Origin of the sequence: Paenibacillus sp. A3 (assembly GCF_001399685.1) — a bacterium.
Classification (GTDB): domain Bacteria; phylum Bacillota; class Bacilli; order Paenibacillales; family NBRC-103111; genus Paenibacillus_G.
In genome coordinates, this window is the sequence record NZ_JTHN01000029.1 from 57,672 (window position 1) to 110,726 (window position 53,055).

Here is a 53,055-nt window from a genome sequence, read left to right on the forward strand (position 1 = left end):
ATACGAAAATCCTATATTTAGCTTCCAAATTAAATACGAAACGGAATAACAAGCAATCTCACTTGAAACTTGAATTATGTATGTTCCGGCGCCTGTTAACTCTTGAGCATCATCTAAGTTAACAATCCCCATTGCCAAAAGTAAGGGGTACACTATGAACTGTATTCCAACAAAAGCAAGGTATCCGATCGCAGCTAGGTTGATTGCATTTGGAAGATTAACGCGAAACATCCACATTAATAGAGAAATATAAGCGAGAAATTGAAGCGTCATATCCCAGTTAGGAATATAAAAAATTATTCGATTTACATACGATAAAAAAGAGATTAGCCCTCCAGAGATTAAAATTTCAATCCAATAATGCCTAATCGGCCATCTAAAAGTTTTAAAAATGAGAATGAAAACGGCAATGCTATCTAGCATACCGAAAAAAAAGTATAAAAAAGTGCTCACAGCGAACCCCCTTTTAGTGAATATATTTCCATTATATTTAACTATAGTAAACATTTCCAGTCTCAATTAGTCTCAATTATAAACTCTACAAAAAACACAAATGTCTCCACTGTGATTTTTTAACTCGAAATGGTATCATATACCATAAGAAGACACAAAAAAATACTCCATATTATGGGAGGCGAAAATTAGATGGAATATAAAGTAAAAGATCAAGATAAAGTATCAGTTAAAAATACTCTGCGAAACGATAATAAAACTGCTCTCACTATTCAAGGCCTTGGAGCATTCATAATTATTGCTGGAGTTTTATATGGGATTTTCAATAATAATATTTGGGTATTTGCTTTTCCTAGCGTTGTTAGCGGTATTGTGCTTGTCGGATTTTCAGAGATTATACGGTTGCTTCATGAAATCAACGAACGGCAGAAAAAGCAGTCCAACTAGTGCCTGGAACTCATACTTCAAATGGTCTAAGAGGAAGATAAACAAGCGAAAAAAACCACCGTCGTTAGGTTGAGGGACCTGATCGGTGGTATTTCGCCTAGGTAATAACTTGTACGCGCCGCGGGATTTTTCCACAGTTGCGTTTATCCAAAGCCCCTTTTAATGTTGCAGCACTAGCGGCTCTAACTAATAATAACACGTATCTATATATGCTACAAAATAAATTCTACAAAAGCCGGAGTCCGTAACATCCCCGCTTTTGTCCAGTTCCTCGTCTTCACACGGGCTCGGATTCTCGGCTCCAAGTATACAAAATCCCCGTTCTCTCCCGCGACCAGTTGCTTACTGACTCCATAGAAAGCACGAGCTGCTGCAGGAGTCACACCAAGTTCAACGATCCCCGCAGGTCGGAGTCGTCCTTCTTCATGAACGTGAACGAGCCAACCCAACTCTGATTTTCTGTAGCCGGCAATAAAAACGTCATGATATTCCCACCGAATGATCTTCAACCAATCAGGGGATCGCCGGCCGACATAGCTGCTCCCTTTCGCTTTCCCGACTATCCCTTCCCATTTTCGCGCCGAGATAGCTTCAAATAAATCCCTTCCCCTGCCATCGACAAAGGAAATAAGGGTAAAGTACTCGTTCGTTCGCAAAACTTCAGCAAGAATTCGTTTCCGCTCCATGAGAGTGAGACCTCGCAGATCTCGCCCATTCAGCCGGAGTATATCGAAGACAACAAAATTCACAGGCCTTCTTTCCGCAGCTCTGCGAATCCGATCCCCCTTCTTCAATTGGAATCGCTCCATAACGCGCTCAAAATCAAAAATGCCGATCGCCGGATCTACACTCGCTACCTCTCCGTCTAAGATTAGCTCCTCGGCATCTGTCGGAACGTTCCAGAGCTCTGGGTACTGCCGTGTGCAGTCATTCCGATGCCGTGTAAAAAGTCGTACCTGACCTCCTGAAAGATGGAGGAGTAACCGGTGGCCGTCTATTTTGGGTTCGAAAACATGTTCAGCGGAATCGAAGGCTTCTGCCCTCATCTCAAGCAGCATCGGCTCTAAAAACATAACCATCACCTAAGTAAATTGTAACGATTCCAAATACGAGCGGAAATAGTAGATTGCTGGAATCAAATGATGTATAATATTTCCTATGCAATAGAATGGCTTATATGGGCGGTCGGCTAGCCTCTCGGAAGGGAGGTGATGCTGTGGAGGTTAAAGACGCTTTGACGCTCATGATCAGTTTCGGCATGCTGCTTATTGCGCTGTTGGCGCTGGTCGTGACCATAGTCAGTGCGATTAACCAAAACAAAAAGAAATAGACCGCCCTCGGCAAAGGTAGCGGTCGTTTCAGCGCCAAAACTTTTTTCGAAGCTAACCGCCCTTAAAAGCGGCTATTGCTGGGAGCCGTACTGGCAATACGGCTTCCTATCATTGTACCCTAATACAATGAATAAAGTACTTTACTTTATTTTACCAATCCACATGTGTTTTATCAACCAAAATGTAAATAAATTTATTTACGAATACGTACATATATTGAAAGATTAAGCATTCATATTCACAGACTTTCCACTTTCATGATATCCAAAAACGGCACCTTCTTCTCTTCCCCGTGCCGGCTAACATGGACAAGCTTTGTCCGAGAATCCATCTTCGTGATCAGGCCCCGCACCTGCTCCTCCATCCCCCAAACGGTCAGCTGAACCTCTGCGCTCTCGTCTTTCGCTTCTATCAATTGGTTCCCTAATTCCTCCAGCTCGAATTCATCACGTGTTGGGCGTTTTGGTACTTTCGATTTTATCATCCCGTTGCTCTCCTCTATACCTTTTTGTTTAGATCCGCTGATATATTTTGGATGTGCTGTCCTATTTTCATACTGATCGATGCCCGAGCAACATCCCGCATGATTGAAAATCGATCCTCATATCCGCGGCAAATATAGCGGAAATGAAGGTCGGTATCCTCACGATCATCCTTAAAAATTTTTATTTTACGGTTCCTTAGCTCACGATTGACGGCCGCAAGTTCCGAATGAACACGGTTCATGAGTGCCAGCGTAGCAGCTACATATAGTTTCCGGAGTGGGTTCACGGAAAGAGTAATTTCCTTCCCGTTTTTTTCAATCATAGTTAGCAAGACCGGCAACAGGACAGCGTCGCGAATCATTTCAAGTTCTTCCCGGGTTGGGACTTGTGCATTCTTGGTTTCGAGGCTGCCAGGATGACTCCATTCCTCAAGTACCTCTCGGTGCTCCGGGAGCATCATCCTGCTGGACTCCCAGCGGCCATTCCCAGTTAGCTTCTTACTCATTTGTAGTGGCCCCCTATCTTGGCACTGCGCTCGCGAGCCTGCCCCGAAGCCATCAGTGACGACGCCCGGAGGATCGAAGAACTTCCGTATCGATTCTTTATCGAGTCGGTTGTCTGCTCCAACCGACGGACTTTTTCCCTGTCCTCGAAAAGGGAAAGTTGGTAAGTGCTATCACTTGCCAATCCTGTCAGCGCTACACCCAACCTGCGCACAGGTTGACCGTCCCAGTGTCGGTGAAAGAGCGATCGAACAGCCGCGTATACTTCCTTCGTAATATTAGTTGAGTCAGGCAGCGTCGTCTGACGGCTGAATCCTGTTGGACGATCATAATCGGCGCCGCTGGCGCCAACAGACACGACTCTCCCCATATAGCCCTTAGCCCGGCTACGTCGACAAACCTCTTCACTGAGCTCAAGAAGCACGACCTCTATATCCTCTTTTCGTGAATAGTCTACTGGCAGGGTCATCCCGTGCCCGATAGCCTTTTGGCCGCCACTGAACGTACCCGGGGAAACAGGCGAGGGATCGATGCCGTTCGCTGTTTGCCAAAACAACTCTGCCTGAATATCGCTTTGCTTTCCCATCCTGGCACGCAGCATTTGTTTGAACTTGGCCAGAGGAATTTTGGCAAGATCGCCGATCGTATGGATGCCCATTCTCAAAAAATGATTTGTCATCTTGCCTGCCACGCCGTACATTTTGCTGATCGGCAGCGGCCATAGGTGCCGAGAGACTTCTGCCTGAGGAAGTATGAAAATGCCTTCTTCAGTCTTCTTCGCAAAGTTGTCACAGGCGGTCTTTGCGAGGATCTTTGTATCCCCTATGCCGACCCGTGACCAAACACCTGTAGCAAGCATGATCTTCGCTTGTATCTGTTTTGCAATTTCCTCCGGTGAGCCAAAATACTGCATGCTGCCGGTCACGTCCAGGAATTGCTCGTCGATACTAAATGGCTCGACCAAGTCTGTGAATGATTCATAAATTCGGGTAATGGCCAGCGAGACATCGATGTACGTCCTCATCCGCGGCCGGATCACCACGAGCTCCGGACACTTTCCAAGAGCCTCCCCAAGCGTCTCTGCAGTCTTTACGCCGCGTGCTTTCGCAATTGGGCAGGCCGTCAATATGATGCCTGATCTGCGTGCTGGGTCACCGGCTACAACTACGGGTTGATCCGCATATTCAGGATGAGCTGCCTTCTCGACGCTCGCATAGAAGGATTGACAATCCGCGAGCATGATGACTTTCTTCATCTTCCCCACTTGGCTATTCCCCAAGTTGTTCGCCTCCGATGAGAACATTTGTTTGTATTATATGCGAACAATATGAAAACATACAATAGAAATATCTTCCTTTTAAATATTTTTTCATCGTGGGTAATAAAAAATGGACGCCACGGTTACACGCCAGCGTCCTCTTTCACGTATTCATTTAATTTACTGGCGGGGACTCTTTTTTCTCGTATTCCAATAAGTCTCCTACTTCCACCTCGAGGAATTCGCACAGCTTGTCCAATAAATCCCTTGGATACCGTTCCATCGTATCATTATACATTCTGCGAACGACTTCAAAATGACAATCCGCTCCCGTGGCAATCTGCCGGATCGACAACCCCCGAGAATCTGCTATCTCTCTTAGCTTTGACCGGATCATAGGACACCCCCTCCTACCTCGAAAATATCACGACAAAGAAAGTTTGTCAAAACCAGTTGACAAACAAAGTTAGTCATTTTATCATAAGGATATGACAAACAAAGTTAGTCAATTGGAGGTGGTTATTATCAAACCATTTCACCAACGCATGGCTGAACTTTGGACGCTCCAACGCTCGCGGCTTCTAACCGATGACGAATTGCAGGAAATGGCCCATTGCCTAACGGCAAACGAAAACTACTGCTGGAAGATGGCAAAGCTGGAAAACTGGTCACTCATGGCATCTATGATCTGCGATACGGAATGGCAGCATGAGATATGCGGGAGAATCGATGAATTAATGGCCGACGGGCCTTAAACGCGGGGAGTCGACCATGGCCGAAGAGTTGCAGACGCTTAGAAACGATCTTCTGGAGCTTCACAAGTTCTGGGGTACGGAGGCCTTAGAACGGCCCGATGAGGCCGGGCAGGAATTTGCCAAGGGCGTAAGCTACGGATTTAAGATCGCGGCGGCGATCATTGAAACTAAGGAACCAAAATAGCGCGGGGGCTTCGGCCCCCGGATAAATACGGGAGGTATGCAGGATGAGGGCATACGTGATCCGTTACAACGATCCGCAGTATGGAACATGTTCAGCAGAAGTAATTGCCGGTACCGAAGCCGATGCACGGGCAGACTTTAAAAGGCGCTTTCCGCAGGCTGACATTTTAGCATCGTTTGAAAAACCAGTGAAAAACATCGTCGGCGGACGGTAAACGCGGGAGGAATGGGCATGAAATGGAAACAGTATGTAATCTATATCGCGGGCGGCGAACGGATCGGTACAATACGCGAAACATGCATAACCAACGCCACTAAGCAATTCGTCGGTACACTCGACCGGCCCGCAAAGTATGAACTGTACGACAGGCACAACGCAACCGTTCGATACAACAATAATATTGGTCTCATGAATGACTTTTTGGTCATGGAAGCGTAAATGGCCCGCCTGACGAGGCCCGCGCGGAACGGGCCGAAACCTACCGGCACAAGCTGCATAGAAAATCCCCGCCAGCCTTACGAAGCCGGTGGGGATTTCGGTTTGATAGGCCGTATTATTTCATTTCAATGTGCGTAAGTAACCTGAGCCTCTACATTCGTCCCAAGCTCTATGATAACATTGCATAGTAAGCTTATACGAGTCTGATTTCGGCGCAATCAGCTCTCCTCCGCCCTCGTGCCCCCTATAGACCTTGAAAGAAGCAAGTTGTTCTTCTTGACCCTTATCATTGAGATATGAAAGTATAATTTCCGTGTATGAATGATCAAAGTCTTCTTCCGCTCTAGTATCCTTATAATGGTATGAAATTACTTTCCCTTCGGGAACCTTGAGGTCAACAGTGTGCGCGTACTGAGCAAGATCGGGCACCAGATCCGCCGCTTGACAATGATAGATCGCATCGCTGCAATCCCAATACGTCTGATAGGGCCATGCCAAAGCTTCCCTTGTGCCTAAGCCCGTGAAACAAACAGCGCTCAGAAGTATTGCGACTAGCTTTTTTAACGCTTGCCCTCTCATTTCAAACACTCTCCCCCATATTAGATTTGATTTCGACCTAATTTATACAGATCTAAATATATGGCTGGAAATGAATGGCTAGAACTTAATATTTAAAGTATGCATAAGCTGCCGAAATATGTAGCGTCTACGTATAAGTGCCGGTCGGTTTCACTATAAACTCCAACAGGTTCTTATGGATTCGTCTCTCGATTCAATAATTGGCGAATTGTGGTAGATAGTGTATGATTGTGCTGGAGGTGTACAAATGAATATATTAGAGTTTATCGAAAGGGAAGGCTGGTACAAAGTCGATTATGAAATTATCCCTGAACAAGGAGAAATGGAAGAGTACTTAAATGTTGATCCTAATGAAATGATATCTAGGGCGGTTGATTTATCTGGAGCAGAATTATGGAATTATAATGGATTGAAGGCTTATTTCCATACCCGAACTCGGGTAATGTCAGTCGGAAACGGAGACGGGGAAAATAGCAACATCGCAGTTATTATCAGGATTAAGAAATCGAACGAATAAATTAGCACCTTTCAGGTGCTTTTTTAATACCCTAATTTGAATACTTCGGGACATCCGGCTGATCATTACTATCAAAGCGAGCAGTCCGAGATACTTTGTCATAGCTTGTCTCTTTTACATTTTTACCCATAGTATCACGAACTCGTACAACTCCATAAATTCGACTTTAATTGAAATAATTTGACGGATTAAATACCCTCGTATCGCCAAAATGGGACTTTTGTTGTAAAGTATCTAATATACCAGAATATACTATTTTTGAAAGTGGGTTATTTTAATGAAAGAAATCATTTATCTCGACACTTCATTTCTAAATTCCTTCATTGCACAAACGAATAATGGATTGCCTACAAATCACGTCAGGGAGTTACTGGAACAAGAAACTAATACCTCTATAGATGCAACTCAAAGAGAGAGTTCTCACGAAGCATCCGGGAAGGCGAGTACAGGTAGTATAAGCATTCCAGCTGTATTTTCAACTCCATCAGGAGAATTAAATTATAAATATAATATAAAGAGTAAAATTGATAGTTCAGTCTCTTTGAGCCAACTTGACGCAGGTAAAGAAATAATCTCCAAACAACTACATGATAATGCTTTACTCGACTTTGAAAGTTACCTCGAAGAAAACCATAGATATTGCACGAATCTCAACTTCGAAGCAAAACAATTGGGTGAATTTATTAAAATCACCCATCCCTTTGACATATTTGATATTAATTATATAAGAAATTTGTATAAAGTTGATCTTTTGACAGAACTCATGACACTCAATCAGATTCCGCCGGCACACGTGAAGGATAAGAGCAAATGGAAACCTCGTCTTGAACCAGGAGTAGAAATGGGCATGAAGGGATTTGACTTGCTATTTCGCTACTTGTCAAACATTATTCCTTCTAGCCTTTGCATAAAGCAGGGGAAATTTTTTTCTCCGTTAAAAGAGGAATATATTCGCGGGAATAACTCGGATATCATTTTTAAATACGGCACGCAATCTTCATTAAATATTACCGTTATAGGAAAGACAACACGAATTTTCGACCAGTTTGATATAGACATGTTCTCAGAAAATGGCGATTTATCTAAGGCTTCCATCGCGATAAATGTATTTTTTCAAGAGGTTCTAGATCAAATTCGCCTAATTAAAAAAGGAGACATTATCGTCTCCCCCATTGCTATTTATTTCGAATAAGTCTCCATTTTTTTGATCGTTCTTGCATCTCTTCTTTTGAGCGTTTAATTTTATTGGAGGTACTCTCAAATTCGGTTTCAAATTCCCGTTGCTTTTTCATTGTTTCATCTAAGCCTTTGGAAATAAAATCACGAATTCCCTTCCGATTGAACATACAATCAGCCTCCTAGTTAAATTATATTCTAAAATTCAAGAAAATGCCATTCTGCTGTTATACAATTCATCTTACTTAATCCACTCCTTATCTACGGGAGTGGATTATTAGTGTTGTCTTTAAGTTTATTTTAAACCCCTAGCACCTTGATTTAGTTACAAATAAATTGCAAAGTTTTTGCAGAAAAATTATACCCACATTTTTACATTTTGTTATATAAAAATACCCCGCCAGCCTAAGCCAGCGGGATAAGGAAATTTTTCCTGAGCAAGATTTATACGCCGGTCATCCCTTCTTCCGTAACCGGAACGCGACGGCAGCCAGGCGCCAGAACAAATTCGGCCCCTGAGGTGTATCGACTACACCCTTCAGTGCCTCTGCACCAAACTCTGTCGAGAACCACTCAGGTACATTTTGGTCAGCCATTTGGGATTTCAACGTATTAATTTCCTTGATATGTGCATCGGCCGTATTGAGTAACGTCTGGCACTCTCCCTTCAAGGCCGCCACTTGCGACTCCAATTCTGCAACCCTCTCCTTTAACATTTCGTCATCCCCCTCGTTTTCAAGTGATTCTAAATATTCCCCTGGGTTTACGTGCAGCCCGTAACCGTAACTTGGTGCGTCCTTCGCACGAATTTCATAATGCAGGTGCGATCCGGTACTCCGGCCGGTCGTCCCTTGATTTCCGACGATATCGCCTTTGGAAAGCTTCTGCCCCTTCCGGACCATGACCGAATCTAGGTGGCAATAACAATGTACATAGCCCCTATCATCCCGTAGCGCGACCACGTTTCCGTAGCCGCCGAATCCTGTCCCGGGTCCTCCATCTCCAGCAAAAAGAACAACCCCACCTACAAAGGCGGGGATAGGATATCGGTGATATTTTACAAGGTCGATGCCTGTGTGAAACGATCGGCTGCCGTTGAACGGATCAGACCGGTATCCGTACGGGCTTGTGATTTTCCATCCATCAAAAACTCCCATACTGTCGCTCGCCCCCTATACTTCCGCCTGGCCGGATGCCCGGCGCAATGCATTCGCAAGCGTCCGTTGCCAATCTCGAAGCTTTACTGCAGCTTCCGCTCCCTCGGTATCTCCTGCGGCAAGTGCCGCCTGATACGAAGCATCATGAGCTAAATATGCCGGCTTGAGATAGCCCTCAATGATATTGTTTGCGATGTCTTCTTTCAACACTGGTTCGTCCGCCTCCTTGTTTTGACTTATCCATCTCTGATAGAGCGCCTGTCGATCTGCCGACCCATTGTAGCCACCGTTGACGCGCCGAGTAATTTGCGTAACGTTCGCCCCGCTGTCTACCAGTTGGTTCATCCCTGCGTTGGCCCACCAAAATCCCGCTGAAGACCAAGGGTATTTGGCGGCGACGTAATCGACACCCTGCATTACTGCGGCGTCGCCAATGTGGTTAGCGAAACGCTGGTAATTGCAACGCCCAGTCAACTGGATATATCCAGCGCCTTTGTATCGGGGACCGTCACCCGGATTGACGTTGCCAAGATCAATCCGGCCCTCATATGCTGCTCCGCTGGCAAGTTCTTTTGTATACAGCCCCAACCCCGATTCATGCCCGCATTGACTCATAAAATGGGCTATCCTATCCGGTGTGGTGATGTCATACCGAGTTAATGCATCGTTCAAATCATCCATCACGGCAATGGTCGTGCTTCTCCATCCGAAATTCGCAAGTTGTTCTGCCGTTACCCATTGCTTACTCATTGGCCGCCTGCTCCTCTCGCTTCTGATGATGCCGCACTCTTTCCATAGCCCCCTCGAAGGATTCCCCGTCCTGCGGAATCGGATTACATCCGGGCAGCGCAAGCTTTTGCATCATGAATTCGCCGATCGGCAGATTGTGGATGCCGGTTCCGCCGTCTACTTCATCGCTCGTACCGGTATGATGATCTTGGCATAGGACCATCATGTTTCGAATATCATCGATCGATGTGATCGGCTGGGTTTTCAATAGGCGCCCATAACCGTAGATGTCCCATTCCTCGCACCATTCTTTCAATTTCTCGAAGTCTACGAGATTCGCGAACATATGATATATCCGGTGGTGCACCTGCATCTCCTCGGTAGAACCGCAAATATAGCAACGATAATGCCCATCTTCTTTAAGTCGCTGTTTGGCGGCGCGGAATTCAGGGGTCTCCTCTCGGTCGGCTTTATCCGGATCTACAACGAAAACGCGTAGTGTACGCTTTTCAATGTGCACTGGTATCATTTCGTTTCCCCTTTCTCACAGGCGGGCTAATAGATTTTTGCTGCATTTGAGCTGCTGCAGCTGCGACGAGAAACGAATTTGCGAAGGTCAGAGCATATACCCGCCAATCCGTCACACTAGAGCCGGTAGCAAATTGTGCAGCCAACAGCACGAAGAAGGCCACCATGACAGCGAAAACATCCGTCGGGACCTTCAGGTACTCATCTAGCAAACTCTTACTGTATTGGACAATGAAAAAAGTCAACAAAGAAGCCCCTCCCATAGCGGAAAGGGCCTCCCATGTGAAAAATTGGCTTTCTTGCATTTCCTATGCGCCTCCCTTGAGCTTCCAGAGAAATCCTATAGCCGTAAAGAACAGTCCGACAGCGCTAAGGGTGATACCAATAAGCCACCGCTGGCCGGATCGAATTTCTTTCTGGTCCTCATCGATTTTCTTGTCCGTCGCATCCAGGCGCCTCACGACTTCATCCAACCTATGATGCGCCGACTTGGCACGCTGATCCGCTTCCTTTGCAATGTCATCGGACTTGTCCAGCTTTTCAACGAGCCTATTCACGTTGGCCGTAAGCTCATTCGTCGCTTTTGTGCTCGCTTCGTGGAGCGCTTCAAGCCTGCCAAGCCTTCCAGATATCTCATTGAGTGCCCGAACCTCTGTATCACTCATTTTCTGCTCCTTCCCGCCCAGATCGGGCAATGTAAATAGCCCCGAATAGTTCGGGGCTACATTTTGAACTTCGATAAATCAATCTGCGCGGCCATCCGTGCATGTCCCACAGCTCCGGGATGGATGCCATCACTTCCCAAGACCGCTGGGTCCCATTCCGCGGGTTTATCGGGGTTACGAAGGACCTTTGCGGTATCAAACACACCAGCGATTAGATCTGGTCTCGGGTTCGAAAGCAGCCATTCGTTGGCTTTCATGACATCTCCGTTCATCGCGAAGGCTGGATTCACGGGACTCATGTCCGTTTTTGAGACCGTTCTCGGAGGAATCGTACAAACGTAATTTTTCAGCCCGTAGTCGCTGAGAAGTTGCAAAAGCGCGATTAGGTCCGTTTGAAACTGTGCCAAGTTTTTGTTGAGGAAATCATTGGTACCGTAGTGAATCACCGAATGAGTGCAGTATTTTGCAAGCCGCATGCGGAACCTGCAAGCCGTACCAGAGAAGCCATAGACACTTTCGTTCCCCTTTGCAATTCTGATCCAAGGAATCTCTTTTCCTAGTGCAAGAGCGAGAAACCCGCGGTCTTGCGGATTGTCCTGCGCACCGCCGGCAATAGAATCGCCGACGAAGAGTACCGCGGGCGTCGGCTCCTTCGGCCTACCAATGATTGCGACCGGATGGTGTACAAATTGGCCGTGAGTGTCTGTTGTACCGGAGTCCACTATATCTGCATTTTTCAGCCCTTCCCCGCGAGAGGAATAAGCTACTTGACCGCGTGGGAATTTCCCGCCTTCCGGAACAGACACGCCCGTATAAACGTAGAAGCCGTCTCCCTTTTTGCCACGGATACCGGTACCGATTGACTCAACAAGCCCGCCTGGCTCAATCACCATCTCTCTCGAACCGTTCGGACCAAATACTTCGGTCCGTGTTGTGCTGCCCATAGGATACTCAATAGCGGCCTTGTCAGTGATCTTATTAGGCGTTAACTGGTCAAAATCGAAATAGTTCCCGTAAACAACAGCCACATCAGTGCAATCGCAAGCGAACTCATGATACGTTTTGCTCGTTTGTATAGTCACGGCTGGATCATCTGGTTTGGTAGGATACAACCCAGCTCCGAGATGACTGCCACGGGTCGCCACTGCTTGAAGTTTTTGTTGCTGCTGCTGTTGATGCCCCGCAATCCGGAGAATATATGATCTGAGCTCTTTGTCTGACATGTTTATCCATCCCTTCAAATTAAAATAGCCCCTAACGGGGCGGGCGATCATTTTGACGGAGCAACAAAGTTCACTTTAACCGGCTGGGAGTCCATCAAATGCGGATCTTCTGAAGTAATAATTGATATGGTTTTGATGCCTTCCACAGCACTGCTTAGTTTCATCTTGTACGTCCCTTTTTCTTTTTTTAGGACAGTACGCACTCCATCAACAGAAACGACGAGGTCTTTCGTGTATTCGGCAGGCGTACCGTCCCAATTTTTGAAGCTGGCCGTTACGGTTGCCGTATCTGTGCCATCCGCTGAAATTTCTGTTTTGTCTGCCGAAAGAGTGATCCGTATACCGATGAATTGCCCAGTTTTTTCATCGTAGAATGTGTTCATGTAGTTGGAATCATATACCGGCAATGGGACCATAATCGATGGGTTCATGCTTACCCCATACACCTTTCCTTGCTCATTGACGTGCGCATAATATCTTTGCATAATATCCACCGCTCCTTTTATCGGTTTAGTAATATTCGACAATCTCATACTGATACGTGCCAAACATGGCTGCACGAATCTGCAATGTTGTCGAGTCTATCAGCCGAGCATAGCCGTTCGGATAACTGCTTGATGTAGTTCCTCCTGTATTGGGGAAATTAACGAACGATTTGTTTATGTTCACTGGGTCTATTCTGACATTCACAATACTTTCCGTGGCGACATTTGCTTCGCCGCGCTGTACGTATTTCACTCCTCCCACTGGTTGCCACCAACTCCCATTCCAAAATTCAAGCACTCCATTGTTCAGCCGCGTCGCGGCCAAAGCAGTTCCGCGCAAAAAAATTTCACCGTCAGCGGATAAATGACCCGATGTATGCACACTTTTCCCGTTGTACGCCCGAATCCAAGTCGTGTCTGTCATATACCAGCCGCCGCCATAATCTTCGGAATACCAACCTGTCTGTCCTCTTGAGCGGAGCCAGTTGGCCGCATAAATTGTTGCCACATCTGTTCCGCCGTCTGCCCTTCTTTGTACTATGGAATTTCCGTATGCTTGGTCGGTAGGCGTCATGCCACGCAAAACATCTGCATCGAGTCCGCTGCCCCAGCCGTCATTTCCAGCATGCCAAATAGTGTTTCCATTCGCCTTTAACCCAGTCCCAGATGGAGTGATGAAATTGATCGTGTCCGTCGGGTCATTTTGAACCTCAATAGTAAGTTCCATGTCCTCACCAGATTTTTGTCGAAGCGTAATGCTCGCGCTGTCACCACTTCCGCCGAATGGATTGTCTGGGAATGCAACTCCCCCTCCCGGTCCGGCAGGTACGACAAGCCTCCCTGTCATCGGTTCGCTTCCGTTTTTAGGGAGGCATGCGTTCGCTCTTTGCTGGGCGCTTTGCGCCGTGGAATCTGCAGTTTTTGTTCTTCCTGAAAGCTCATCCATTCCGTCCTTTACGTTTTTCGAGGCAAAATTGGGTGACGTCAGCGTAATACTCTCCGCGGAGATGGCCGGAATGTGAGTGAGCGGAACCTTCTTATTCCTGTCTAACGGTGCGACACCATCGGCGGCACCTTTTTCCGTAGAAGGAATATATGCGTCGGCTGGGATGATTGCTGTCACATTGGACGCGCTACCTACTGCTGCATTGATTTGATATTGCTTAGACAGTGGCCCGGATGTAATTGGCGGAACTGTATCCCCTTGTCCTCCGGCATTCGCATATGCAAATAGGATCTCACCTGCATTAGGATCTTGAGCGAAAAGACCCAATTCACATGTATAGGTTGGCGCCGAGATACTTTTGTTCTCGAAGATCCCCTTCACATAAGCGACGTTGTCCTTACTCGTGATGGAATTGATAGGGAAAAACGATATCGGTGTAATCAATGCCGTCAGTTTTGTCGGGTCCTGTCCATCTGCCAATCGGCCAGATCCAATTTGCATACGAGTGAAATTCAGTTGAATCCCTGTCTGAGCCTTTGCATATAAAGCTAAACCTTGTTGGGTGATTATCATTGTTCCGTATACCGCCAAGGATATTGCCTCCTTTCTTTATGCAGGAATTTCCGTCGAAACGGTTATAAAATCCATTCCAGTAACCAGTCCACCGATACACGAAGAAGAAGAAACATTCGTAACTTCGATAATGGTCAGCCCGACGCCTGCGGGCTTCGGAATGATATACCCGCCCGCCACTAACTCAATAGCAATTGGATCGAGGTTGCCTTCAACCAATGCGGACATCGTCATGTTTTGATTGTCCACAATGATCAGACTCGCATTTGAAAAAAGACTGTACCAGATTTCGTATATTTGAGGGAGGGTCCCGTCCCATTGATTTTGTGCAATTTTAGCTTTGAGCGCGAGCCGATAATTGTCATCATCGAGGACGGGAGACGTACCGCCTGATGGTTGGAAATTTAGCACCCTGCTTCTTCCTATGATCGTCCCCAAGATATCAAGCTGCTTGCCTATCGCTTTATCAAGGTTAAAGTATTTAGGGATATCATTAGCGAGAGCCAAGCCATCATAAACAATCCAAAGCGCCGAACTAAGCCAGGCTGTGAACTTCGGTTGTACCTTGTGTTGAGAGGTGATGAGGTTCAAATACAATTCAACCTCACCGTCTGTATTCTTTGGGTACAAATCTCCCAAGAATGACTTGATTTCGACCTCGGCAGTTTTCCCTACCGGATAATAGGAACTGGTTTTATCGTTGATTTGGTATACTGAAAAGCCCATAAACCAACTCATTCTCTGTCACCTACCCGGTAAGGTGAAAATTTTTCCTTATATGCCGAGAATAAATTAGCTTGAGCTGCTTCAGATACAACCTCGCTCGGGCGCTCATTCCACGGCTGAAAAGCAGCATATTCATAACTGCTGGCTCCCAGTTCGCCAAAAAAAATAGGCTTGCCCCATGTATCGTAGAATGCCTTTATTTCAGAAAAAACATCTTGCTGACGATCGTATACTTTCGTTGAGCTTAGATCCGCCACCAAATCGGAGACCGAAGGTCGCGCTCGCTCATTAAGCTCAAAGTACGCTGAAATTGAAATGAAATCCAAATTCGGCGAACCAAAGAGTGGGTTGTTCAGTTTTTTTTGATATGCTTCAGTTGTACTCCCAGGGCCGGTATCCCACACAGCGGTTACCCACCAATTGGTGCGATATGTGATCATCCCGATATACAACCCGCGTAAATGTGAGAACACTGAAATCCAATCATCGGAGTATTGTTCCAAAAGAACTAGATTAGAAGACGTGTTCATGGCATAAACCCGGTATGGAATCGCAACATCTCCGGCCAGTTCAGCTAAAATCCGTTTCCAATTCGTGAAAAATTGAATAGTATCTGATGGTTGAATACCCGTTTCACTTCCAGCTCCGCCATTTACAAGCGGGTACGGTTCCAGAATTGTTTTTAAACCAACGTTGCTCATTTCACGAATTAGTTCAATTGCTGTCTTTTTGGAGTCTGCATTGACCTTCGGACTGCTGTCGTTTTCGTCGATAAATTCAATCAAGACGGGAACATTTATGGCATTGAGGCCCAACCTTCTTGCATTTCGTAATATGTCAGGAATTTGATTAGTTTTCGGCAAGAATAAGTTTCCTGCCTTGATCACATCCATCTGCAGCCCTCCATTTTACGTGACATTAACGGTGATATATTCGACTCTTCCCCTAGTGACCTCGTTATAGAGGATCGTAATATCCGAGGCCCCTTGTGTCTGTCCATGTTTCCCTGCCGTTAAGCTAGTTATAGAGAACGACGGCTTGTTCGGGATCTCATTCGCTAAAAGAGCAGCTCCCCAAAGGCTTGAAACGGACAGGTTGTCACCGATGAGCAGGCTATTGATATACGATACTATAGAACTCTTCATGTCGTCCGTAGTCTGAGTCGTGTATCCCGGCAATTTTTTCACATTCACGGTGACATCAATATCAACATAAGTCGGGCGGTAAAAACGCTCTGTAACAGGCATCCCAAACGCATCTGAAATTATTACTTCTGTAGACCCATTAGTATAGCATCCAATGGTTTTTTTAATGTAGATCGCCTTTGCAATCTCTGAATCCTCCCCACCCTCTACTACTATGGTTATAGAGTGAGCGGGCAGCCCGTTAGTATCCGTAACGCTTGTATCGTTCTCGTAAACAACAAATCTTGTCACGCCAGGAACTGCAGCAATCGCGCCTTTCACGCCTTCCAACATAGATTTGCTCGGTTGTGCTGTGCTGATTGCTTGCCTAGCTCGTAGCTGAGCATCGGATTCGGCGTAAGTACCAATCTTCGCCGCTTCAGCATTTGTAACCGAACTCCAGCCATAGGTCGGCGTAACAATCTTCCGTATCTCTCCCGGGCGAGCCGCAATCGGTCCCGGGGTCTGGCACGTAGCCAGTGCTGTCCCTCGCCCAGTCGCATCGAGGAGGATCGGGCTTGTCAAACTCCAGTTATGCCCGTTTGTATCTCCTACAACTCCATTTGTGATCATCGCGCTTGGAGTCCCTGTCAACGTGACGTAGCAGGTCGAGTATACAGCCGGCTGACGCTTGATCCCGTTCAGTTTGACAATCACATCAAGTGCGCTTCCTATTGCCGTGCCCGGCCCCCTGCTGTTGTAAGCTGCTTGGCTCGCTAAAAACGAATCATAAATGATGTTCGCTACAGCCGAGATCCATTGATAGTCTTGGCTGTCCTCCCCAAGATAGATATCCTGACCAAAAATTCGTTTAGCGTCGGCGACCAACTGATCGCGGATGTCTGTGTATGCTGGAATATGAAGGCCCGCGGCGTCAATATACGGTGCAAAATATGGCATCTAGAAAATCACCTCCGTGACAGCATCGCCGTATTGCGTTTCGACCGTGCAGTTCAACGAATACTTTCGATTTTCATAGTTACTTTGGAAGTTCCTGATCCGGATCACGCCGGGCGTATTCAGGATCACACCCTGAATGAGCAAATCAGCAGCTTGGACATGCTGCGGCGTACCCGCCTGTCCAATTATGCTTTGAAACAACGGCAACCCTTTTTCAGTATCCTCCCACCATTCCCCTTTGAATAGCAAAAGGTTTGTCTTGATAGCCTGACTCACGGCAAGCGTCCCCTCGTAGAAATCATTGCCGTTCCCACCAAACGAATAATCACCATTTTTCAGTTTTCGGTACTTCATGGCATCCTCCTCAATTTCTCCACGGGACACCGTTGATTTTGACCACTGAAGACACGATATCGATTTCGCCTGGACTCATGCTGATTCGTGTAGCCCCGTCATCCGTCCGAAGCTGTACGGCGCTCGTCGAGTATTCCGAAAGAGTGCGAGGCTGGCTCCAAACGCCAAGAAGCGCAAACCCGTCTGAAAGATCGTGCCTGCGCCTCTCAATTTGATTTTGTACGCCTCCACTGCTAAACCAAGCGTCGATACATGAATCTGCGAAAACAACCAAACATTCATCCCCTGGTTTCACAGGCAGCGTCAAGGCAAACCCGCCGGCCCGCGGGATTACGATCGGCACATCCAGGAGCAGCGGTATTTCCACCCAGTGCTGGAGCATGTACGAATCGATGATCTTTTCCCGGATTGCGACCTGAACACTGACCGTCTGCGTCACTGGATCGAATTCCTGAATGATACCGGGCACCGCCACCCGCAGATTGCTTGCGAAATTTTCTAGCATTCGTCGATAAAATTCTTCACTGTTGCCTTTCCCCAGACGTTCACTGATAGGCACGCCCATCGCTATACCTCCTCACCACGGGTTTGCCGTCGCTGCCGAAATCATACCGGGCAATATGCCAGCTTGGGATACGGCTTCGCATTCACATTCCCAAAGATCGCCCCGGGTATCACCGGTGTAGGTAATGCCGATCACTCGGTATATGCCTTCATTGTCCAAATTCCTAATCGGCTGCCCCTGTTGGAATGTCTGCGCCCGAATCAAACTATTGTCAATGTGTACCAAACTATTTATCTTGATTCGCGGATTAAGCAAAGCCTTAAAGGTAACCCCTTTGTCGTTCTGCGCAGGCACGCCAAGGAGCCCTGACTTGGGTGACAATTCGATGATCTCGCCTTCTGGCAGGTCCGTTGCGCGAACGATATTTACTTTCCCATCCTCCATATAAAAGGAAGCATCCTGAGATTGCGCGAGCTGCCGCAAATAGTCTTTCGCCAAACCAAAAACGACCTTCCCCCGGCTGAGCTCCTGACTACTAAATTCACTTGAAATGAACCCCATTTGAGTTGTGACTTTCGCTTGGCCAACAACATTTTCTACAATGCTCCGTGAAGTTTGGCCTTTAATCATGGAAAAACCAACGAACCCGTGATTCATGAACCTATCGCCGTCCAATGAGTATAGAGTGAGCCGGTAGGTCACACCGTCCTCTTTGTCACGGATCGGCTGAATGATGTCGCCGTCAAAAATCAAGCCGTACTGATCGCCCTCGTATCCAGCTTCGACAATAATTCGATTCCCCTCACGGATGATGGAATTTTCCGTATCCGGTGCCAGGTTATACATCACGATTTCGGAAAAGTTCGGCTGCTGCAAAATCGTCTTCTGAATTTTGAAAGTGCAGCGAAACTGCGAGACGTCCAAAGCAACCCCATCAGGCCGGCTCACCATGACCCGGTATCTCCGGCCGTAAAGGATATTTCCAAGCGTTTTCGAATTTGCGACAACCCCATAATTGGTTGATGGTATGTTGATATTGAACTGCGGAGTTGGATTTGCTCCAAAAGAAATGCCTGGCATCGTCGTCGTCGGAGCCGAGGGAATGTTCTCCCCTGATTGGCCCTGATATTTGAGCCAGATTCTGAGCCGTCGCTGATAGTCATGATCCGGTATGGCTGGTCCAACATACGTGAGAGTGAACTTACGGAAATCCTTTCCGGCGCCGTTCCATACCCGTTTGATGACACACACGGCAACACACATTGAAAACGCGTCATTGCCAAGCGTGAGTTTTTGCAGTCCAGAATGCGTATCCGGTAGCTGAAGCCTGTACTTATCCGCCGCGTATTGGAATGCGTACTTGTGCCATTTAGGCCAGACCTGACCGAATCCCAACGCGTTTCCTGAATCCCCTAAGATATTGGTGCCGCTCGTCTCGGCCTCCACGGTTGCAAGGACGATATTCAGGTCCGCTCCCTGATCTCGAGCTTCTGCAGCAGCAAGACTCTTCCAATTATCTGCCATAATGATCAGTCACCTCACTGTATCCGTCCAGACTAAAACGAAATCACTGCCCAGATTCGACTTCCCAGGTATCCCAGCCTCAACCGCGCTGACCGGTACAACTGCAGCACTTCCTATCCCAAGATAAGTATATTGCCCGAGTAGATCGGCAGCCGGAAATAAACCGGTCACAAGCGGTACGGCGTCCAGCAGCAGCGTATTCGTTTTCGTGTCAGTTATCGACATAAACCAGTATTCCGCGAAACCGTTCCATGTGAATGTGAAGCCTAGCGTGATATTCTTCGAGTCGATTGGAAGTGTACATGTAAAACTCTGATTGGCGCCTGGCATAAGCGGAATCACTTTTGTAGCCAAAGCTCCCCCCCCCCCTAATGCCCAAGCAGCATGCCAGATACTTGCTTCAAAATGCTTTGATTCGGCGTGACCGGTTCGGGAGATCCGCGCTTCGAGCTGTCCGTCACTTGGGGCCTAGAACTGATTTTTACCGTTGTCACTTGGGCCACCAGAATTTCCCGAAAGGTGACTGTACACCGTAGGCCATGGTATGTCGTGAAATCGTCCGGCGCGGAAAGGACTTCTACCAGCATGTTTGGATACAAGCCGAGTCGCGTATGGACCTGAATCGGAACCCGGAGATCTTGTATCTTCTTCAACACGTTGAATGCTTCGACCGATCTATCATATCCACCTGTAAATTGACCGGGAACGCGGCTTTCATTGACACTCGACATGGCTACATCCATTGATAGCTCGCGTGGCTGCAAAAATGCATGATCGGACACAGCCGCGCCCGTTTGTACCGGATGGTCCGTGATCGTGAGCCTGCTTGTGTGATCCATTTTTAAATAGGCATCAAAAAACCAGCCTCCGATGTTGGTTTTGGTGTAAACCAACTGAACAATACTTGGATCCGATAAGTCCAACAGCGGTGAATTATCCATTATCGAATCACCCCGCTCATGTTTCTGATGAACATCGATTCCATATGATTCTGGGCCGCCCCAGCTGTAGCATTCGGATCAGAGCCGTAAATATTGAATGTAGGATTCATGGACACGTTCGTATTATTGTTTGTGTTGTTCTGGGTGTTCTGAGGGTAGATATACCCTGGCGCCGGAGGACCGAGTACACCGTTCTGTCCTTCGTTTCCACTAATCGCTTCAGCAACGAGACCCATTGCTCTATTGAACTTATCCGTAAAATCTTGACTCTTCCATTTGTTTGTCAGTTCTTTCGTTGTCCACCAAATACTCTCCCAAAACCCCTGATTTTCAATCTCAGGTTTTTGTGCGAGGCGTTCCGCTGCGCTTTTTCCCGCTTGTTTTGTGTTATCCAAAAAACTACCATCAGTTAATGAAGATATCACGTTCACATATCCGGCGATCCCCTTCAAAAGATCGTTAACGGTTTGAAGCGATACTATTATTACATCCCTAAGGATTTTTCCAATCTCATCTAAGGTTGTTTTGGTCTCGTCCAACCCTAGCAATTTGTCGATCAGTTTGGTGACACCGTTAAATAATTTTGAAACAGCCCCCAGGACTTCCTCGAAATTATTTTTAAGATCGGTCAAAACCCCTTGCTTACTCAATTCAGTATACAGATCCTGAACCCATTTTTTTGCACCTTCGAAAATCTGCTTGATCACATTAAATGTATTAGTGAATGCTTTTTCTAAATTGTCCAGTGTCCCGTTCTTTTTCAAATCTTCGTAGAAACCAGCAATTTCTTTTCCAACGTTTTCTATTCCTTGGGAGATAGATTCGAGTGCTTCAATCCAGCCCTTTTTGAAGTCTTCTATAACACCGTTACCCTTGAGCTTGTTATAGAAATCTTCGAGTTTCTTCCAGAAAGAACCGAATTGCGATTCCCCGCCGTCGAGATAGGTGTAGAAATCATCCAGCAAAAGGATCAATGCGAGCAATGTTGCAGTAATAATTCCAAAAGGCCCGGTACTAATAATGACTCCCAGCGCCGCGACGGCTGCCCCGATCAGCTTCAGGTTCCGCGGTATAGCGCTGCCTAAGTCGTTGAATATCCGTGCGATATCCTTGAAATACCGAAAAGCGGCAATGCCCATCCGCGCGAACCAGCTCATCACCTGAGCAATAATTTTCGTCCATGACGGCATTGTTTTGACTATGACGCCGTTGATCTCTGACAACGTCTGCTTGATCTGCTTCATCGGTCCTTCCATATACTTCACGAAGTAATAACCGATCCATTGCAAGGCATAAGTCGCTTCAAGCTTCATCCGCGCAAATTCAAACTGTATCGATCGGACCATCTTCATTTGTTCAGCAAATTCAGTCGGCGGCCGCAGGCTCTTTGCCTCTCGGTTCAGTTGCTGGAAGTCTCGCATAAGCTCCGGGCTCAAATACAGGTCTTGCAAGGTGACGCCCATCGCTTTGAGCGTATTATTATAGGCGGCTGCAGCGTCTTTGCTCATCCACAATTGCCGGGCAAGCTTTTCGTTCTCCAGGTCCGCCTTCGCCAAATCTCCGACGAACTTTGCGATTGCAATGCTTGAAGCAGCGACAAAAGAAGCTACAGCCGTGGTAGCAAGAGCAAATTTGGTCACTGCGCTGCCCGCAAATTTTGCAATCCCCTGCTCCACGCTGCCGATGGCCTTTGTGGCTTGGTTGTAGGAGTTCGGGTCGACGCTAAATCCAAGGGAAACCAGGTAACTTTTTATGGTCTCAATCACGGCTGCCGCCTCCTTTCCGCCGCTTCATAGGCGCGCCGCTCGTTCTCATACCGCACCTCGAGCATTTCGTGCGCGTCCAATAGATCGTCGAGAGTGTATGTCCCGTCCCATACTTGATGCTGCTGCCATATCCCGGTCATTACCGGCGCATAAACAAATTCGTTCACATTGATCAGTCTTGCTGGGATGTATTCAAGAGCCCCCCGACCAGTGAAGCCAAGGGACTTCCGGAGAAAAAACCCTTCACGTTGAAAATCAGCGTATGTGCGGTCAGGGCGAGCACTGTCATCGTATCGTCCTCGATCCCCGTTACACCAAAGGTGCCATTCGAATTTAATACAGGTGTCGGGCCAGCCGGTAGCACTTCGCTGCACACCTGCAGGCACTTGCCTTGTACATATTCGAAATCCTTCTCGGATAGGTTCCCGAGCTCCGACAAAAGGCCGGGGATGTTCAGTGCCTCCAGTTTAACCTCGCTTGCATCCTTCGCTTCCTTGAGCTTTCTCAAGTCCAAGTTTTTGAACAACGGGGCGAGCAGGCCGGTGATTTTGATCAACATAAAGGACCCGGTCAGTGCATCGAATTTTTTTATTCGAAATGTACGTCCATTGATTTCAACATTTTTATAATTTTCAATTGGGTTCATGAATAACTCCTCCTATACAGCGTCTTGCTGGATGTCAGCAGCCATAAGATTCCAAGTTATTTGCTGTGCTTGAGCCTGATACGGTTTATCAGGCAACTTCTGAAAACTTACCCCTGTTGAAGTAATCAAGTCCTGCATTTGAGGGGAACGGATCAAGAGCGTCATGCCGGCCCATTGATTCGTGGGAGCCGTTTCGAGATAGTTGTAGGTTTTTAATAACCATTTGTTCAGGTCGCTCGTCTGCTGGACAGAAATAGAATGACTACCGTTACGAGCTTTTATTTTCGAGACCATTACAGAGCCATCAGCCGAAACATCATGGGTTGTTCGATCGGTAGTCATGATCGTCGTGATGCTGCCGAGGCCCGCCCCAGTAGCGACAAACTGGCCGACTGCCGGATGAGAGATCACCATAGTTACATCGCTGAAACTGTAGGTTGAATGTGGCATCTTGTCTTCCTCCTATCGATTTACGACGACTCCGATGACGACATGCTCGATTGCGCCGGCCATCTTGATCGGGACATATATCGGAGGCGATTTTCTCGCATCCCGGTCGGCTTGCGATTGATTGGCAAGCGAATCCGCTAGGACCATGTATCCGGTCGCCAGCGTATCGCCTGTTTTCAGACCTAAAACCGGCGCACCCTTCCATACCCCTGGAGCGATGACTCCGCGCGTTCTGGCTGCCTCGCATGGAGCCGTGATTGCCGTCGCCAAAAGACTCACGCCTTCCTCGGTCTGGGGAATCTTCGGTCCCGTCGTCAAAGCATTCATGACCGAAGTCTGGATCTCGGTTGTGAGCACATCCAAATTCAGTACTTCATCAAAATGCACGCCATCAGCCATGGTTCCTTTGACAAGAAGGTTGTAAGTCGCGCCGTATTTCGTATACACATTCCCGAAATAGCCAAGGATTGTATTCATCGGCTGCGTGGTCAGAGCCTCGGGCTGGACGCCCACCTCCGACTTATAGGCCAGCGTGAACGCTGAATTGGCCAGCCCAGTATTCGCACCCATTGCGTAGCCCATTGCAGCCACCGCGGCGTAGGCTGTTGTGCTGTATTGGCCGAATGTGCGGTGTCTTTTTGCCTTCTGCAGCGTTTCCATCACGTTGCCAGCCGTGCCGGCCGGCACCTCCGTATCCTTCGTATCATAGAAGTAAGTGGACAACGGCGAGGCCGTTTCAATGTATTCGGAAATTGCAATAATGTCAGCTTTCGCGGCGTCACATAGATACGCCGCATACCAATCGGTATTTGCTTCCCGGCAGGCTGAAATGGCTTTTACCGCGGTTTCAGTGCCGGACCCATCCCATCTTCCAATCGCAACCTTATTAGGGCGAGGATTCTGGCTGAAATACATCTGGGCTGCCAAATACTCCGGCTCTGTTCCTACCCATCCGTCAGAAAGCATGTCGTCCGTTCCGCTGTACACTTTGACGCGTGTCGCAGCAGCAATGACGGTAGACTTCCCTACAATCAACCCCATATCGAACGTGTTGTTCACCGCCGAGAGCGGTGAAACCTGCACGGTCACCTTGACGATATCACTCAAAGATTGGGTCAACCGAATCACCTACTCTTTCACAATTTGTACATTCGCACTCTGCAAGTATGGCACCTCAGATTGACGAGTCACTTTCTCGTTGAATCGCGCTTGAAAAGATGTCCTATCCCACCATTGACTCGCGAAGAGTTCAGGGGTCCGGATCGGCATGCCGACGTCCGTAATCAAAGCCATATTCACAGCAGCAAGATTCATTGTCGTTTGCGGCAGAAAGAGCCCCGCGCGGACCATGTCTGCATCTCCAAAGCTGTTCGGACCATAAAATATCCAGTTTACGCGAAGGACCCGGGTATAGCTGACGGTCCGGTTCGCGTTATCCTTGTTCGCTTCGTTATAGGACACGTCCATTTGCCGTGTGTACTGGTCATCTGCATAGTCGATGAGCAGAAACCCTACGTCCACTCCATGCTTCCATGCAGGTGATCCCTTTGCCGGCCAGCCGATTCGTACGCGATTCTGACTCGCCTTCGCTCGGGGATCAAGTCCGATCAAGCGAATCGTGATGTCCTGAAAAAAATCTCCTAGTTGTAAGATCGAGAGAACGGTGTCAGCCACATCTAATCACCAGCCATTCTGACCCCAAAGGCCTTGTAATAGCCAAAATCCTGCCACGGGTTGACTGAAATAATACGATATCGGTCACCCTGCCAGACGATCTCATCCGAAATACCAGCAGCCGAGTGTTCGCCTTCGGACCGCGTGATGTATATTGGCTGCTGCGAGTAGAAGCACATCATCCCGGTTACTCGGTCGCCTTCCGGAACCTGCTGCAGATCGTCGGCGTTTGCCACCGTGATCGTTCCCTGAAATTGAATAGGGGTTTCCGACGTGGTTACAAACCTACCTCTTACCCATTCACCGGTTGTCCGATACACCTTAAATCCCTTGAGTTGCGCGAAATTCCTGCTGTTCACGATACGTCCGACGTTTATCATGATCCGCTCCCCTTCTCTACCACATAGGTAATAGCTTTTCGCATCTCGCCGCGATCGATCAGGGGTCTGTCGCTACCTTTTGCACTCTCGGTCACCGGGGAATTTGGAGCCCAGCCGTTCGCCGGATCGGTAAACCATGCACGCACAATATTCTGTCCAAGCATGCCGGCTTTTTCGAGCTCCTTCTCCGGGTCTTGGCCGTCCAGAGCAGTCTCAGCAGCTTTACGCAGTTGCTTCGAAATGACTTCCTTGTTTTTTTCGATTGCCGGCTCAATCACCGGACGCGGCGGCGAATGCCAAAGCGGAGAGCCGTGCGTATGCAGATACATCTGAAATGCCTTGCTATACGTCATCTCTCCGCTTTCAACCTTCGGATTCATTTCCTCGCGCATTTCCTTTTGCCGGACACCGTGAGTGTGGATATAGAGCAGCTCGGCATTCGTGATATCGGCCTGCCCGGCTTCCGGGGTCCGATTGTTGTCGCTACCTTCCGGTATGCCGACATAAACCTGCATCCGGGCAAGGTCGTTCAACATCTTTTTGACTTCGGGCGATAGATCAGCCGTCTTTGTCACTTTTGCAAAAGCGTTGAACATGTGCCTCATCCCCTTTAACAAGGCGAATGTTTGGTATAACTTTGTTGTCCACAGAGTAATCAGGCGCATGCTTCAAACACATGTGAGTATAATCTTCGAAGCTCGTTCCGATGATAAAATCAGCTTCCATTTCACACCCCATGTGACAACACGGATAATTGCCATTCGCATACCAAGCCAAACCATTCACCCCTAATAGATATACATGCCGCCCCGGCCGAGCATCTTTGCGATCGTGGCGAGCTGTTGACCATATATGGTCAGTTTCCACGCGGCCCAGCCGTCCAAATCTTGTCCGATCTCACCATAGTCCATGCTGACGGACACATCACCGACAGATTCAGATGTATTCAGGCCCTTCGCCTGCCCGGCAGCCAGAGCTGCAGCAGCCCCGCCGTTCGGATCGGCGGCGCCAAGCAGATACAGCGTGCAGAAGTGAGCGATAAACCATCCCATTGCGGTCTGCCAATAGGCATGCCAGCGTGCTTCCTTAACGCAGGCATCGGCCAGATTGATATACATCTGAACGATCTGCTGCGGAACCACGGGCTGCCCGTTCGCATCCGGACCGAACTGTGGATAGACGGTTAGAAAATCGCCCAACGAAAAAGGGGGATTGCTTCCAATTCTGACGTTGGAAGCCTCCCCGATTATTCCTGTGAATACCGAGAGCGAACGATTATTTGCTACGCTCATTTCGGTTCACCCTGCCTCATTGTTGTTCCTGCTGCTGGTCAGTGGCTGGTTCCGCAGTTGTTTCCGTGTCCCCTTCATCACTGGGCTCCGCTTCAGGTTTTGCCTTCGAAGCTCCCTTCTGAGATTTGGGCTTGGATGCTTTTTCTTCCTTGTTGTCGGAATCAATTGCCTTTTCCTCTTGCTTGCTGTCGATGCGCTCCAGATCACCGCTAGAGACCGCCCACTGATACATCGTTGAATGTGCTACCCAATCAGGGACATCTGCGACCCTTTCCTTTTCCGCCACAACAGCAGGGAATGCTCCGGTCGGGTGATCAAATTGAAATGTCTTTTTAGAATAGATTCGCATGCTTGTATCCTCCTTGGATGTCTTTTCTTAGATGCCGTCAGCGTACCGAGCACATTGCGTATACAGGACTTTGACTTGCCCGATTTGTGCAGCATAAGCCGTAAGATAGCTCATCGCAGTTACATTGGGTTGCGTCATGACACGGCTGAGCGGAACGGTCAAATCGAAATTCACGCGGTCTTCGTCGTTCACGTATGCAACCATCCGATCCTTGCCGCCAATACCGGCACCAGTGCACCAGCGCGATGGAACAATCGCCAGATCCACCCCTTGGTTTTTTCCGATATTATTATCCAAAAGGTACTGAAGGATCGACTTGTCCGCAGCCATACTTACTTTCGTGCTGGTGATGTACGTATATTGGATAGGCGGAATGAGAATGTGATTCGCCATACCAGTCAGATCATATTCCGAATCCGCCCAAGTAGCTGTCATCACTTGGTTGATATCGTTCAGTATTTCATCTGGCGTTTTGAATGCCCATTGAGTTTTGCCATCCGCTCCGGCAGGTACGGCAGCCGCAGTAATATAAGGGTTGTTCACCAACCCGTAAACGCTAGCTGCTGGTACCCCGGTATAAACAATATTGTCGATTGACTTGTTATAGTTCGTTCGAATACCCTTGTCCAAAATTTCATCAAGATTATGTCCGATGTTTTGGAGTTTCTGCTGATCCACAAATGGCACCTTGAGGATATTAGCAAAAACGAATACCTTATACAGGTCTTTGCTCGTATTTGCTTGGATGATCGGAATATCGTTCGTGGCGCCGCCGATAATCCCGTTCTCATTACCGCCTGTTGTGGCGTAATCAATGAACTGGTTCGAAGTAAAATCGACCCATCCGCCACCGGTTTTACTCACGATATCCCGCATCCATGTTACCGATGACAGGGGTTCAAGAAGACGAGGGTCGCGTTTCTCAAGCTCCCCGGTTAAGAAAGCCATTCCCCCGCTAATTGCCGCGTCGTTTGTTGGAATCAGCCCGCCGCCTACGACAGGGACAGTGTGCACTCGTTGTCCTAAATTCATGTTGTTATCCCCCTATTATGGATTGTTCCGCTGCGTCAGTGTGACTTCTGCCACCCGGTTAGCGTCCAGTTTGCCGGTGGTCCACTTTGCCCCTGGAACCAGAATCGTATTGGTGCCGTCTGCAGCTGCCTCGAAACCGCCAATCACCCCACCAGGGAAGGCAGCATTTGTAGCGATGCGGATATATACGGCGCCACCGGCAGACGGCGTGCCTACGTTACAAACGATCGTCGCGGAGCCGCGGGTCAAGACGTCGCACGGCTGCCCAGGCGAATAGAATCCTTGAGACGAATAATAATCTGTTGTCTGCTTCACTTCGCGCACCGCAATGCCGGCAAAAGCTGCCGCCGTGCCCGAGGCACCGAACTTGGAATATGTGTTGTCCGGATTGAGTAATACTGCATCTCCGAAATTAACGTTCGCGGTGTCCGTCGCCTTCACCAGACGGTTGTCGATGATCGCATCAGCAAGACGAGAGACATTGCCGGGATATCCGAGATTTAGAGATTTTCCAATTACTGAACCTGGCATAGTTAATCATCCCTTCATTAAATTAGTTAAGCCCGCTCTTTGTAATGCGGGTTGTATTTCTTCGCAATCTCACGGCCGAGTTTCGAATGATCAACGGCTGCCGACTGCTTCGACGAATCATTAGCAGCAGGCTTCTTCCGATTTTTCTCAATCGTTGCATACGTATTTTTTGCAGGCTTGCCTTTGAAACTTGCAATTGCCGCATCAGCAGCACGTTTGCGTTCTGCAGGATCGGGAATTAGTGCTATGACCGGCTTAATGGCTCGAAGGGCAGCAATCTTATATGCATTGTCTCCCGTTAGAGCGCTTTTTGGGCGGTCTTCCGGATCGGTAACAGGACCTTCCTCGTCCATATGCTCGACCGGAACGGTATGGCTTTCCTCCTCGTCATCAGCAGCCTGCTCGCCTTCCAATCTTGCGATCTCTGCATCAATGACGTCTTCCGGACTTGCTTCTTTTGTTTCGTTTTCCGTCAGCCGTGTGACAAGTTCGGTCAGTTTTGCGACCTGCTGAGCCAATGCTTGAATAGCCGGGTCCTGATTATCGGAGGTTTCCTTTTTTTCGGTCTCGGCAGCCCCTTCATCCGAAGCAGCACCTTTTTTCGTTGCCGGCTCGTCCCCGCCATCATCGGCCGCAGAATTCCTTTCCTCGGCCAGTGCGTCAACAGCCTCTTTGATATCTTCAGGTTCTGCATCGATTGCAAAATGTTTGAAACCGATCGCAGCTAACCAGTCCGTGACACGATCTAGTTTTTTCTTGGGCAAAGCAATTTTTTTTGACATTCCTTTTGCTCCTTCCATTTTTTGAGTTTTTGAATCTTGTATAGCAACGCGGTCACCGGCGCGGCCTTTTTTGACAACAGCCACATGGTTACCGCAAATGTGCTTCTGCTGATATGTGCCATCTTCCATAGCCTCATACATGCAGTCATACCCGCAGGATACTTCCCTCTTGCCTTCTTGGATCTCATCGATCATCATTTGATCGTATACGACCAGATCGGCTAGCAGCAGATCACTATCGGTCCCTGATCCTTGCCGGACGTTCTGGACAGCACCCTTCGCATACCGAGTGGCGTTATCCGGTGTGACCAATTCAGGGGGATGCTCGTCGGAAAGTATTTTCCCCTCAAAACTCGCCATAGCCGCCGGGCTGAATACCTCCTCGGGGCTGCGATACACCCGGACAATCTTACCGGGCTCCGCACCGATCTCTTCCCCCAGATATTCGTACCAGCCGGTACGAGCGATCGGAACGTTGTGACAGATCAGAAATCCCTCTGGCGTCGCCGTCATGTTGGGGCTGAATCTTGAACCGTAGTATGCCCTCATCGTTTCATCACCTCCCTTCAGGCAATAAAAAAAGAAGCCCATTATGTGGACTTCCGATCGTCCTCTCGTTTCAACCAATCCTGTGTGTTAATCATTTTGGCGTATTCCAGTAACCCGACTACCTCAAAGTGAGTAAGACCGTCCTCGTTTGTCATTTCAAAATCTCCGTTGACGACATCAATTTCAATAACAAGCCGCTTTTTGATTGGACTCACCTCACATAATCGATTCAAACTGCTTACGGGTCATTCTCTGTATCCGGCCGGCGTAATACACCTTTGCTGGCCATACGATCAAATCCCGATCGATGACGGGCTCCCCATAGCAGCGACAATAAAATATTTCGCCAGCATGATAATGCCCATATGTGCGCTTTTCGCCGTCAAACTGCTCCGGGCTTGGTGGGTCGCTCCATCTGACCAGCACGCCGTTCATTAACGCATGTGAGTCCCGTACGCGTGAATCCTCAGAAGTTCGCCAAACGTACCAACCCACTCCCAGATTCTCGCTTCGGGCCCGCGTGAGTGCGGTGGATGTCTTGCTTGTCTCAGTGCGCGCAATCAACTCCGCCCTTGCATTCGATTTCTCCGGGAACAGTTCCTTGATTTGCTCCGCTATATCGATAGCTCGGACACCCTTCATGCTCTCCGCCAAAATATGTTCCGTAACCAACTTCGAAACATCGAGCGGGAGGGATTTAATGATCGTCGCATTTCGTTCAATTTGATGGCGGACCGCGCCGTTTATAGACCCCTGAAGTTCTTTTCGCAATGCTTCGTTGATCAGACGGCCTTGACTGTTCCTACGGGCAGCCTGCCGCCAAGTACGCCCCGCGTCTGTAAAAAGGTGTGTAACCATCCGTGACGCTGTTGCAAGAGCATAGTCGTCCATTTCCTTGCTATATGCGAAGGCGCGGATACGCTTAACGATTTGAAAAGGATTGTCTAAACCAGCTAATAATTTTGCTAGTTTTCGCATCACGGCTAGCAATGCTCGTTTGTATGCCCGCTCGATCCGTCTTTTCGGAGCCCATATATCCGCCATAGTCTAAATCCCCCTCGGGAAGCAATTCGCCCGGGTGCGTACTGTCGTCTGCTTCTTCTATATCCTCGTCAGTGATGTTCGTGAACATGCCTGTCGAATCACTCATCTGCTTGAGCTCTTTCAAGGAGGTTTTCTGCCCGATGATACCTGCACTGTACAAGTTGATAATCGAATTCGTTTTCTTTTCAACCAGCTCCGCCACATCTTTATCACTTGGAGTACGGATAGGGTTGAAGATATAATCGATATCGTCGGGCACGGCACCGAACTCCGACATACACATGATCGGCAGCAACTTGTCGAGAACTGGCGCAAGATACGTCTCCTGGGCCTGCTGAACAGTTTCGTAATAGTTCTCCATATCGCTTTCCCCGGTTGCATTCATCCCGGCCGGCGCACGGCCGAACAGTTTCGTAACCGGCATCTGACAGGCCCCTGCAATGTCCAGCATAAAACTCTCGTAGATGTCGTTTAGGCCGCCGAACGAGTATTGGTGCGTAGCGAAATCATCGTCTTTACCCAGCAGATACATTCCCATGTTGCTCATGAGCATGTTTTGCGCTTGGAGAGTGTTGTACAAGTCCGCCTGAGCTTTCGGATCACCGATAGCAAGCAATTCACCCAGATCCCCCATCTTCAGCACACGCAGGTTCGCCAGAAAGATGAGTTGGGCGATGTTCCAACTCGTATTGTCGCGCTTTTTCAGTTCATCGAACACAACCTCTATTTCCGATGCGCCCCAACTGACCTCGGCAAGCTTTTCCCAATACGGCAGTTCTCGGCCGATGAATCGAACAATACGACTGTGGTGAACATTCATCGTCTGGCCTTCGTCCATGGTTACCTGATAGAATTTCGGTAGCCCAAACTCTGTATCATCGATATCATCAACCAATTCGGAACTTGGATACACGCCAGACCAGCGATCCAGAATCATTACCCCCTTGAACGACCCGGGCATGATCATATCGAAATCAAGCGGTTGGTCCAGAATATCTTGATGCCCTTCGATCATGGCTAAACCCACAGCCCCGCCGTAAAGCCGGGCCCACTTCAACCCCTGCAAGGTCTTCTGTTTAACCTTTCTGACACGCCAAATCTTGTCGAGCCGCCGTATTTCATCCGGCGCCATCTGCGTTGTTATCGTGATCCAGTTCCGTGTCATGTCCTCAGGAATGGTATCGATGATGCGCCGAACGATCCAATGGCTGCGGTACAAGCTGTTCATAAGCTGATAGTTTTGCGTAAGCCGTGTCAGAGGGTATTCCGTCCCCTCCAGCAAATTCGGCGTGCCATGACCCAGGCGCGCGAGGACGTTTTGAAACGCATCCGTTGTCAGTCCCAGCGGCATCTTTGTTGCGGGCATCTTTGGCCCGGGCTTCTTGCTATCTTGAACAACCCGACGCTTTGATCGGCTTCGTCTGCTCAAATTGCTCCCTCCTTTCTCAGGGCATTAAAAAAAGCACCTCTAAGGTGCCCCAAGGAAATTCTTTATATATGCGCCTATAAAACCGCCAATTGCAGCAGTTATGAGGATTTTTCCGATGTCCCAAATGACTTTTATTCTTTTCTCAACAATCACTTTGTCCATAATCAACATTTTCAACTCAATAGAAGATGTAACCCCATCAGTTGTTTTTTGGATAAAATCCTCGAAGTTGAGTTGACCTGACGACAAGACATTGATTTGTTGGAGATATCGCTTATGATCCTCAAATTCCTTAATTATAAAACAATGTATTTCCTCTTTTAATTCATTGAGTTTTCTTCGATTTAGCCTCGTCAGAGCCAAATCATCCAACAGTTTTGTCAGTTCGGACTTCATCTCAATTGCAAGGGCATTAAATGTACCTGTAACGGCTATTGAACTTCTTACAATACCACGCTCTCCATAATCTTCTAATTCATTATGAGCGGCTTGTCGTATCCTTCCCGATACAGCCTGAAGCAACATCTTAATTAACGATCCCTTACTCATCGATCATCCCTCCCGACGAAAATAATTCGACAGGAGGTAACAATTTCCTTTGTCATGCCGCTAGTCTTCTTGGCTTAATGATCGTCTTAACAAAATACCTGGCCGCATCCATTGCATGGTCCACTAATTTTAAAGGTTTTTCTTTCCCTTTTTGCCCGGCTTTTTCATCCCAAACATAACTCGCGCGTTCCTTGAGGAAATTTGGACAATTTCTACGATGGACACGAAGTTTCCGTTTGACCATCATGGTTTGAACATTACGGATACCGTCCTCGACGTCGTTATCGGCGTCTTTGACACGGTACCCTCTATTCCTAAGAGCCGCCTTAAAGCTCGCCGCGGAGGGATCTAGAATTGTGTAAATTGGGATGTCGTCCACCCCTACAAATGCCTCAAAGTCATCGGCATACTGGCTATCTTCCTTCTGGACGCCTTTCTCCTTGCCACTGTAATAATACTCGTTCAAAATCCAGCAAACATCGCCGTCGTCCCATATATCCAAAAAGACCATCGGGTTACTTGTCCCGTAGTCGATCGCAATGTAACGCCGCGCCGTCATTTTAAAGCCGGGGATTAAATCCTCATCATCAAAGGTGTTTTCCTCGTCATCCCACATATCGTAAATAATGCCTTCGGCCAGTACCCACAGCCCGAGGACGAAACGCTTGTAAAATATACCACTGAACATGTTCCGATAAAACTCTTTGCGTTCTTTCGACAGGCTCGGGTTATCATCCATAACGAAATGTAGATGAAGCGCATTTCTTTTTTTCAACTGATCGATCCATTCCACTTTGAACCAGTGGTAAGGCCCGGCAGGGTTACAGTTGAACCAAAGTTTAGAATCATCGATCGAGCAGCGCGCCGTAGCCTGGTTGACAAACGATTGAGGCATTAGGGCAACTTCATCGAAAAACATGCCTGCGAGCGTGATCCCCTGAATCAAGTCTTGACTGCGCTCGTCCTTACCGCCGAACAGAAAGATATAATTTGTCACAAGACCGCGCGTAATCGTCAATACATTTTCCGTCCGGTTGTCGTGTACGAAATAACCGCGGCTGCGTAGCATACGTTTTAACGGACCGATCACATTCCGACGGAGCGCGCCTATCGTTTTCCCGGCCATCCCCAATTGTTCATTAACAAAGGTATCCATGGCCCAACAAATGTAACTGAACGACATAGCGACAGTTTTACCGGCTCGGACCGATCCGTCGCAGATCAAAGCAGACTTGTCCCGGTGTGGACTCTCCGGCATCCACCAGGTGAGAACCTTAAGTTGCTTTTTGGAGAATGGCGACCAGCGAAAGGTAGGCGGCTTAAGCTTCAGTTTCATCGTCCCACACCTCGGCCGTCATTCCCTTTAGAGCATCAAGGAAACCATCGTCCTGCATTTCAGGATCGCGGCCGTTTTTCAAAATATTTAGCTCGTGCCGATACTTTTCTAGCTTAAGCTGCTTTTCTTCATCCATGAACCGGTTCTTCAACTCGATTGCCTTCAGCTTCTTGTCCTGGACGCGGGTCAGAGCTTCTTCGAGTTTGATGATATCGTCGATCTTCCGGTACTCTTTCTCCTCGATCTGCGACTCCACCAATTCGGTTCGGGTAACAGGGACCGTTTTCGTGACCCCCGACTTGTCGTCACGAACCGGTACGGCGTCCTTGATTTCTTTCAATTCCCACAGCACCCGGCGCTCTTTCTCCGTTAATCCTTCCATAAGGCTTTGAATGCGCTGCAGCATGCGGCGCTCCCTAATGCTTAGCAGAGTTATTGCTTCGTCCGCCTGCTGGATAGGGTCCGTAGTGACCTGCGCTATCAGCTCCTGCTCGTCAGGCTGCAGCGCATCAAGCCATATCGCTTCGTATTCTCCGGTCGTTACGGCCTTCTTATTTCCGAGCGGGCCGCCGGGGCCGCCGCGATTCCCCATTGCGTTCTGGTTGCCCTTCGGAGCCCCGCCTTTATTACCTACGGCGTTTTTGTTTCCCTTTGGGGCACCGATCTTTTTACGTTGTACAACACTGGATTCAGAGTGTTGTACAACATCGTTATTCCCTTGTTGTACAACACTCCATAGTTCTTTATCTCGTTGTTTCCATACGGCGATTTTCTTTTCATCGACACCAAGCATTTCTGCGATCTGTCGATTTGTTATTTTGCCATCATGCTCTCGCCATATCTCTGCCGCGCGGTCACGATTTGGGTCACGTTCTTTCCCCATACTACACGCTCACCACCCCCAACAGAAAAACGAGCTCCTCTCAGAACTCGTCTTTCTGCAATTCAATGTCTATTTCGATTAGCTTTTTCAGGTCATCAACCGTCCGGAACTCGATGCGGCCATCCTGAAAGTCCTTTACCCACTTGGCTATGCTCGCCTTGATGATTTTCCGGTATTGAGCTTTGGATTCGAGTATTCCTTCCATTACCGCAAGCTCATGTTGTAATAAAATATCGTGTTCGTTGCTTGTTCCCATTGCTGTATCCCTCGACTTTCCTTTATTATGGAAAACGAGATAGCGGATGTCTGCAAAATGCCGCGCGCGGCGGGCCGCTATCTCAGTCGGGGGATACCCTGAGGACGGAGGCGTTAGCGCGCCTCCTTTTTCTATTCCGTGCTCCCGGACCGGGACAATAAAACCGGCTCTATGCCAGTCCCTTCATAGAATCTCTTCTTAATGACGTCGCAGAATATCGGGTCAAGCTCCAGCGTCCGGCATATCCGGCCCATCTGCTCGCAGGTCATAAGCGTTGAACCGCTGCCGCCGAAGAAATCCACGACGATATCGCCGGACCGGCTGCTGTTCCTGATCGGGATCGCCAGGAGCTCGAGCGGCTTTTGCGTAGGATGGACATACTTGGTTACATCGCCTCGGGATACCTCCCAAACCGTTTCCGGCTGCGGCTGCTCTACAGGCAACCCGGACCGCCAAACTGTCGTTTGCTTGCGGTCGCCGTACCAGGCCGGAGCCTCCCTCCGCAAATGAGCATAGAACACAGGCTCGTGCTTGTATTTGTATTGAGCGAATCCGAAAGTAAAAGCGTTCTTTACCCAGATGCATTGGGTCCGAACAACGATACCGGCTGCATTCATGCTATCCTCGAACTGCCGCTGATAGGAGGAAGGATGGAATACGTATATCGCGGCAGCCGGGTTCATGATGGCGGCATAGTTCGAAAAAATGGAATTCAAAAAGCCGGCGAATTCCTCAGCCGGCATGTCATCGTTCATTATCTTCCCCCGGCCGTCCGCGGCCAGTCTCGCCGAATCGCTCTCAACCGCCACGTTGTACGGCGGGTCAGTCACCACAAGCGCGGCCTTGGTGCCGTCCATGAGCCGTTGGACATCGTCCCGGTCAGTAGCGTCACCGCACATAAGAATATGCCGACCAAGCTGCCACACATCCCCGCGGCGCGTCTCGGGTTCTTGGATCTCATCCAGCGCTCGCTGCACGTCGAAGTCATCTTCTGTTACCAGGGGATCAACTTCCGTGTCAACCGGAAGCCCCTGCAGCAAATTGTCCAGCTCGTCGATCGTAAATCCGGTTTGAACCGAGATCTCTTCGATGGAGAAGTGCGCCGTCAACTCTTCCAGTAGCGAAGCAAGCATTTCCTCGTTTGTACGGCCGCGGAGATTGCTCAGGCTGACGGTCAGAAGTTTGGATTCCTCTTGGCTCGTCTCAACGACGACACATACAAGCTCCTGCAGTCCGGCATCTACAGCCGCGCGCCAGCGCTTCTCTCCTTTTATGATGGTCATATCCGGTCGGACAAGAATCGGCTGCAGTACACCATGGAGCCGGATACTTTCGACCAAGGAACGATAACGATGATCGTCCATTTCGTTTGGGTTCCATCCGTTTGGCCGTAGCGCATCAACGGTTATCGTTTCGATCCTCACATGACTCACCCTTTCTCAAACCATTGCTTATTGATCTCAGCCGCTATTCTCTTCATCATGAGCGGCGGAACGCTCATTCCGCAAACATACTGAACACCCGCATCCAAGAAATCATAGTCCCGCGGGAATGTTTGCATGCGGATCATATCTATTTCACTAATATGATGGGGCTGGTCAGCTCGAATATAAACAGAAGAGCTCACGAGGGTATTCGGCACCTTCTGATCTTTAATGATCATCGTGTTAAAGTTGCTTTCCTTCCCTTCTTCCCTCTTTGTAACGTCCCCCATGTTCGTATCTTTCGGCCGCCTTTTCAGCCACCTTCGATAAGTTATCCCACTGGTCTTTATAGCCGGGGCAACTCACCGTTCGGTATCTCCTTGAACTGCTGGATCGGCATCAGAAAGGAGAACCGCGGATCATGGTTATGCCGGTATATCCGCATCATTTGGGGATCGATCTCCACATTACCGAGAACGGTGTACCCCGCCAACTTGTATCCCATGGTAGAGCCACCGCCGCAGGAGAAGCAGCTAAACACCTTGCGGTCATTATTCGGCACCCGGTCAAGATCTTTCAGGCTCCAATCCCATTCGGGCCTCATGTTGCATCCCCACCCGTAGAATCGAACAGGAAGCCGCAACGCGGGCATTTACAGCTAAAGTGATCCTCGTCGAACTCGGCCGTATCCAGCTCGCGATTCTCGAAATCCCCGAGTTGATCCTCCGGGAGTTCCCGAAAGTCATCGATCATGCGGTCGATCTCCCCCGAGTCGAAACCGGAAAGAGACATGTCAGCTCCGCTGGTCTGAAGCTCAGCAAGCAGACGGGCCAGCGCTTCGTCATCCCAACCGCCCTCGACTTTATTTAGCGCGATATTCAGCAGCTTCTCCTGCTCCGGGTCCATATCGACCACGGACACCTCGATCTCCGTCCGGCCCTGCTCGTTCACGAGGATCTTATACCGTTGATGGCCGCCGACCATATTCCCGGTCCGTTCATTCCAGACGATCGGGTCGATGTAACCGAACTCCTCGATCGATCGCTTCAGTTTTTCATATGCCGGATCGCCCGGCTGCAGATCAATCCGTGGGTTATACGTGGCAGGGTTGATCAGTTCTATCGGGACAGTTTGGATGTTCATACAGATCTCCTCCCAAAAGAAAAAGCACCCAAAGGTGCTTATACGTAAAGTATATATTTAATTGGTCCTTCTTCATCTCGTGTAGAAAGTACAATGGTGCTATCGTTCACTTCTTCGAAAACTTCTTCTATCAGCGGTTGTTGTTTCTTCATGTTTGCAAGTACAAGATTATCGCCCTCGATGAAAACGGTTAGCCCGGAAAAATGCTGTGTTTCCACCCTATCCCCATAAAACCTAGTATAATGCCCGCTTACTTCTTTTGATTTTTGAAAAAGTTCCCGAACCATATCGATTTTTTTCACGTAACTCCCCCTCTAAGTACTCTCCGTTGTGTTGAGTTGGTTTTTGTGCAAATGAAAAAGCATTGGACCCATTTATTTTTGTGGAGTTGAAGTGTTTTCCGTTTCTTTATACGTTAAATATAAGTAAAGGGTCTTCATATTCCTTATTGAAAGCAGTATTGAATGTATTGCGATAACTAGCCATAAACCCGCAAGTCCCCATGCCCACCAATAGATCGGCCATTTCTTCAAAGGTTCAGGAATAAATGAACCAATATAATAAAGAATGATGCTTGAAAATACAACAATGAGCTGGATAATAACAGCCCAAGTAAAGAAACAAACTACGGTATCAAAAAGCCTTAGCTTACCGTCACTTGTTTTCGTTTCCTTTAGCTTTCTTGCTGGTCCTCCGGTTATTGTCGAAAGAATCGTGATACTAGCGATATTAAATCCGGCCAATATTGAGATCGCTGCAATAACCTGTCCACTAACCTGTTGAAATTTCTCAATCAACACAGACAGTTTATCTGCTGTAAATGAGGTGAAGTACAATAGGACTGCTGCTAATACCACCGGAAAGAACAGATCGACAATCAACTCCGAAATCGACGCATCTTTCCAGTACCTTCTAAACGTCACTATAGGGAAGTTATTCGCCTTATAGAACGCTTTTAATTTACGCATCGTCGTCCTCTCTCCTTAGTGGAGCTCTGGCTTGGGCAATTTGACTTAATACAGTTTCCACAGAACGTAATGTTGGTTGCCCTGTTCCATCAACTTCTACCCTTCTTTTATACTTTTCTTGTGATTCATCCATGCGAATTACCTTTTCAGCTCCAGCTAGTTTCCCTTTGACTACAATTTTAGTTACTCCTGGTTTGTCTTTGTAGCTTCGGATAAAAGGAACCGCTCCTGCTAAGCCGCTTCTTCTAAATTTTGCAGAGAAGTCCAGTTTTACTGTGGTGGCATCCATACGATCTGCTTCTGATTGAAGTAACTGAACAGCAGCATTTTCGTCTGCAGCGGCCTGCGCCGTAGTAACCTCTATTGAGACCTTATTAACCGAATTCAACGCTTGAATATTATCAAAAAACGAACTATCTAAGAGGGTGCAGATTTGGATATAGGTTAACTGACTGTGGCGAATAATTGGTTCCCCAAATTGTTCTAAATATTCTTCAACACGCGGCCTGTTCAATTTTGAATGTGATTGCAACAAGAACAAGCCATCACTCTTGCGTATTAAAAAATAGGTGTACAGTGTTTCTCCTTCCCTTAGGTTTTTTGGATTTGGACGACGTCTCAAATTGTCGGCATGGATTAATTCTCCTGTTGTTCCATACTCAGCATATGCAAAGCGCCCAAACAAATAGTTCATTTCATTTGAGAAATGATCCAAGTAGATTAACCAAGAGTCATGAAACCGTTGTGTTTTTTGATCATCCGACAAGTTATAAATATGGTCGATTAGTTGTGCAACGATCGTTACATCCCACTTAACCGCGTCAACTTGATGTCTTCCCTTCAGGTAATGTAAATCGATTTGATACGCATAAAAGTTCTTAATTTTTGTTGGCAATTTCTATACCCTCCTTTTTGCCTAGTTATTCGACAAAAAGGGAGAATATTCCTGCATTATGAATAGAAAAATGGCAAAAAAAGCAAAGCCATGATGAAATTTATTGTGTTTTTTTACCAAATATATTACAATTGACCTAGGCCTTGTGGGAAAGCATCCCCGGGCCTCATTTTTTATTGTCACTATATGTTGGCAAGTGTACTACAAAAAAAGGAGGTTTCGAATGGGTACCGCTGATTGGATCAGGAAGAAGCAACTAAGTACCTTTTTTACGAAAACAATCTTATTTGCTGGCGTCGTGGCTTTTGGTTACTGGGTCATATTTCATGGATTACCACTTGCCCTTGAACATTCTCTTTCCGGCCTCACCAATTGGAAGTGATTAAAAGAAGCAGCCTACCCCACAAGGAATAGGCTGCTCAATTTATTTTCTTCGATTTTCTGCTTGGCCCGCTCGATGTTTGTCTGAACGGTCCTCTTCTTCAAATCCAACTCCTCTGCAATCTGCCTCATTGAGAACCGGAAGGCTACATGCAGAACAAAGCATTGCCGTTCCCTTTCGGAGAGATTGCACATCGCATCGTTAAGCTTAAACCGTTCTTCTTCAGTCAACTCCCGATCCGGCCCCGCCGGCCTGGTAATCAACTGCTCCATCCAAGAAGGGTCCCAAACCTTTGTTCGCTGGTGTACTGAACGCCGATCAATACCTCTTCGGCTCCCCGGCATGCGGCCGCTCTCAAGCCACTGCTCTACAAACTCGCAATCGCTGATCATCTCCGAAATCAACGAGCGGTCTTCTTTGTCTGCCGTTCGATTGTACAAAGATATGAGATCCTTCCTCGCCTTGCGGTATTCTAGCAGTAAGTCATGTAGACTCATCCTTTGCACCTCCGCTGTCATGCATATTGGTTACTGCTGCTTGGCAACGATTCGATCGATGCTCGCTTCGACTTGATTTCGTTAAAGTCTCCCCAATCGCCATGAAAAAAATATAAAATTTTCTTTATTTTACATATTTTATACATTGTGTTATGGTTTAGTTGATGAAATACATTTTGAATAGCTGGCCAGCTTTCAAATAAACATGGGCACAAAAAAACGGAGGTGTTTTAAGATGAAACTCCCAAAACGTTCCCTACTGATGACGGTTCTTTCAATCATTCTCGCTCTAAGTTTTTCAACGGCAGCGTTTGCCGCACCGAGCCTAATTTTTCCAAAAGGGACATCTAGCAATCCCGCTTATATTTCCAACGCCCCGGATTTTTTTGGCTGGAACCAATCGTCCTCGGATAATGAAGCAGAGCTGTTTCTTTCGGCAAGCAACGGTTTTCATTACACTGTTTCAACCTCTTACCCAGCGGGAAAAACATATGGAAACTTTTATTTATCCCAAGGGATGAAAGATGCTTTGCCAAGAAACACACCAATCAGGGTCTCTCTAAAAACGTACAGTAATTCAGATTTCACGGGATCGGACACCGGTTACTTTGTCATTCAAAATTAGTTTTGAGAAAATTGGGATGTCTATTTTTATAGACATTGTCAGATTGGTGAGAAACCCACGTTTTTAAGAGCGTGGGTTTCTTCACGTGCTATTCGTCAGCCGCTCCCAGCAGGTTCTGGTGCGGGCAATAGTAGTCCACCAACTCGGACTTACCGCTTCGCGGTACGGCGATGATATACCTGTCGTAGTTCGCAATCATCGCGTCAAATTTTCTTTGCGATGCCCGCAATCCTGCGGAAGGAACATTCGAGCATTTTTTAGGCCGGGAACAACTGCATGCACCGTTCCGCGCTTCTCCTTTTCACTTTTTGTGCCTGGCTACTCCATTTAACCTTGTCGCCGATATTCCACAATGCTCAATTCCCTCCCACTTTGAAACCAAGTTTTTTAAGCTGCATGCGGTCTGCTTCTACACTTCCTAATGTTGCCTCGGGACTGACGCCGGTGATTTTTGAAAACGCATCTTTCAATACAATGATTTCTTGACCTCCGTGCCTGACAACAAAATTACCAGTATGATGCTTCTGGTAAGAGATAGTCTCAGGGGCTGCTCCTTCTTGCTTGATCTGGCTCATCGTTATTTCGCCGGCTTTCCTACTCTCGATCAGATCATCAAATATCCGCTGTATGTTGTCCACCGTCGACGTCTCATAAGTGGCCAACCAACACAAGGTTTGCTTTTCAGCTTCAGTTAACTGCCGCTTAAGAGTCTGCTCTATTGAAATCAGCCGTTCCGCGCGCTCGATCCATTCATCGATCACATCGTGTTTCGTGTGTGGATTGCTGCTAGTAATGTGTTCCCTGACGTCAAACATTTCGGCTCACTCCAATCTTCTTTTATTTCCGAATCACACTTCTCGTTCCGCCACTTCAAATGTGAATTCGTCTTCGAAAAACAGGCTCATGAGATATGCACAACCGGCTTCTTTATGTTCATGCTTTGGTTCCCATGATCCTAAAATAGCTTTGATGTGCCGCAGCGCCTTCTTTCCGTCGACACCTGCACGTGGGGTAACATTAAGTTTATTGAGTCCCCTAAGAAACCATTTTCCAACGAGGTCATTCCACTTAGTATGTCCGTCTTGAAACTCCCTTGGAATATCGCTCATCGGCGGCAGCAGTTTCTTCATATCCCCACCAAAGGCCAATTGCACATCACTCACATCAACTGGTTTGCTCCAATTTTTCACGCAATGATACCTCCCAATGTTTTCTAAACCACTTCAATACGAATTAAATTCCGGATGTCTCGAACATGATCATCTATATCCCCGAAACTCCGAATTTCCAACTCGATGGGCGAATCTTCACCTTTGAAGTACAGCAGCACCTTCATGCCATTCACCGCCGATTCCCGTAGTCTATATTCAAACTTTCCGCAGCTCACGCCGGCGCCGTTCAAACTCGGTAATGCAAGCCGATTCCAGTTCCTCGATCTCCCCGAAGTCTTTGTCCTTCACTTCGGCCACGATGTAATGCGGGATGACCAAAAATTCGGTTCCGCATTCGCTGCAAGCTGGTCTTGCGAAAGCATAGCATCCGTATTTTTCGTCGGTTTGGATGTCATCGAAGTCGAAATCAGCATTTTCGAATACGACGAAACCCTTACATCCTGGTTGATTGCATTTATGTGCTTCGATTGCCACGTTCAGCCCTCCCATTCATTTTGATTAGAGCTTATCGATCAGCTTCTCAATAAGCTCTAAGATTTTGGGGAAGAATAACAAAAGGCCAATTCCAACAAAAACCAATAAGCAGCCGCATCCAGACTTTAGATCGTTGTTCAATTAGGTACGCCTCCGCCTATTCCTTGTATTTCTGTATTCATCCTGCGTTCACGAATTGGCTAGCCCACAAAACAAATATCACGGCAGCCATAAAGCCAAGGATGCTTGTAAGCGCCCCAGATAGAGCCATTGCAGCACCGTCACCTTTCAATTTGTATGCACATATGACTCCGACGAAAGGAGATACGCACATAATTGTGATAGCTAACAATGCTATCAGACCAACAAGCCGATCGTCATTCATTGCCGCCCCTCCTATTCAGTTTCTTGTGATCCGAATAAATCCGGCTCCAGTGCTTTGAGTAGCCGGCAGGCATCTTCCGCGGTGCCCCTCCCCTCAAGGACCCGATGGCGCAACTCGTCATCGATCGGCCCCCAATTCAAGAACTTACCTTTCTCGTAAGCGTCCGCCAAGTCGTTATTGAACGCCAGAGCCAGAAGGCAGAAACTCTCCCCGTCGTCTCCGGCCTCCGTGATCTGTTCATCCGTCACCCCCACGGACCGCAGCTTTTGCCGGTTTTCCTTATTGTCAGCCACAAGGATATATGCGTGGTCGCCGCCTTCCTGGTCTATCACTTCGAGGCTGTTCAGAACGTCAATTATTGCTTGTTGGCCGTCAGCCACCTTGTTCCAGTCCCGGACGCGCTGCAGTTCGATTCCCAACACAATCTGTCCTGGAGTCTGACCGTAGTCAGTTATATAAGTGATCGTGAATGCTGCTTCCCGGCCTGTATACACTCCTGTATCCGTTTCCCATTCACGTTTGAATAGGGTGTCTCCTACTTGGTAATTTCGGTCGTTCTTTCGAATCGTGAACTTCTTGATCCCGGTTGCTGCAGGTTCAAAATATTGCGGAAGTGTCTTTACTTCATGAACTCGATTCATGGCTTATCCTCCCATCCAAGTCTGTAACCCTTGAGCGTGTACCCGATCTTGATCCAAAATGGATTTCGTTTCCGTCGCTCCCGGACCGCGACTTCCCAACATTCGATATTTTGGTATCCGGGGAGGCGGCAGGGATATAATCCCCAACCTCCCCCTGGTGTGTAATAACCATGCTGCCTGATTTCTCCCATTGTTGTAACCTGAGACTCTACCGGCTTTCCGAAGATGCTATGCGTGATCAAAGTGACTTTGGTCCCCGCTGGCAACGCTTTGATGTTCTCGGCTGGGGTTAAGGCCTTCAACCTCCATCACCTTCCCCATTGATCGGCAAAATTCTGTTCAGCTCAAGCAAAATATCCCGGTAGACTTCCTTTTTCCCATGTACCCGGGTCCGCTGCTCCATTCGGGTATTTGGATCGTCCAGAATCGTGGTTGCGGACCGCTGCCGTTGATGATAGACCTCGATAAGCTGTTCCAGATCTTCGTACATCTTCCGTGCCAGCATCAGGAGTTCTTGCATGTCCTCGTATGCCACTTCGCACTCTTCTGCGTATGCTTCTTCAAGGAGACTCAATCGGTTTATCACGGCTTTCACCTTCTTTCTTGTCTATCCGATGAATATCTGCAAGCATCATAGCGAAATTCGCAACGTCCGCAGCTTCTCTAATAATAGCTTCCGGGGCATCGCCAACTTCAAGGCTTGCTCGCAATTCGTGGAATTCCTCATGCGTTCGGGAAATAAGATATTCCCATTCGCAGTCCGTCCAGCCGCCCTTGTGATCGTTTTGCTGTAGCACAAGCTCCATCTGTTCCGCGAACCAACGGACCTCCGGCCGCAGCGTAACCGTCTCCGATTCTTTCTTGTCTATCTTTGCTAGGACCGATCGGGCGCGCTGTCCTCCATCAATATGAATGTTTGACGATCCCGTTAGAATGCCACGCCAGTTGGCATCGTCCTCGTACCATTCCAGCGCCTCACGCATGGCTGAATTGGCTTTCTTAGCTGGATTGCCGATATTCTTGATCCAAAATTCATACTCAGTGACAGCCAATTGCAAGGCATCTCTCTCTCTGGTGAGGCGTTCGATCTCGTCCAAATGAGCATTGTGCATTCGGACCAAGAGCCGAGCATTCGGGAAAAGCGATTCGTCAAGCGGAATCCTTGGTTTCGTGAATCCAAATTTCTCGAAAATGGACCAGCATTCGCCCAGCGTTTTGGGCTCTTCCATGCGTTGGCTCATACGTTCCCTCCGCCCTCAAGCTTTTCAAGCGCTAGCAGCACCAGTTCTATGCCCTCCCACGTCGGCGCAAATCCATTTTGTTCCATCACACTTTCAACTCGCTTAAGAAATTTAATATCAATGGTCCAACCGCCTTTTTTATCCTTCTGGCGTGGAAACTTATATTGGCTCATCCCTGTTCCCCTCCTAGGCGGAATAGTCGTTTGTGGCAAGCTATACAATAGGTAAACTTGCTCCTGAGTTTATAGGACAGCCCTTCGTGCATGTCTCCGTTTTCCGCTTCTCCTCCGTCGAATTTGTGACGGTATATTGCGTTGCCGCTCACCGTGTACTTTCGTAGTACCCTTCATCGGAGCCGCAATGCGGGCATTCCTTGAGTTGCTTCACCCCTGTTCCCCTCCTCTCAAGGCTAGGAGAGCTAATAGAGCTAATAGAGCGGCCATGGCAACAGCGTGCGGAGCATTCGGCATCATCGAAAGGTGCGCCATTTCTAACCCATTTCTGATTATTGCGCAATCGACTAATTTGTTACGCCCGAATGTTACAAAGTCGATATGAACATCTAATCCGCGCCGTTGCATCTCCTCGACGACCAGTCCCATGCCTTCCCATGTGGTGGAATATGGCGCAGCTTCCCTCCAGCCTCTTCCATTGTGGTAGCAGAACCCCCGGGGGAATTCCGTAAACGTACGTCCGAATAGAACTTCGTCTATCTGCCGGTCCAGTTCCGGCCCCGGCTGCATGCTTCTGACATCATGCTCCATCACGATTCGGCACCCCCGATCGCGAGGAGAGCGGCCTTACATATGGCTTCGGGGGCAGTTCGTGCGGATATAATGATGGTTCCGATTCTGCATGTGTACCAATCGGTATCATCCTGATCAAACCACTTTTTCAGAATTGGCATATCGAATTTAACGAATATTTCCCATGCTGCGGATATATCAATGGAATACTTCGGTATGCTTTCCCAAGCTTTTTCCTCGGTAGTACTCCAATGCCTGTCATACCACCCACCCAAGAAAGGTCTAGCATCATTTGGGCCAAAGTCTCCAATGATGATGAACATATCCTCACGCCCTTCGAGGCCGCACGGTCTTGCGTTATACAATGTTTTTGCAATCAGCCGGTCCATCTCCGGACCTGGCTTCATATCCCGTATCTGTTGTTCATTCATGGCTTTCGACCTCCTCTACCTTTTGGAGTAGTTCCGGGTTATCGTAGATGTTGCCGATGACTTCGATTGGCTCATACACTGCGTTAACAAGTTGGATCAATGGGACATAATAGCTTTCATATCCGATGTAGTTCACCCAGTATTGACCATTTAGAAAATGTACATAACCAGTGAAAGTCGCCATATTACTTTGCTCGCGCGCCTTCACTACATCTCCCTCGTATATCTCCTGCCCGTTCGGGTATTCTTCCGTTCTCTTGATGTCTCGGAGGCCGGTGTATTGCCGCAATTTGCACCGCTCAAAGGGGCAATCAGCATTTGGGGATTTATTTCTGATGAAGTCAAAAATCTCGGCATCCTCTTTGCATTGAGACACATCGTAGTAGCCAATACTCCGATCGAGCAAATCTATTTGGGCCACCTGGACCATTTTCTTTTCGGCTTCAATCCACGCTTGAAACTTGTATCTCATCCGTTCCATTCCTCCCTACATCATTTCCCATATTGTTTTTTGCCCGAGTGGATGACGGTCCAATCTCGGCCTACTCGGTACGCTCCAGCTTTTCCCCGGAGTTTGGTACAAAGACTTCCACCCCGCCGCCCGCAAGCTGGTGCCCGGCTCATGTACCAGCGTATACGTAATGATTCGACGATATCCAAGGGCCTTTGCCGCCCGCCAAGCAGCGCCGTATAGCATCGAGGCCGCATTAGGCGTGCCGTCCGTGCAGCAGCGTGTGACTTCCAGCGTGCGACCGTTGTCCAGATACCGGGCAACCGGCCTGCCTACTATGATCACGCCGACAACACGATACTCGTCAGCCACAGCGATACTGAATTTATGCCCCTGCGGCGGAACATGATGCCTATGGTACTGCCGGACAAACTCGGACGCCTCGGCAAATGTAATTGGCTGTAGGCTTAGCACCGGTCTATCCCCTCCTTTACAATCCAATAGCTCCCTGCATAAACTCACGCGGTACGAACGGAATCCACTGTTCGCCGTATTCCTTGAGCCATTGCTCGACCGATTTACGTCGATTCCAGTCAGCTCGGGGAATCCAACTCGTGTTGTCGCCCTGTACTGCCGCCTCATATGGTGCGAACCATTCGTGCCTGATCATGCCAAGCATGTGTACCCGTGCTGTTGGCCTGTGGTCGTAAAAAATTTCATCCAAATATCGGCGCCGTTCGTCATCCCGCATTCGAACCAAACCACCTATGCCGATCATGCGCTCGGTATGAAGAAGATGAAATGCGTCGCCCTGCAAGATAGGGATAGGCTCATATCCGCGCTTTCGCATATCCTTGAGATACCAAGCAGTTGCTTCCGAATCTCCAATCTCGTCATACTGGAAATACTGGTCCTTGGAACGTGCATATCTGTCCAAATAGTCACGGTACCCCTGATAGCTGATTGCGTCTTCCGAGAACGTCCCCGGGTCCCAAAGCACCGTCCTGTTCGGCATATGCTGAGCAAGCCACGTCGGATATTTTCGAAGAAGGGTAGCCGAAAGTAGCCAATATGGTATGGAAGAAGCCGCCGCAGCCAGATGCTTGCGGTTTACACCTGCGACATAAATGATCCGTTTCACCCGGTATCATCCTTTCCGTTTCTTTAATGCCTGCCTATAATTTGCGGCCCATTGCCTACCGTCCCGGGTGTAATCTACCTTGTTATGGCAGGTCCCCGTGTTTGTGGACGGACCGCAGAGCATCGCTATGTCTTGAGCCGTCGTTTCGTCGCAATTCCGCCTACGGATCAAATGAGCTGCTTCTAAGCCCCATCTGCGCCCCGTTTGATCAACGCTCCCCGCAGCCCACCCGCACCATTCGCAACGTCCCTGTGCGCGGTGTGCGGCCTCGTCGTACACTTCCTTGGTGATGCGCCCGCGCTCTTTCGCTGTCTTCTTGGAGCGCCCATACTGCGGTTTGGGGGCCGGATTCCACTCGTTCGCGAGGTTACGCCCCATGGATCGCGCCTCCTCAATGAATCAACGCCGGTTGTTGCTTTTCTTCCGGCGACACCCATACCGGGTCCCAACTTAAAGTGAAGAATTCCCCGGCCTCTGCCTGAGCAGCCGCCATCAAAATCACGTTCCCCATCTGTTCGGCAGCCTTGCAAGGAACTGCATTTCCAATGTACTCCCGAGCTTTGGCATCACTGCATCCCTCAAGCTGAAACGGCCGGCCGTCTGGAAGATGGGTCGAAAAACTCTGTAGCATGGCGAGCTCGTATGTGGTCAATGGCCGGTGCCATGTTCCGTCCTGAGCTATGATCATCCAAACGCCCGCCTCATTGTCCGCGGGAACGGGTCGGGGATCGGCCACGGCGGCAGGTCCGGCGTGAACGTCCAGGCTACCGGTAACGGTCTTGGCAGGCTGCTCCCAATCTTGCACACCCATGGTATCGGCCCTTGGCGCTCCGGTGATACGCGGGTCCCCGATAATCTTGCCGCTGCCAGCAGAAACGCTTCCGGTCGTGATAGTGGGGGATGCAGCCTCCCATTCGCTCACCCTATACGTTCCGTTGTGGTATTGCTGATTCAAACGCGGGTCTGCGACGAGTTGTCCGCCGCTTTGGACGTCCGTGACACCTGTCACCGTGGCAGCAGGTTCGTCGGCCGCCTGTACCCTGAATTTGTCCGTATAGCGTCCGGGGCGATCAGCAATGCGTGGATCGCTGATGCTACCTGCCGCCTGCATGATGCGATTTGCCGAACGGACAGTTTTTGCCGATTCATTCCAACCCTGCACTCCATAGCTGTCCGGATGTAGTTTTGTATTGACGCGCGGATCAGCAACCGCAATCGCTCCACTACCCAATCGGGTACCAGTGACACAAGGCGCAACCTCGTCCGCGCTTACGATACGATAGGCTGCCGGATGGCGGCTTGTGCGCTCCTGCAGCTTGGGATCGGAAACGCACGCTGCACCTTGACTGGGTCCCGTTGCACCTGTGACACAGACTGCGGGGCTGTCAGCCGGCTGTACCCGTAGCAGATTCGTCTTGCCGTCGCTGCCGATCTGCAAACGGGGGTCCGACACCGCTGTTACCCCATTACTCCGTCCGGGGCCGGCCGTGCTGGTTACCGCCCTGCTGCTTTCGTTCCAATCAGCCACCTCGTACGCCCCGCGCCGAGGTTCATGGATTACGCGCAAGTTTTCGTAGTCAACCTTGTTCAGATCTCGCCAATCGCCGCCAGCGGGGATAAGCGCGAGCCGCATCCACGTTTTCCACTGGAGCTTCGGCAGTCGATGCAGCGGGCCGCCCGCCACCGTATCGCCAGGAGTTGGCAGTGGACCGATTATGTCACCGATCGTTCGCAATGGTTTTTTCTCAGGGTAGTAAACAAAATTGGGTATCTGCGCCTCGTGACGTGCAAGAATAAGGAAGCGAACACGATTCTGCCCAAGCCCGCCGATCTCCCCGAGATTATGATCCGCACGTATACTTACTGCATAACCGTATTTCTTTAGAAGCTTCTTGATTTGCTTCAGCAGCGGCTTTCCCCGCGTGTTGATTCTTGGCACGTTTTCGAGTTGGATAATAGCCGGAACGGACCCGCCGTACTCCTCACACGCTTGGAGTGCTAGTTCAAGACCGCTGACGGTCAGAAAATTCAGGGCTTGGTATTTGTCTGACTCCGCTTTTTCATTTGGGAGCAACCCACTCAGCCCCTTGCAGGGTGGCGAGGTGAATAAGAAGAACGGAACTTGATATCTAAACGCCACCCAGATCTCCCATGGAGTTACTTCCCCCCAGTCTTCCGGCGGTTCATGACCATGCCACGCTACGTATTGCCAGCGCCGGAACAAGTCCATCACGACCGCCGTCTTCTCTCCAGTGATCAGATCATGATTCTTGCATGCGACCGGATCACTATCAATGGAACAAAGGAGTTTAAAACGATAAACCTTCCCGCCGTATTCGACTTGTGAACGAATTAGTCCGGCCGACTCGCCACCGATACCCCCAAATAAAACGGCTGCTGTTTTATATAGGACGTTTTGATACATCCGTTTCATCTCCCCTGGGCCATTCAAGTATCAGAACTCCGGCGCCTGTCAGCAATTTTTTGGTTATGAAGCATGTTGTGATGTCGGAAAAAATTAACTACATGGGGAGTCGTTTCGTCGGAGCCAGGCATTAAGATTTGCAGTTTTGCATGGATGAGGCTAATGAACGTCTGGAAGATCTCGAATAATTCGGCAGTCGCTTGTTCAACGTCCAAATCACTAGATTCGACTACCCGCTCGAAAGACTCAATCGTAGCGTAAAGTGCAATTCTTTGTTCGGTAGGAAGATAATCTCCCTCAATAGTAGGAATGATTAGATGTAAATTAGCCGGCTGCATATTCGAAGCCCAGTATAGTTCATCGCGTTCTGCTTGAAGCGCGTCGCGCTCTTGAGACAAGCGTTCAATGTCCTCGTGAAGATGTGCGAGCTCCTGGCGTGCTTTCCCGAGAGCTATAGTTTCTGGCACCAAATGATCTTTCTTTGTCGCTTCCTTTCGGGGTACGCTTTCGTTAGCCTTGCCTTTTTTGGTTGTTTGTTCTGGTACCGATGTTTTACCTGGGGTTGGTGTTGCAGGATTTTTTGGATCAGAAACTTTATATTGCGCTAATTCTTCTTCACTTAATTTGTAAACCTTTACCTTTCCTGAACCTCTCGAAGCTGCTTCTCGTTGTTTATCAACTTTCGGCACCACGGTTCTCGTCATCGTTATTCGCTCCTTTGCACTCATTTCGTGATTTTCGGCACTCGCTCATGTATCCTCGTAACACCCAAACGATCTCAACCATCCATAAGCCTGCCAATATATCGAGTAGAATCTGCATGTTCAGATCCCTTTTGAGATTCTTCTCTGCTCGTTGGTGTATTTGTGAACGACAACCATCTCCTTAGGGGTGTCTCGTTCAACAAGCCAGTTTTCCAAGATTAGGCCGGCCTCTTTGATTGCAATTTTCTGGCGGCGTGTCGGCCGCGTCCCCTGTTTCATGGTCCTACCTCCCTAATCCATGCAAAAATATCCTTTATTAATCCGCTCAACATCCGAATCCGTAGCCGGCTGAATGAGGAACGGACGATCACCGATCCAAACCACCAACTGCTCATGATCCGCAAGCGCTAGTAAATGATGCTCGATCTCCGCTGGTAACATAAATCCTCCTATATGGAGGAGCAGCTTACGCTGCCCCACTCTGATCCGACATTCTTTCTTTTACGAGTTTCTTATACTTGGTCCAAGCAGCGTTTAAAGCTGTGGAAGGGATTTTTAAACTTCGTGCGATATCCACCCAGGACTCACCGGACTTCTTGCGTTTTAAAATACCGGGGAAATCGTACTTGGTATCTTCAAAGACCGGATTATTATTTAAAATGTATTCTTCGAGAGTAGAGTCGTCGATTTCGCCATTCATGCCTTCTTCTGACTTGTCATCCTCGAATGTAATTTCTTCATTTTTGGCCCACCCAGGAATAACGGTTTCGTCCTTATTGCTATTACCTGATGTAGATTCGACCTCTTTTGGTGTGATTGTTTCCCCAATCTCCTTAGCATCCTTGTCCGGCGTGGTTTCATTGCTGGAAACCTTCCCTTTCCGCCATTCATCCCATTTTTGCGCGAGAGGTGCGATACGCTTGCGATATTCATCTACCTTTTCCACGAACAAACCGCTAGACATTCCTGCTTCCGTGGCCATTTTAAGGTAAGTATCGCCCTCGGAGAGACGTTTGGTGATCGAATAAAAATCGTATGGTAACTCTTCAAATGATGGTGCCAATCCAGAAAGGATAAAATCATCGATGACATAACGCTCAACCTCTGTTGGCTTATCTTTGATTTCTACCTTTTCAGGTCTTAACCCCAATGCTTGGTCTGCCGTCAACTGCTCGCCTTCGGGCTTCACTTCGCTGACAACGCCCTTTTCATCAACTCTGTAGTTAACGATCGGTTTTTCAGTTTTGGCGTTTATTTGAACGTTGTAAGTCACAACTTGAGAATCAAGCGATGCATCTACTTTGCAGTCAATCATGCGATGCAAGCTTTCAAGTTTTCCTCGCAGGTCACTTCCCGAAACGATCAAAACAATTTCCACATCGCCGCCCGGTTTAAGATTTGCCTTTTTGACTGTACCGTTGAAATTTACATAACTCATGTTTTTCACGACCCTTTCATTGTTAGTTGTATGATTTTTACATGGATGCGCGGACGGAAACTGTACCGTTTGCTTACGAATGCATCAGCCACCTGGCTATCGTCATGCCACATCAAACCTTTCAGAGCGTCTTTGACGCCTTTCAGATAGTTGTCGGCATCCGGCTTTGTTGTGGGGATGATCAGGCCATTCTCCGCCTCTTCTGCCTTCTTTTTGCTGAAACTTTTCGGTATTGGCCGATACGCAGTCACGGCAATTCCCAGAGCTCCCGATAGTGGAGTGCTCGGGGCATACTCTCTGGCTGCCAATCGGACGTAATCTTTGTAATCCCGAGACTTCTGCGGATCATACGCTCGGG

General features: G+C 48.4%; 80 protein-coding genes (2 of these 80 running past the window's edge). 9 read left to right on the forward strand and 71 right to left on the reverse strand.

All coding sequences use genetic code 11. From position 1 onward, the window contains the following. Positions 1 to 453: the 5' portion of a hypothetical protein gene (locus QJ48_RS03960; RefSeq protein WP_054972350.1), read on the reverse strand. Its footprint begins 216 nt before the window's first position; only the first 453 of its 669 coding nucleotides appear in the window; the start codon lies at positions 451 to 453; its stop codon lies off the left edge, out of view. A gap of 192 nt (positions 454 to 645) precedes the next feature. Between QJ48_RS03960 and QJ48_RS03965 the strand changes: the two genes are divergently transcribed. Further along, positions 646 to 900, forward strand: a complete 255-nt coding sequence (locus QJ48_RS03965; RefSeq protein WP_054972351.1) for a hypothetical protein — start codon at positions 646 to 648, stop codon at positions 898 to 900. 212 nt (positions 901 to 1,112) lie between these two features. Here QJ48_RS03965 and QJ48_RS03970 read toward each other — a convergent pair whose 3' ends face one another. After that, complete coding sequence (locus QJ48_RS03970) at positions 1,113 to 1,973, reverse strand: ATP-dependent DNA ligase (RefSeq protein ID WP_054972352.1); 861 nt, start codon at positions 1,971 to 1,973, stop codon at positions 1,113 to 1,115. A 143-nt stretch (positions 1,974 to 2,116) separates the two neighbouring features. Between QJ48_RS03970 and QJ48_RS35535 the strand changes: the two genes are divergently transcribed. Then, positions 2,117 to 2,230, forward strand: coding sequence for a putative holin-like toxin (locus QJ48_RS35535; protein ID WP_237762799.1), 114 nt, complete (start codon positions 2,117 to 2,119; stop codon positions 2,228 to 2,230). 239 nt (positions 2,231 to 2,469) lie between these two features. Here the strand turns inward: QJ48_RS35535 and QJ48_RS03975 are convergent, their stop codons facing one another. The 4 genes from QJ48_RS03975 to QJ48_RS03990 form a co-directional block, all read right to left on the reverse strand. Next, a complete protein-coding gene (locus QJ48_RS03975) occupies positions 2,470 to 2,715 on the reverse strand; it encodes a YolD-like family protein (RefSeq protein ID WP_054972353.1) in 246 nt (81 codons plus the stop codon). A gap of 14 nt (positions 2,716 to 2,729) precedes the next feature. Next, complete coding sequence (locus tag QJ48_RS03980; protein ID WP_054972354.1) at positions 2,730 to 3,221, reverse strand: hypothetical protein; 492 nt, start codon at positions 3,219 to 3,221, stop codon at positions 2,730 to 2,732. Further along, the gene (locus tag QJ48_RS03985) at positions 3,218 to 4,474 is read right to left on the reverse strand and encodes a DNA polymerase IV (RefSeq protein ID WP_054972432.1); all 1,257 of its coding nucleotides are present in this window, start codon (positions 4,472 to 4,474) and stop codon (positions 3,218 to 3,220) included. Before QJ48_RS03985 ends, QJ48_RS03980 begins: the two co-directional genes overlap by 4 nt. A gap of 178 nt (positions 4,475 to 4,652) precedes the next feature. Next, positions 4,653 to 4,874, reverse strand: a complete 222-nt coding sequence (locus tag QJ48_RS03990; protein ID WP_054972355.1) for a helix-turn-helix transcriptional regulator — start codon at positions 4,872 to 4,874, stop codon at positions 4,653 to 4,655. Positions 4,875 to 5,248: 374 nt separating this feature from the next. On the opposite strand from QJ48_RS03990, the gene QJ48_RS37975 reads away from it, so the two are divergent. From QJ48_RS37975 to QJ48_RS04000, 3 genes are read left to right on the forward strand one after another with little or no spacing between them, the layout of a single operon-like run. Continuing rightward, a complete protein-coding gene (locus tag QJ48_RS37975) occupies positions 5,249 to 5,416 on the forward strand; it encodes a hypothetical protein (RefSeq protein ID WP_193394391.1) in 168 nt (55 codons plus the stop codon). 43 nt (positions 5,417 to 5,459) lie between these two features. Continuing rightward, the gene (locus tag QJ48_RS36595; protein WP_157261497.1) at positions 5,460 to 5,630 is read left to right on the forward strand and encodes a hypothetical protein; all 171 of its coding nucleotides are present in this window, start codon (positions 5,460 to 5,462) and stop codon (positions 5,628 to 5,630) included. 17 nt (positions 5,631 to 5,647) lie between these two features. Further along, positions 5,648 to 5,854: a hypothetical protein gene (locus QJ48_RS04000; RefSeq protein ID WP_054972357.1), complete on the forward strand. Its 207-nt coding sequence runs from the start codon at positions 5,648 to 5,650 to the stop codon at positions 5,852 to 5,854. Between the two features lie 120 nt (positions 5,855 to 5,974). Here QJ48_RS04000 and QJ48_RS04005 read toward each other — a convergent pair whose 3' ends face one another. Further along, positions 5,975 to 6,433, reverse strand: a complete 459-nt coding sequence (locus QJ48_RS04005) for a hypothetical protein (protein ID WP_054972358.1) — start codon at positions 6,431 to 6,433, stop codon at positions 5,975 to 5,977. Positions 6,434 to 6,680: 247 nt separating this feature from the next. On the opposite strand from QJ48_RS04005, the gene QJ48_RS04010 reads away from it, so the two are divergent. Continuing rightward, complete coding sequence (locus tag QJ48_RS04010; protein ID WP_054972359.1) at positions 6,681 to 6,950, forward strand: hypothetical protein; 270 nt, start codon at positions 6,681 to 6,683, stop codon at positions 6,948 to 6,950. A gap of 277 nt (positions 6,951 to 7,227) precedes the next feature. Beyond that, positions 7,228 to 8,142, forward strand: coding sequence for a hypothetical protein (locus tag QJ48_RS04015; protein WP_054972360.1), 915 nt, complete (start codon positions 7,228 to 7,230; stop codon positions 8,140 to 8,142). On the opposite strand, the gene QJ48_RS36600 is transcribed toward QJ48_RS04015, so the two are convergent. The 43 genes from QJ48_RS36600 to QJ48_RS04215 all read right to left on the reverse strand — a co-directional run bounded on the left by QJ48_RS36600 (position 8,126) and on the right by QJ48_RS04215 (position 39,944). After that, the gene (locus QJ48_RS36600) at positions 8,126 to 8,296 is read right to left on the reverse strand and encodes a hypothetical protein (protein ID WP_157261498.1); all 171 of its coding nucleotides are present in this window, start codon (positions 8,294 to 8,296) and stop codon (positions 8,126 to 8,128) included. The two genes, QJ48_RS04015 and QJ48_RS36600, sit on opposite strands and share 17 nt — an antisense overlap. Positions 8,297 to 8,581: 285 nt before the next feature. Continuing rightward, positions 8,582 to 9,283 (reverse strand): peptidoglycan DD-metalloendopeptidase family protein, encoded by a 702-nt coding sequence (locus QJ48_RS04020; RefSeq protein ID WP_054972361.1) that lies wholly within the window; start codon positions 9,281 to 9,283, stop codon positions 8,582 to 8,584. A 15-nt stretch (positions 9,284 to 9,298) separates the two neighbouring features. Beyond that, the gene (locus tag QJ48_RS04025) at positions 9,299 to 10,033 is read right to left on the reverse strand and encodes a hypothetical protein (RefSeq protein WP_054972362.1); all 735 of its coding nucleotides are present in this window, start codon (positions 10,031 to 10,033) and stop codon (positions 9,299 to 9,301) included. Continuing rightward, positions 10,026 to 10,379 carry a hypothetical protein gene (locus tag QJ48_RS04030; RefSeq protein ID WP_237762800.1) on the reverse strand — a complete coding sequence of 118 codons (354 nt, stop codon included), beginning with the start codon at positions 10,377 to 10,379 and terminating at the stop codon, positions 10,026 to 10,028. Before QJ48_RS04030 ends, QJ48_RS04025 begins: the two co-directional genes overlap by 8 nt. 142 nt (positions 10,380 to 10,521) lie before the next feature. Further along, the gene (locus QJ48_RS04035) at positions 10,522 to 10,845 is read right to left on the reverse strand and encodes a hypothetical protein (protein ID WP_054972364.1); all 324 of its coding nucleotides are present in this window, start codon (positions 10,843 to 10,845) and stop codon (positions 10,522 to 10,524) included. A 3-nt stretch (positions 10,846 to 10,848) separates the two neighbouring features. Continuing rightward, positions 10,849 to 11,205 carry a hypothetical protein gene (locus QJ48_RS04040; RefSeq protein ID WP_054972365.1) on the reverse strand — a complete coding sequence of 119 codons (357 nt, stop codon included), beginning with the start codon at positions 11,203 to 11,205 and terminating at the stop codon, positions 10,849 to 10,851. A 56-nt stretch (positions 11,206 to 11,261) separates the two neighbouring features. Beyond that, positions 11,262 to 12,428, reverse strand: a complete 1,167-nt coding sequence (locus tag QJ48_RS04045) for an SGNH/GDSL hydrolase family protein (RefSeq protein WP_054972366.1) — start codon at positions 12,426 to 12,428, stop codon at positions 11,262 to 11,264. A 47-nt stretch (positions 12,429 to 12,475) separates the two neighbouring features. After that, positions 12,476 to 12,913 (reverse strand): Ig-like domain-containing protein, encoded by a 438-nt coding sequence (locus QJ48_RS04050; RefSeq protein WP_054972367.1) that lies wholly within the window; start codon positions 12,911 to 12,913, stop codon positions 12,476 to 12,478. A 25-nt stretch (positions 12,914 to 12,938) separates the two neighbouring features. Beyond that, entirely contained in the window at positions 12,939 to 14,450 is a 1,512-nt protein-coding gene (gene pilV / locus QJ48_RS38270; RefSeq protein ID WP_054972368.1) for a shufflon system plasmid conjugative transfer pilus tip adhesin PilV, read from the reverse strand. A gap of 18 nt (positions 14,451 to 14,468) precedes the next feature. Further along, positions 14,469 to 15,170 (reverse strand): DUF2612 domain-containing protein, encoded by a 702-nt coding sequence (locus QJ48_RS04060; RefSeq protein ID WP_054972369.1) that lies wholly within the window; start codon positions 15,168 to 15,170, stop codon positions 14,469 to 14,471. Further along, entirely contained in the window at positions 15,167 to 16,051 is an 885-nt protein-coding gene (locus QJ48_RS04065; protein WP_054972370.1) for a glycoside hydrolase family 113, read from the reverse strand. The genes QJ48_RS04060 and QJ48_RS04065 overlap by 4 nt, the downstream gene beginning before the upstream one ends. 15 nt (positions 16,052 to 16,066) lie before the next feature. Continuing rightward, positions 16,067 to 17,242 carry a baseplate J/gp47 family protein gene (locus QJ48_RS04070; protein ID WP_054972371.1) on the reverse strand — a complete coding sequence of 392 codons (1,176 nt, stop codon included), beginning with the start codon at positions 17,240 to 17,242 and terminating at the stop codon, positions 16,067 to 16,069. Continuing rightward, on the reverse strand, positions 17,243 to 17,596 hold the full coding sequence (locus QJ48_RS04075) for a hypothetical protein (protein WP_054972372.1): 354 nt from the start codon (positions 17,594 to 17,596) through the stop codon (positions 17,243 to 17,245). Positions 17,597 to 17,606: 10 nt separating this feature from the next. After that, entirely contained in the window at positions 17,607 to 18,161 is a 555-nt protein-coding gene (locus QJ48_RS04080) for a Gp138 family membrane-puncturing spike protein (RefSeq protein ID WP_054972373.1), read from the reverse strand. 12 nt (positions 18,162 to 18,173) lie between these two features. Further along, positions 18,174 to 19,625, reverse strand: a complete 1,452-nt coding sequence (locus QJ48_RS04085) for a phage protein (RefSeq protein ID WP_054972374.1) — start codon at positions 19,623 to 19,625, stop codon at positions 18,174 to 18,176. Between the two features lie 9 nt (positions 19,626 to 19,634). Next, the gene (locus QJ48_RS04090) at positions 19,635 to 19,979 is read right to left on the reverse strand and encodes a phage baseplate plug protein (protein WP_054972375.1); all 345 of its coding nucleotides are present in this window, start codon (positions 19,977 to 19,979) and stop codon (positions 19,635 to 19,637) included. Between the two features lie 14 nt (positions 19,980 to 19,993). Continuing rightward, positions 19,994 to 20,566 carry a phage baseplate protein gene (locus QJ48_RS04095; RefSeq protein ID WP_054972376.1) on the reverse strand — a complete coding sequence of 191 codons (573 nt, stop codon included), beginning with the start codon at positions 20,564 to 20,566 and terminating at the stop codon, positions 19,994 to 19,996. Continuing rightward, entirely contained in the window at positions 20,566 to 22,332 is a 1,767-nt protein-coding gene (locus QJ48_RS04100) for a hypothetical protein (RefSeq protein ID WP_054972377.1), read from the reverse strand. The genes QJ48_RS04095 and QJ48_RS04100 overlap by 1 nt, the downstream gene beginning before the upstream one ends. After that, positions 22,329 to 22,499 (reverse strand): DUF6889 family protein, encoded by a 171-nt coding sequence (locus QJ48_RS37980; protein WP_157261499.1) that lies wholly within the window; start codon positions 22,497 to 22,499, stop codon positions 22,329 to 22,331. The genes QJ48_RS04100 and QJ48_RS37980 overlap by 4 nt, the downstream gene beginning before the upstream one ends. 5 nt (positions 22,500 to 22,504) lie before the next feature. After that, positions 22,505 to 22,978, reverse strand: coding sequence for a phage tail assembly chaperone (locus QJ48_RS04105; protein ID WP_054972378.1), 474 nt, complete (start codon positions 22,976 to 22,978; stop codon positions 22,505 to 22,507). Positions 22,979 to 22,990: 12 nt separating this feature from the next. Next, positions 22,991 to 23,428, reverse strand: a complete 438-nt coding sequence (locus tag QJ48_RS04110) for a phage protein (protein ID WP_054972379.1) — start codon at positions 23,426 to 23,428, stop codon at positions 22,991 to 22,993. A gap of 12 nt (positions 23,429 to 23,440) precedes the next feature. Continuing rightward, entirely contained in the window at positions 23,441 to 24,547 is a 1,107-nt protein-coding gene (locus tag QJ48_RS04115; RefSeq protein WP_054972380.1) for a DUF3383 family protein, read from the reverse strand. A 9-nt stretch (positions 24,548 to 24,556) separates the two neighbouring features. Next, complete coding sequence (locus QJ48_RS04120; protein ID WP_237762801.1) at positions 24,557 to 24,949, reverse strand: hypothetical protein; 393 nt, start codon at positions 24,947 to 24,949, stop codon at positions 24,557 to 24,559. Between the two features lie 155 nt (positions 24,950 to 25,104). After that, positions 25,105 to 25,482: a hypothetical protein gene (locus QJ48_RS04125; protein ID WP_054972382.1), complete on the reverse strand. Its 378-nt coding sequence runs from the start codon at positions 25,480 to 25,482 to the stop codon at positions 25,105 to 25,107. Next, entirely contained in the window at positions 25,479 to 26,078 is a 600-nt protein-coding gene (locus QJ48_RS04130) for a hypothetical protein (protein ID WP_054972383.1), read from the reverse strand. The genes QJ48_RS04125 and QJ48_RS04130 overlap by 4 nt, the downstream gene beginning before the upstream one ends. A 192-nt stretch (positions 26,079 to 26,270) precedes the next feature. Then, positions 26,271 to 26,774, reverse strand: coding sequence for a DUF4054 domain-containing protein (locus QJ48_RS04135; protein WP_054972384.1), 504 nt, complete (start codon positions 26,772 to 26,774; stop codon positions 26,271 to 26,273). 16 nt (positions 26,775 to 26,790) lie between these two features. Then, positions 26,791 to 27,123, reverse strand: a complete 333-nt coding sequence (locus QJ48_RS04140; RefSeq protein WP_054972385.1) for a hypothetical protein — start codon at positions 27,121 to 27,123, stop codon at positions 26,791 to 26,793. A gap of 27 nt (positions 27,124 to 27,150) precedes the next feature. Further along, positions 27,151 to 28,155 (reverse strand): DUF2184 domain-containing protein, encoded by a 1,005-nt coding sequence (locus QJ48_RS04145; protein ID WP_054972386.1) that lies wholly within the window; start codon positions 28,153 to 28,155, stop codon positions 27,151 to 27,153. 15 nt (positions 28,156 to 28,170) lie between these two features. Continuing rightward, positions 28,171 to 28,686, reverse strand: coding sequence for a hypothetical protein (locus QJ48_RS04150; protein WP_054972387.1), 516 nt, complete (start codon positions 28,684 to 28,686; stop codon positions 28,171 to 28,173). A 26-nt stretch (positions 28,687 to 28,712) separates the two neighbouring features. Then, complete coding sequence (locus tag QJ48_RS04155) at positions 28,713 to 30,017, reverse strand: DUF2213 domain-containing protein (protein ID WP_063858016.1); 1,305 nt, start codon at positions 30,015 to 30,017, stop codon at positions 28,713 to 28,715. A gap of 216 nt (positions 30,018 to 30,233) precedes the next feature. Beyond that, entirely contained in the window at positions 30,234 to 30,995 is a 762-nt protein-coding gene (locus tag QJ48_RS04160) for a phage minor head protein (RefSeq protein ID WP_193394397.1), read from the reverse strand. Beyond that, positions 30,940 to 32,490: a DUF1073 domain-containing protein gene (locus tag QJ48_RS35545; RefSeq protein WP_202813823.1), complete on the reverse strand. Its 1,551-nt coding sequence runs from the start codon at positions 32,488 to 32,490 to the stop codon at positions 30,940 to 30,942. Before QJ48_RS35545 ends, QJ48_RS04160 begins: the two co-directional genes overlap by 56 nt. Positions 32,491 to 32,529: 39 nt before the next feature. Further along, positions 32,530 to 33,039: a hypothetical protein gene (locus QJ48_RS04165; protein ID WP_054972390.1), complete on the reverse strand. Its 510-nt coding sequence runs from the start codon at positions 33,037 to 33,039 to the stop codon at positions 32,530 to 32,532. 52 nt (positions 33,040 to 33,091) lie between these two features. Next, positions 33,092 to 34,375: a PBSX family phage terminase large subunit gene (locus tag QJ48_RS04170; RefSeq protein ID WP_054972391.1), complete on the reverse strand. Its 1,284-nt coding sequence runs from the start codon at positions 34,373 to 34,375 to the stop codon at positions 33,092 to 33,094. Then, on the reverse strand, positions 34,359 to 35,258 hold the full coding sequence (gene terS / locus QJ48_RS04175) for a phage terminase small subunit (protein WP_054972392.1): 900 nt from the start codon (positions 35,256 to 35,258) through the stop codon (positions 34,359 to 34,361). Before terS ends, QJ48_RS04170 begins: the two co-directional genes overlap by 17 nt. 40 nt (positions 35,259 to 35,298) lie before the next feature. Beyond that, positions 35,299 to 35,514, reverse strand: coding sequence for a hypothetical protein (locus tag QJ48_RS04180; RefSeq protein WP_054972393.1), 216 nt, complete (start codon positions 35,512 to 35,514; stop codon positions 35,299 to 35,301). Between the two features lie 131 nt (positions 35,515 to 35,645). Further along, entirely contained in the window at positions 35,646 to 36,878 is a 1,233-nt protein-coding gene (locus tag QJ48_RS04185; protein WP_237762802.1) for a DNA methyltransferase, read from the reverse strand. Positions 36,879 to 36,943: 65 nt separating this feature from the next. Beyond that, positions 36,944 to 37,228 carry a DNA cytosine methyltransferase gene (locus QJ48_RS39320; RefSeq protein ID WP_054972395.1) on the reverse strand — a complete coding sequence of 95 codons (285 nt, stop codon included), beginning with the start codon at positions 37,226 to 37,228 and terminating at the stop codon, positions 36,944 to 36,946. 56 nt (positions 37,229 to 37,284) lie between these two features. Next, entirely contained in the window at positions 37,285 to 37,542 is a 258-nt protein-coding gene (locus tag QJ48_RS39325) for a DNA cytosine methyltransferase (RefSeq protein WP_054972396.1), read from the reverse strand. Next, entirely contained in the window at positions 37,539 to 38,081 is a 543-nt protein-coding gene (locus QJ48_RS04200; RefSeq protein WP_054972397.1) for a ParB N-terminal domain-containing protein, read from the reverse strand. Before QJ48_RS04200 ends, QJ48_RS39325 begins: the two co-directional genes overlap by 4 nt. Before the next feature lie 38 nt (positions 38,082 to 38,119). Next, on the reverse strand, positions 38,120 to 38,383 hold the full coding sequence (locus QJ48_RS04205; RefSeq protein WP_054972398.1) for a hypothetical protein: 264 nt from the start codon (positions 38,381 to 38,383) through the stop codon (positions 38,120 to 38,122). A gap of 72 nt (positions 38,384 to 38,455) precedes the next feature. Further along, a complete protein-coding gene (locus QJ48_RS04210) occupies positions 38,456 to 39,049 on the reverse strand; it encodes a hypothetical protein (protein ID WP_054972399.1) in 594 nt (197 codons plus the stop codon). Beyond that, positions 39,042 to 39,944 carry a hypothetical protein gene (locus QJ48_RS04215; protein ID WP_054972400.1) on the reverse strand — a complete coding sequence of 301 codons (903 nt, stop codon included), beginning with the start codon at positions 39,942 to 39,944 and terminating at the stop codon, positions 39,042 to 39,044. Before QJ48_RS04215 ends, QJ48_RS04210 begins: the two co-directional genes overlap by 8 nt. Before the next feature lie 223 nt (positions 39,945 to 40,167). On the opposite strand from QJ48_RS04215, the gene QJ48_RS36610 reads away from it, so the two are divergent. Then, positions 40,168 to 40,326: a hypothetical protein gene (locus QJ48_RS36610; RefSeq protein WP_157261500.1), complete on the forward strand. Its 159-nt coding sequence runs from the start codon at positions 40,168 to 40,170 to the stop codon at positions 40,324 to 40,326. Between the two features lie 14 nt (positions 40,327 to 40,340). Here the strand turns inward: QJ48_RS36610 and QJ48_RS04220 are convergent, their stop codons facing one another. Then, on the reverse strand, positions 40,341 to 40,844 hold the full coding sequence (locus QJ48_RS04220; protein ID WP_063858010.1) for a sigma-70 family RNA polymerase sigma factor: 504 nt from the start codon (positions 40,842 to 40,844) through the stop codon (positions 40,341 to 40,343). Positions 40,845 to 41,058: 214 nt separating this feature from the next. On the opposite strand from QJ48_RS04220, the gene QJ48_RS36615 reads away from it, so the two are divergent. Then, positions 41,059 to 41,448, forward strand: coding sequence for a hypothetical protein (locus QJ48_RS36615; RefSeq protein WP_157261501.1), 390 nt, complete (start codon positions 41,059 to 41,061; stop codon positions 41,446 to 41,448). A 356-nt stretch (positions 41,449 to 41,804) separates the two neighbouring features. Here the strand turns inward: QJ48_RS36615 and QJ48_RS38470 are convergent, their stop codons facing one another. The 20 genes from QJ48_RS38470 to QJ48_RS04315 all read right to left on the reverse strand — a co-directional run. Continuing rightward, a complete protein-coding gene (locus QJ48_RS38470) occupies positions 41,805 to 42,263 on the reverse strand; it encodes a hypothetical protein (RefSeq protein ID WP_237762804.1) in 459 nt (152 codons plus the stop codon). A gap of 33 nt (positions 42,264 to 42,296) precedes the next feature. Further along, positions 42,297 to 42,638 (reverse strand): hypothetical protein, encoded by a 342-nt coding sequence (locus QJ48_RS04230; RefSeq protein ID WP_063858011.1) that lies wholly within the window; start codon positions 42,636 to 42,638, stop codon positions 42,297 to 42,299. Positions 42,639 to 42,815: 177 nt separating this feature from the next. After that, positions 42,816 to 43,094 (reverse strand): hypothetical protein, encoded by a 279-nt coding sequence (locus tag QJ48_RS04235; protein WP_054972402.1) that lies wholly within the window; start codon positions 43,092 to 43,094, stop codon positions 42,816 to 42,818. Positions 43,095 to 43,272: 178 nt separating this feature from the next. Beyond that, complete coding sequence (locus tag QJ48_RS04240; RefSeq protein WP_054972403.1) at positions 43,273 to 43,479, reverse strand: hypothetical protein; 207 nt, start codon at positions 43,477 to 43,479, stop codon at positions 43,273 to 43,275. Between the two features lie 11 nt (positions 43,480 to 43,490). After that, on the reverse strand, positions 43,491 to 44,120 hold the full coding sequence (locus tag QJ48_RS38475) for an ASCH/PUA domain-containing protein (protein WP_237762805.1): 630 nt from the start codon (positions 44,118 to 44,120) through the stop codon (positions 43,491 to 43,493). 298 nt (positions 44,121 to 44,418) lie between these two features. Further along, positions 44,419 to 44,706 (reverse strand): hypothetical protein, encoded by a 288-nt coding sequence (locus QJ48_RS04260; protein ID WP_157261502.1) that lies wholly within the window; start codon positions 44,704 to 44,706, stop codon positions 44,419 to 44,421. After that, the gene (locus QJ48_RS38480; protein ID WP_237762806.1) at positions 44,681 to 45,361 is read right to left on the reverse strand and encodes a hypothetical protein; all 681 of its coding nucleotides are present in this window, start codon (positions 45,359 to 45,361) and stop codon (positions 44,681 to 44,683) included. Before QJ48_RS38480 ends, QJ48_RS04260 begins: the two co-directional genes overlap by 26 nt. Continuing rightward, positions 45,358 to 45,534, reverse strand: coding sequence for a hypothetical protein (locus tag QJ48_RS36620; RefSeq protein ID WP_157261503.1), 177 nt, complete (start codon positions 45,532 to 45,534; stop codon positions 45,358 to 45,360). The genes QJ48_RS38480 and QJ48_RS36620 overlap by 4 nt, the downstream gene beginning before the upstream one ends. A gap of 210 nt (positions 45,535 to 45,744) precedes the next feature. Next, positions 45,745 to 46,128: a hypothetical protein gene (locus QJ48_RS04270; protein WP_157261504.1), complete on the reverse strand. Its 384-nt coding sequence runs from the start codon at positions 46,126 to 46,128 to the stop codon at positions 45,745 to 45,747. Beyond that, positions 46,125 to 46,538, reverse strand: coding sequence for a BC1872 family protein (locus QJ48_RS04275; RefSeq protein WP_054972407.1), 414 nt, complete (start codon positions 46,536 to 46,538; stop codon positions 46,125 to 46,127). The genes QJ48_RS04270 and QJ48_RS04275 overlap by 4 nt, the downstream gene beginning before the upstream one ends. Beyond that, complete coding sequence (locus QJ48_RS04280) at positions 46,531 to 47,010, reverse strand: YopX family protein (protein WP_054972408.1); 480 nt, start codon at positions 47,008 to 47,010, stop codon at positions 46,531 to 46,533. Before QJ48_RS04280 ends, QJ48_RS04275 begins: the two co-directional genes overlap by 8 nt. Before the next feature lie 15 nt (positions 47,011 to 47,025). After that, entirely contained in the window at positions 47,026 to 47,463 is a 438-nt protein-coding gene (locus tag QJ48_RS04285) for an XF1762 family protein (protein WP_054972409.1), read from the reverse strand. A gap of 16 nt (positions 47,464 to 47,479) precedes the next feature. Then, complete coding sequence (locus tag QJ48_RS04290) at positions 47,480 to 48,130, reverse strand: hypothetical protein (RefSeq protein ID WP_054972410.1); 651 nt, start codon at positions 48,128 to 48,130, stop codon at positions 47,480 to 47,482. 6 nt (positions 48,131 to 48,136) lie between these two features. Further along, positions 48,137 to 48,508, reverse strand: a complete 372-nt coding sequence (locus QJ48_RS04295; RefSeq protein WP_054972411.1) for a hypothetical protein — start codon at positions 48,506 to 48,508, stop codon at positions 48,137 to 48,139. A 13-nt stretch (positions 48,509 to 48,521) separates the two neighbouring features. Beyond that, positions 48,522 to 50,555: a DNA cytosine methyltransferase gene (locus QJ48_RS04300; RefSeq protein WP_054972412.1), complete on the reverse strand. Its 2,034-nt coding sequence runs from the start codon at positions 50,553 to 50,555 to the stop codon at positions 48,522 to 48,524. Between the two features lie 23 nt (positions 50,556 to 50,578). Next, a complete protein-coding gene (locus QJ48_RS04305) occupies positions 50,579 to 51,259 on the reverse strand; it encodes a hypothetical protein (protein ID WP_054972413.1) in 681 nt (226 codons plus the stop codon). 120 nt (positions 51,260 to 51,379) lie between these two features. Continuing rightward, entirely contained in the window at positions 51,380 to 51,538 is a 159-nt protein-coding gene (locus QJ48_RS37985; protein ID WP_193394393.1) for a DUF6906 family protein, read from the reverse strand. Positions 51,539 to 51,550: 12 nt separating this feature from the next. Beyond that, complete coding sequence (locus QJ48_RS37990; protein ID WP_193394394.1) at positions 51,551 to 51,700, reverse strand: hypothetical protein; 150 nt, start codon at positions 51,698 to 51,700, stop codon at positions 51,551 to 51,553. Between the two features lie 25 nt (positions 51,701 to 51,725). Beyond that, a complete protein-coding gene (locus QJ48_RS37995; RefSeq protein ID WP_063858012.1) occupies positions 51,726 to 52,697 on the reverse strand; it encodes a hypothetical protein in 972 nt (323 codons plus the stop codon). Positions 52,698 to 52,702: 5 nt separating this feature from the next. Beyond that, on the reverse strand, positions 52,703 to 53,055 hold the 3' portion of the coding sequence (locus QJ48_RS04315; RefSeq protein ID WP_054972414.1) for a RusA family crossover junction endodeoxyribonuclease. Its footprint extends 73 nt past the window's final position; 353 of the gene's 426 nt are visible here — the last part of the coding sequence; its start codon lies beyond the right edge, outside the window; its stop codon occupies positions 52,703 to 52,705.

Excerpts from the sequence above, each read along its gene's own strand:
- QJ48_RS04110 (WP_054972379.1), bottom strand. The coding sequence starts at position 23,428 with ATGCCACATTCAACCTACAGTTTCAGCGATGTAACTATGGTGATCTCT.
- QJ48_RS04160 (WP_193394397.1), bottom strand. The coding sequence starts at position 30,995 with ATGCGAAAACTAGCAAAATTATTAGCTGGTTTAGACAATCCTTTTCAA.
- QJ48_RS04045 (WP_054972366.1), bottom strand. The coding sequence starts at position 12,428 with ATGTCAGACAAAGAGCTCAGATCATATATTCTCCGGATTGCGGGGCAT.
- QJ48_RS04305 (WP_054972413.1), bottom strand. The coding sequence starts at position 51,259 with ATGACGAGAACCGTGGTGCCGAAAGTTGATAAACAACGAGAAGCAGCT.
- QJ48_RS04020 (WP_054972361.1), bottom strand. The coding sequence starts at position 9,283 with ATGGGAGTTTTTGATGGATGGAAAATCACAAGCCCGTACGGATACCGG.
- QJ48_RS36595 (WP_157261497.1), top strand. The coding sequence starts at position 5,460 with ATGAGGGCATACGTGATCCGTTACAACGATCCGCAGTATGGAACATGT.
- QJ48_RS04170 (WP_054972391.1), bottom strand. The coding sequence starts at position 34,375 with ATGAAACTGAAGCTTAAGCCGCCTACCTTTCGCTGGTCGCCATTCTCC.
- QJ48_RS39325 (WP_054972396.1), bottom strand. The coding sequence starts at position 37,542 with ATGAGGCCCGAATGGGATTGGAGCCTGAAAGATCTTGACCGGGTGCCG.
- QJ48_RS38480 (WP_237762806.1), bottom strand. The coding sequence starts at position 45,361 with ATGAGCCAACGCATGGAAGAGCCCAAAACGCTGGGCGAATGCTGGTCC.
- QJ48_RS39320 (WP_054972395.1), bottom strand. The coding sequence starts at position 37,228 with ATGGGGGACGTTACAAAGAGGGAAGAAGGGAAGGAAAGCAACTTTAAC.
- QJ48_RS04005 (WP_054972358.1), bottom strand. The coding sequence starts at position 6,433 with ATGAGAGGGCAAGCGTTAAAAAAGCTAGTCGCAATACTTCTGAGCGCT.
- QJ48_RS04070 (WP_054972371.1), bottom strand. The coding sequence starts at position 17,242 with ATGCCATATTTTGCACCGTATATTGACGCCGCGGGCCTTCATATTCCA.
- QJ48_RS04200 (WP_054972397.1), bottom strand. The coding sequence starts at position 38,081 with ATGAACATCCAAACTGTCCCGATAGAACTGATCAACCCTGCCACGTAT.
- QJ48_RS04275 (WP_054972407.1), bottom strand. The coding sequence starts at position 46,538 with ATGAATGAACAACAGATACGGGATATGAAGCCAGGTCCGGAGATGGAC.
- QJ48_RS03985 (WP_054972432.1), bottom strand. The coding sequence starts at position 4,474 with ATGAAGAAAGTCATCATGCTCGCGGATTGTCAATCCTTCTATGCGAGC.
- QJ48_RS04145 (WP_054972386.1), bottom strand. The coding sequence starts at position 28,155 with ATGAATTTAGGACAACGAGTGCACACTGTCCCTGTCGTAGGCGGCGGG.
- QJ48_RS04125 (WP_054972382.1), bottom strand. The coding sequence starts at position 25,482 with ATGATAAACGTCGGACGTATCGTGAACAGCAGGAATTTCGCGCAACTC.
- QJ48_RS04050 (WP_054972367.1), bottom strand. The coding sequence starts at position 12,913 with ATGCAAAGATATTATGCGCACGTCAATGAGCAAGGAAAGGTGTATGGG.
- QJ48_RS04240 (WP_054972403.1), bottom strand. The coding sequence starts at position 43,479 with ATGAATGACGATCGGCTTGTTGGTCTGATAGCATTGTTAGCTATCACA.
- QJ48_RS04280 (WP_054972408.1), bottom strand. The coding sequence starts at position 47,010 with ATGAGATACAAGTTTCAAGCGTGGATTGAAGCCGAAAAGAAAATGGTC.
- QJ48_RS04035 (WP_054972364.1), bottom strand. The coding sequence starts at position 10,845 with ATGCAAGAAAGCCAATTTTTCACATGGGAGGCCCTTTCCGCTATGGGA.
- QJ48_RS37995 (WP_063858012.1), bottom strand. The coding sequence starts at position 52,697 with ATGAGTTATGTAAATTTCAACGGTACAGTCAAAAAGGCAAATCTTAAA.
- QJ48_RS04000 (WP_054972357.1), top strand. The coding sequence starts at position 5,648 with ATGAAATGGAAACAGTATGTAATCTATATCGCGGGCGGCGAACGGATC.
- QJ48_RS04180 (WP_054972393.1), bottom strand. The coding sequence starts at position 35,514 with ATGGGAACAAGCAACGAACACGATATTTTATTACAACATGAGCTTGCG.
- QJ48_RS04185 (WP_237762802.1), bottom strand. The coding sequence starts at position 36,878 with ATGGACGATCATCGTTATCGTTCCTTGGTCGAAAGTATCCGGCTCCAT.
- QJ48_RS04140 (WP_054972385.1), bottom strand. The coding sequence starts at position 27,123 with ATGCGAATCTATTCTAAAAAGACATTTCAATTTGATCACCCGACCGGA.
- QJ48_RS38470 (WP_237762804.1), bottom strand. The coding sequence starts at position 42,263 with ATGTTTGACGTCAGGGAACACATTACTAGCAGCAATCCACACACGAAA.
- QJ48_RS04105 (WP_054972378.1), bottom strand. The coding sequence starts at position 22,978 with ATGAACCCAATTGAAAATTATAAAAATGTTGAAATCAATGGACGTACA.
- QJ48_RS03965 (WP_054972351.1), top strand. The coding sequence starts at position 646 with ATGGAATATAAAGTAAAAGATCAAGATAAAGTATCAGTTAAAAATACT.
- QJ48_RS37990 (WP_193394394.1), bottom strand. The coding sequence starts at position 51,700 with ATGTTACCAGCGGAGATCGAGCATCATTTACTAGCGCTTGCGGATCAT.
- QJ48_RS03970 (WP_054972352.1), bottom strand. The coding sequence starts at position 1,973 with ATGTTTTTAGAGCCGATGCTGCTTGAGATGAGGGCAGAAGCCTTCGAT.
- QJ48_RS36600 (WP_157261498.1), bottom strand. The coding sequence starts at position 8,296 with ATGTTCAATCGGAAGGGAATTCGTGATTTTATTTCCAAAGGCTTAGAT.
- QJ48_RS03980 (WP_054972354.1), bottom strand. The coding sequence starts at position 3,221 with ATGAGTAAGAAGCTAACTGGGAATGGCCGCTGGGAGTCCAGCAGGATG.
- QJ48_RS04060 (WP_054972369.1), bottom strand. The coding sequence starts at position 15,170 with ATGAGTTGGTTTATGGGCTTTTCAGTATACCAAATCAACGATAAAACC.
- QJ48_RS04300 (WP_054972412.1), bottom strand. The coding sequence starts at position 50,555 with ATGTATCAAAACGTCCTATATAAAACAGCAGCCGTTTTATTTGGGGGT.
- QJ48_RS04150 (WP_054972387.1), bottom strand. The coding sequence starts at position 28,686 with ATGCCAGGTTCAGTAATTGGAAAATCTCTAAATCTCGGATATCCCGGC.
- QJ48_RS37985 (WP_193394393.1), bottom strand. The coding sequence starts at position 51,538 with ATGAAACAGGGGACGCGGCCGACACGCCGCCAGAAAATTGCAATCAAA.
- QJ48_RS36620 (WP_157261503.1), bottom strand. The coding sequence starts at position 45,534 with ATGAGCCAATATAAGTTTCCACGCCAGAAGGATAAAAAAGGCGGTTGG.
- terS (WP_054972392.1), bottom strand. The coding sequence starts at position 35,258 with ATGGGGAAAGAACGTGACCCAAATCGTGACCGCGCGGCAGAGATATGG.
- QJ48_RS04010 (WP_054972359.1), top strand. The coding sequence starts at position 6,681 with ATGAATATATTAGAGTTTATCGAAAGGGAAGGCTGGTACAAAGTCGAT.
- QJ48_RS04135 (WP_054972384.1), bottom strand. The coding sequence starts at position 26,774 with ATGAGCGTAGCAAATAATCGTTCGCTCTCGGTATTCACAGGAATAATC.
- QJ48_RS04015 (WP_054972360.1), top strand. The coding sequence starts at position 7,228 with ATGAAAGAAATCATTTATCTCGACACTTCATTTCTAAATTCCTTCATT.
- QJ48_RS04130 (WP_054972383.1), bottom strand. The coding sequence starts at position 26,078 with ATGTTCAACGCTTTTGCAAAAGTGACAAAGACGGCTGATCTATCGCCC.
- QJ48_RS04295 (WP_054972411.1), bottom strand. The coding sequence starts at position 48,508 with ATGGGGCGTAACCTCGCGAACGAGTGGAATCCGGCCCCCAAACCGCAG.
- QJ48_RS04095 (WP_054972376.1), bottom strand. The coding sequence starts at position 20,566 with ATGGATAATTCACCGCTGTTGGACTTATCGGATCCAAGTATTGTTCAG.
- QJ48_RS04075 (WP_054972372.1), bottom strand. The coding sequence starts at position 17,596 with ATGAAGTACCGAAAACTGAAAAATGGTGATTATTCGTTTGGTGGGAAC.
- QJ48_RS37975 (WP_193394391.1), top strand. The coding sequence starts at position 5,249 with ATGGCCGAAGAGTTGCAGACGCTTAGAAACGATCTTCTGGAGCTTCAC.
- QJ48_RS04155 (WP_063858016.1), bottom strand. The coding sequence starts at position 30,017 with ATGAGGGCATACTACGGTTCAAGATTCAGCCCCAACATGACGGCGACG.
- QJ48_RS04220 (WP_063858010.1), bottom strand. The coding sequence starts at position 40,844 with ATGACAGCGGAGGTGCAAAGGATGAGTCTACATGACTTACTGCTAGAA.
- QJ48_RS36610 (WP_157261500.1), top strand. The coding sequence starts at position 40,168 with ATGGGTACCGCTGATTGGATCAGGAAGAAGCAACTAAGTACCTTTTTT.
- QJ48_RS04080 (WP_054972373.1), bottom strand. The coding sequence starts at position 18,161 with ATGGGCGTGCCTATCAGTGAACGTCTGGGGAAAGGCAACAGTGAAGAA.
- QJ48_RS04085 (WP_054972374.1), bottom strand. The coding sequence starts at position 19,625 with ATGGCAGATAATTGGAAGAGTCTTGCTGCTGCAGAAGCTCGAGATCAG.
- QJ48_RS04040 (WP_054972365.1), bottom strand. The coding sequence starts at position 11,205 with ATGAGTGATACAGAGGTTCGGGCACTCAATGAGATATCTGGAAGGCTT.
- QJ48_RS38475 (WP_237762805.1), bottom strand. The coding sequence starts at position 44,120 with ATGAATCGAGTTCATGAAGTAAAGACACTTCCGCAATATTTTGAACCT.
- QJ48_RS04025 (WP_054972362.1), bottom strand. The coding sequence starts at position 10,033 with ATGAGTAAGCAATGGGTAACGGCAGAACAACTTGCGAATTTCGGATGG.
- QJ48_RS03990 (WP_054972355.1), bottom strand. The coding sequence starts at position 4,874 with ATGATCCGGTCAAAGCTAAGAGAGATAGCAGATTCTCGGGGGTTGTCG.
- QJ48_RS04165 (WP_054972390.1), bottom strand. The coding sequence starts at position 33,039 with ATGAGTAAGGGATCGTTAATTAAGATGTTGCTTCAGGCTGTATCGGGA.
- QJ48_RS04065 (WP_054972370.1), bottom strand. The coding sequence starts at position 16,051 with ATGGATGTGATCAAGGCAGGAAACTTATTCTTGCCGAAAACTAATCAA.
- QJ48_RS04210 (WP_054972399.1), bottom strand. The coding sequence starts at position 39,049 with ATGCGTAAATTAAAAGCGTTCTATAAGGCGAATAACTTCCCTATAGTG.
- QJ48_RS03975 (WP_054972353.1), bottom strand. The coding sequence starts at position 2,715 with ATGATAAAATCGAAAGTACCAAAACGCCCAACACGTGATGAATTCGAG.
- QJ48_RS36615 (WP_157261501.1), top strand. The coding sequence starts at position 41,059 with ATGAAACTCCCAAAACGTTCCCTACTGATGACGGTTCTTTCAATCATT.